47 protein-coding genes and 1 pseudogene are annotated in these 57,671 nt (G+C 68.8%); 23 read left to right on the top strand and 25 right to left on the bottom strand.

Annotated features, from left to right (window positions below; genetic code table 11):
• Positions 1-70: 70 nt before the first annotated feature.
• The 4 genes from BLW47_RS17930 to BLW47_RS17945 form a co-directional block, all read right to left on the bottom strand.
• Positions 71-343, bottom strand: a complete 273-nt coding sequence (locus BLW47_RS17930; protein ID WP_091558858.1) for a hypothetical protein — start codon at positions 341-343, stop codon at positions 71-73.
• Entirely contained in the window at positions 340-633 is a 294-nt protein-coding gene (locus BLW47_RS17935; protein WP_091558864.1) for a hypothetical protein, read from the bottom strand. The genes BLW47_RS17930 and BLW47_RS17935 overlap by 4 nt, the downstream gene beginning before the upstream one ends.
• A gap of 429 nt (positions 634-1,062) precedes the next feature.
• On the bottom strand, positions 1,063-4,644 hold the full coding sequence (gene pglX / locus BLW47_RS17940; RefSeq protein WP_091558872.1) for a BREX-2 system adenine-specific DNA-methyltransferase PglX: 3,582 nt from the start codon (positions 4,642-4,644) through the stop codon (positions 1,063-1,065).
• Between the two features lie 72 nt (positions 4,645-4,716).
• A complete protein-coding gene (locus tag BLW47_RS17945; RefSeq protein WP_091558877.1) occupies positions 4,717-4,956 on the bottom strand; it encodes a winged helix-turn-helix domain-containing protein in 240 nt (79 codons plus the stop codon).
• A 313-nt stretch (positions 4,957-5,269) separates the two neighbouring features.
• Between BLW47_RS17945 and BLW47_RS17950 the strand changes: the two genes are divergently transcribed.
• The gene (locus tag BLW47_RS17950; RefSeq protein WP_245736725.1) at positions 5,270-5,560 is read left to right on the top strand and encodes a DivIVA domain-containing protein; all 291 of its coding nucleotides are present in this window, start codon (positions 5,270-5,272) and stop codon (positions 5,558-5,560) included.
• A 202-nt stretch (positions 5,561-5,762) separates the two neighbouring features.
• On the opposite strand, the pseudogene BLW47_RS26075 reads toward BLW47_RS17950, so the two are convergent.
• Positions 5,763-5,889: pseudogene (locus tag BLW47_RS26075) on the bottom strand (transposase); the annotation flags it as partial.
• Positions 5,890-6,829: 940 nt separating this feature from the next.
• Between BLW47_RS26075 and BLW47_RS17960 the strand changes: the two are divergent.
• The 3 genes from BLW47_RS17960 to BLW47_RS17970 all read left to right on the top strand — a co-directional run bounded on the left by BLW47_RS17960 (position 6,830) and on the right by BLW47_RS17970 (position 10,912).
• Positions 6,830-8,419, top strand: a complete 1,590-nt coding sequence (locus BLW47_RS17960; RefSeq protein ID WP_175543691.1) for an ATP-binding protein — start codon at positions 6,830-6,832, stop codon at positions 8,417-8,419.
• Complete coding sequence (locus BLW47_RS17965; protein WP_175543692.1) at positions 8,416-9,792, top strand: ATP-binding protein; 1,377 nt, start codon at positions 8,416-8,418, stop codon at positions 9,790-9,792. The genes BLW47_RS17960 and BLW47_RS17965 overlap by 4 nt, the downstream gene beginning before the upstream one ends.
• Positions 9,793-10,522: 730 nt before the next feature.
• The gene (locus tag BLW47_RS17970) at positions 10,523-10,912 is read left to right on the top strand and encodes a protein NO VEIN domain-containing protein (RefSeq protein ID WP_139307349.1); all 390 of its coding nucleotides are present in this window, start codon (positions 10,523-10,525) and stop codon (positions 10,910-10,912) included.
• A 61-nt stretch (positions 10,913-10,973) separates the two neighbouring features.
• On the opposite strand, the gene pglW is transcribed toward BLW47_RS17970, so the two are convergent.
• From pglW to BLW47_RS17985, 3 genes are all read right to left on the bottom strand, one after another.
• Positions 10,974-15,398, bottom strand: coding sequence for a BREX system serine/threonine kinase PglW (gene pglW / locus BLW47_RS17975; protein WP_091558900.1), 4,425 nt, complete (start codon positions 15,396-15,398; stop codon positions 10,974-10,976).
• 371 nt (positions 15,399-15,769) lie between these two features.
• The gene (locus BLW47_RS17980) at positions 15,770-16,528 is read right to left on the bottom strand and encodes a class I SAM-dependent methyltransferase (RefSeq protein ID WP_091558904.1); all 759 of its coding nucleotides are present in this window, start codon (positions 16,526-16,528) and stop codon (positions 15,770-15,772) included.
• 105 nt (positions 16,529-16,633) lie between these two features.
• Entirely contained in the window at positions 16,634-17,227 is a 594-nt protein-coding gene (locus BLW47_RS17985; RefSeq protein ID WP_091558907.1) for an NADPH-dependent FMN reductase, read from the bottom strand.
• Here BLW47_RS17985 and BLW47_RS25835 point away from each other — a divergent pair.
• Complete coding sequence (locus BLW47_RS25835) at positions 17,142-17,699, top strand: ATP-binding cassette domain-containing protein (RefSeq protein WP_281247287.1); 558 nt, start codon at positions 17,142-17,144, stop codon at positions 17,697-17,699. The two genes, BLW47_RS17985 and BLW47_RS25835, sit on opposite strands and share 86 nt — an antisense overlap.
• A gap of 98 nt (positions 17,700-17,797) precedes the next feature.
• Here BLW47_RS25835 and BLW47_RS17995 read toward each other — a convergent pair whose 3' ends face one another.
• The 13 genes from BLW47_RS17995 to BLW47_RS18055 form a co-directional block, all read right to left on the bottom strand.
• A complete protein-coding gene (locus tag BLW47_RS17995) occupies positions 17,798-18,634 on the bottom strand; it encodes an alpha/beta hydrolase family protein (RefSeq protein ID WP_091558912.1) in 837 nt (278 codons plus the stop codon).
• A gap of 10 nt (positions 18,635-18,644) precedes the next feature.
• Complete coding sequence (locus tag BLW47_RS18000) at positions 18,645-20,345, bottom strand: acyl-CoA dehydrogenase family protein (RefSeq protein ID WP_091558915.1); 1,701 nt, start codon at positions 20,343-20,345, stop codon at positions 18,645-18,647.
• Positions 20,335-21,099 (bottom strand): SRPBCC domain-containing protein, encoded by a 765-nt coding sequence (locus BLW47_RS18005; protein ID WP_091558918.1) that lies wholly within the window; start codon positions 21,097-21,099, stop codon positions 20,335-20,337. Before BLW47_RS18005 ends, BLW47_RS18000 begins: the two co-directional genes overlap by 11 nt.
• 46 nt (positions 21,100-21,145) lie before the next feature.
• Entirely contained in the window at positions 21,146-22,267 is a 1,122-nt protein-coding gene (locus BLW47_RS18010) for a sulfotransferase family protein (protein ID WP_245736727.1), read from the bottom strand.
• A 31-nt stretch (positions 22,268-22,298) separates the two neighbouring features.
• Positions 22,299-22,631, bottom strand: coding sequence for an acyl carrier protein (locus BLW47_RS18015; protein ID WP_091558922.1), 333 nt, complete (start codon positions 22,629-22,631; stop codon positions 22,299-22,301).
• A 44-nt stretch (positions 22,632-22,675) separates the two neighbouring features.
• On the bottom strand, positions 22,676-24,316 hold the full coding sequence (locus BLW47_RS18020; protein ID WP_245736728.1) for an AMP-binding protein: 1,641 nt from the start codon (positions 24,314-24,316) through the stop codon (positions 22,676-22,678).
• Positions 24,317-24,334: 18 nt separating this feature from the next.
• Positions 24,335-24,952 (bottom strand): GNAT family N-acetyltransferase, encoded by a 618-nt coding sequence (locus tag BLW47_RS18025; protein WP_245736729.1) that lies wholly within the window; start codon positions 24,950-24,952, stop codon positions 24,335-24,337.
• A 1-nt stretch (position 24,953) separates the two neighbouring features.
• Complete coding sequence (locus tag BLW47_RS18030) at positions 24,954-26,489, bottom strand: FAD/NAD(P)-binding protein (protein WP_245736730.1); 1,536 nt, start codon at positions 26,487-26,489, stop codon at positions 24,954-24,956.
• A 645-nt stretch (positions 26,490-27,134) separates the two neighbouring features.
• Positions 27,135-27,584 carry a hypothetical protein gene (locus tag BLW47_RS18035; RefSeq protein WP_091558925.1) on the bottom strand — a complete coding sequence of 150 codons (450 nt, stop codon included), beginning with the start codon at positions 27,582-27,584 and terminating at the stop codon, positions 27,135-27,137.
• The gene (locus tag BLW47_RS18040; protein WP_175543693.1) at positions 27,584-28,303 is read right to left on the bottom strand and encodes a peptidyl-prolyl cis-trans isomerase; all 720 of its coding nucleotides are present in this window, start codon (positions 28,301-28,303) and stop codon (positions 27,584-27,586) included. The genes BLW47_RS18035 and BLW47_RS18040 overlap by 1 nt, the downstream gene beginning before the upstream one ends.
• Positions 28,304-28,462: 159 nt before the next feature.
• Complete coding sequence (locus BLW47_RS18045) at positions 28,463-29,386, bottom strand: hypothetical protein (RefSeq protein ID WP_091558932.1); 924 nt, start codon at positions 29,384-29,386, stop codon at positions 28,463-28,465.
• Between the two features lie 668 nt (positions 29,387-30,054).
• The gene (locus BLW47_RS18050; RefSeq protein ID WP_091558935.1) at positions 30,055-30,471 is read right to left on the bottom strand and encodes a cupin domain-containing protein; all 417 of its coding nucleotides are present in this window, start codon (positions 30,469-30,471) and stop codon (positions 30,055-30,057) included.
• Positions 30,472-30,641: 170 nt separating this feature from the next.
• Complete coding sequence (locus BLW47_RS18055) at positions 30,642-31,364, bottom strand: SDR family NAD(P)-dependent oxidoreductase (RefSeq protein ID WP_245736731.1); 723 nt, start codon at positions 31,362-31,364, stop codon at positions 30,642-30,644.
• A 475-nt stretch (positions 31,365-31,839) separates the two neighbouring features.
• On the opposite strand from BLW47_RS18055, the gene BLW47_RS18060 reads away from it, so the two are divergent.
• The 6 genes from BLW47_RS18060 (at position 31,840) to BLW47_RS18080 (ending at position 37,745) form a co-directional block, all read left to right on the top strand.
• A complete protein-coding gene (locus BLW47_RS18060; RefSeq protein WP_091559346.1) occupies positions 31,840-33,120 on the top strand; it encodes a hypothetical protein in 1,281 nt (426 codons plus the stop codon).
• 44 nt (positions 33,121-33,164) lie between these two features.
• The gene (locus tag BLW47_RS18065; RefSeq protein WP_091558940.1) at positions 33,165-34,388 is read left to right on the top strand and encodes an AAA family ATPase; all 1,224 of its coding nucleotides are present in this window, start codon (positions 33,165-33,167) and stop codon (positions 34,386-34,388) included.
• On the top strand, positions 34,385-35,614 hold the full coding sequence (locus BLW47_RS18070) for a vWA domain-containing protein (protein ID WP_091558943.1): 1,230 nt from the start codon (positions 34,385-34,387) through the stop codon (positions 35,612-35,614). Before BLW47_RS18065 ends, BLW47_RS18070 begins: the two co-directional genes overlap by 4 nt.
• 8 nt (positions 35,615-35,622) lie before the next feature.
• Positions 35,623-35,817: a hypothetical protein gene (locus BLW47_RS24795; RefSeq protein WP_139307350.1), complete on the top strand. Its 195-nt coding sequence runs from the start codon at positions 35,623-35,625 to the stop codon at positions 35,815-35,817.
• Between the two features lie 69 nt (positions 35,818-35,886).
• Positions 35,887-36,894 (top strand): ATP-binding cassette domain-containing protein, encoded by a 1,008-nt coding sequence (locus BLW47_RS18075; protein ID WP_091558945.1) that lies wholly within the window; start codon positions 35,887-35,889, stop codon positions 36,892-36,894.
• A complete protein-coding gene (locus BLW47_RS18080) occupies positions 36,891-37,745 on the top strand; it encodes an ABC transporter permease (RefSeq protein WP_091558948.1) in 855 nt (284 codons plus the stop codon). Before BLW47_RS18075 ends, BLW47_RS18080 begins: the two co-directional genes overlap by 4 nt.
• 118 nt (positions 37,746-37,863) lie before the next feature.
• On the opposite strand, the gene BLW47_RS18085 is transcribed toward BLW47_RS18080, so the two are convergent.
• Positions 37,864-38,529, bottom strand: a complete 666-nt coding sequence (locus BLW47_RS18085) for a TetR/AcrR family transcriptional regulator (protein WP_091558950.1) — start codon at positions 38,527-38,529, stop codon at positions 37,864-37,866.
• Positions 38,530-38,640: 111 nt separating this feature from the next.
• Between BLW47_RS18085 and BLW47_RS18090 the strand changes: the two genes are divergently transcribed.
• The 7 genes from BLW47_RS18090 (at position 38,641) to BLW47_RS18120 (ending at position 46,179) form a co-directional block, all read left to right on the top strand.
• Complete coding sequence (locus BLW47_RS18090; RefSeq protein WP_091558953.1) at positions 38,641-39,111, top strand: 2Fe-2S iron-sulfur cluster-binding protein; 471 nt, start codon at positions 38,641-38,643, stop codon at positions 39,109-39,111.
• Positions 39,108-40,094, top strand: a complete 987-nt coding sequence (locus BLW47_RS18095) for an FAD binding domain-containing protein (protein WP_091558956.1) — start codon at positions 39,108-39,110, stop codon at positions 40,092-40,094. Before BLW47_RS18090 ends, BLW47_RS18095 begins: the two co-directional genes overlap by 4 nt.
• Positions 40,091-42,352 carry a xanthine dehydrogenase family protein molybdopterin-binding subunit gene (locus tag BLW47_RS18100; RefSeq protein ID WP_091558959.1) on the top strand — a complete coding sequence of 754 codons (2,262 nt, stop codon included), beginning with the start codon at positions 40,091-40,093 and terminating at the stop codon, positions 42,350-42,352. The genes BLW47_RS18095 and BLW47_RS18100 overlap by 4 nt, the downstream gene beginning before the upstream one ends.
• On the top strand, positions 42,297-43,511 hold the full coding sequence (locus BLW47_RS18105) for an XdhC family protein (RefSeq protein WP_342709455.1): 1,215 nt from the start codon (positions 42,297-42,299) through the stop codon (positions 43,509-43,511). Before BLW47_RS18100 ends, BLW47_RS18105 begins: the two co-directional genes overlap by 56 nt.
• A 34-nt stretch (positions 43,512-43,545) precedes the next feature.
• Complete coding sequence (locus BLW47_RS18110; protein WP_091559348.1) at positions 43,546-44,091, top strand: nucleotidyltransferase family protein; 546 nt, start codon at positions 43,546-43,548, stop codon at positions 44,089-44,091.
• Between the two features lie 484 nt (positions 44,092-44,575).
• Complete coding sequence (locus BLW47_RS18115) at positions 44,576-45,154, top strand: hypothetical protein (protein WP_091558963.1); 579 nt, start codon at positions 44,576-44,578, stop codon at positions 45,152-45,154.
• A gap of 431 nt (positions 45,155-45,585) precedes the next feature.
• Positions 45,586-46,179, top strand: coding sequence for a lytic polysaccharide monooxygenase auxiliary activity family 9 protein (locus tag BLW47_RS18120; RefSeq protein WP_245736733.1), 594 nt, complete (start codon positions 45,586-45,588; stop codon positions 46,177-46,179).
• 621 nt (positions 46,180-46,800) lie between these two features.
• Here the strand turns inward: BLW47_RS18120 and BLW47_RS18125 are convergent.
• Positions 46,801-47,784, bottom strand: a complete 984-nt coding sequence (locus tag BLW47_RS18125) for a helix-turn-helix domain-containing protein (protein WP_091558964.1) — start codon at positions 47,782-47,784, stop codon at positions 46,801-46,803.
• Between the two features lie 59 nt (positions 47,785-47,843).
• Between BLW47_RS18125 and BLW47_RS18130 the strand changes: the two genes are divergently transcribed.
• Positions 47,844-48,314, top strand: a complete 471-nt coding sequence (locus tag BLW47_RS18130) for a rhodanese-like domain-containing protein (protein WP_425435413.1) — start codon at positions 47,844-47,846, stop codon at positions 48,312-48,314.
• A gap of 213 nt (positions 48,315-48,527) precedes the next feature.
• Here the strand turns inward: BLW47_RS18130 and BLW47_RS18135 are convergent, their stop codons facing one another.
• Entirely contained in the window at positions 48,528-51,815 is a 3,288-nt protein-coding gene (locus BLW47_RS18135; RefSeq protein ID WP_139307351.1) for a hypothetical protein, read from the bottom strand.
• 122 nt (positions 51,816-51,937) lie between these two features.
• On the opposite strand from BLW47_RS18135, the gene BLW47_RS18140 reads away from it, so the two are divergent.
• Positions 51,938-52,447, top strand: coding sequence for a DinB family protein (locus tag BLW47_RS18140; RefSeq protein WP_091558968.1), 510 nt, complete (start codon positions 51,938-51,940; stop codon positions 52,445-52,447).
• Between the two features lie 648 nt (positions 52,448-53,095).
• Here the strand turns inward: BLW47_RS18140 and BLW47_RS18145 are convergent.
• Positions 53,096-53,968: a TetR/AcrR family transcriptional regulator gene (locus tag BLW47_RS18145; RefSeq protein ID WP_245736734.1), complete on the bottom strand. Its 873-nt coding sequence runs from the start codon at positions 53,966-53,968 to the stop codon at positions 53,096-53,098.
• 146 nt (positions 53,969-54,114) lie between these two features.
• Here BLW47_RS18145 and BLW47_RS18150 point away from each other — a divergent pair, with 146 nt between their 5' ends.
• The 3 genes from BLW47_RS18150 (at position 54,115) to BLW47_RS18160 (ending at position 56,654) form a co-directional block, all read left to right on the top strand.
• Positions 54,115-54,342, top strand: coding sequence for a hypothetical protein (locus tag BLW47_RS18150; protein ID WP_217634890.1), 228 nt, complete (start codon positions 54,115-54,117; stop codon positions 54,340-54,342).
• Between the two features lie 58 nt (positions 54,343-54,400).
• Positions 54,401-55,459: a hypothetical protein gene (locus BLW47_RS18155; RefSeq protein WP_091558972.1), complete on the top strand. Its 1,059-nt coding sequence runs from the start codon at positions 54,401-54,403 to the stop codon at positions 55,457-55,459.
• A 244-nt stretch (positions 55,460-55,703) separates the two neighbouring features.
• Positions 55,704-56,654 carry a lysylphosphatidylglycerol synthase transmembrane domain-containing protein gene (locus BLW47_RS18160; protein ID WP_245736735.1) on the top strand — a complete coding sequence of 317 codons (951 nt, stop codon included), beginning with the start codon at positions 55,704-55,706 and terminating at the stop codon, positions 56,652-56,654.
• Positions 56,655-57,671: the final 1,017 nt, after the last annotated feature.

Below are 57,671 nucleotides of genomic sequence, written 5' to 3' on the forward strand. Positions count from 1 at the left end.
CTAGACAGCTCCACTCCACAACCGGAGGCCTTCGTCATCACGTCTATCTACGTCGTGTCGTCACACAACCTCAACCAACCTCCCTGGGCAGTACACCTAGGCCGAGCCGGAGCTGCTCGACCTCGTTGCCGGCAGCCACGCTCTTCACCTCGGCGATGAACTGGTGTCCGTCGACGTCCCGCCACGCCAGGTCGACGTTCACCCCGGCCAGGCCGGATCCCGCTGCCACGCCCGAACCGGCCAGGTGGGCAACCAGCGAGCGGCACAGGCGGTCGTGCTCGTCCACCCCGGCCCAGTAGGCGTCGGCGTCGAACGACCGCTGCGCTGGCAGGTCGCCCCTCATAGCCACACCGGTATACGGCCGGTCGAAGCCAACCCCGCCACCGAGCGGTCTTCAAACCGCCGCACGGCGTCGACACGTTGCCGAGCGAGCGCCCCGGCGTGGGTGGGAACGGCTTTTCCGCTGTGCCTGCCCACGATGGCGTCACCCTCGTCGAGCAGCTCGGCGTAGCGCAACGCCACCGAAAAGATCAGGTCGTCCGCGAGCACCTTGAGCGCCAGGCGTTTCTCAGGGTTCAGCTTCGCCCCGGCAGCACGGTCCCGGAGGATGGCGGCCAGTTGGATGAAGCCCATGCGCGGCTTCCCCGGTGAGCCTTGCGAACCCGCCCGGCTTTGCGGCTTGCCGGGGGGGGGGGCGACGCGGAGACGGTTTCCCCGGCCCGTGGCTTCCGCGACTCCGGCACGGACGGCTTCCACGGCTCAGGGACGATCGGCCGACGGGTTCGGCACCCCTGGTCGTGGACAGGGTGGCGTGGCAGCCGTCGCACATCGGCGCTGACCAGTCCCAGTCGAGAGTAGCGACCGTCTTGGTGGTCGTGTCACGGCCGCAACGGCCACAACGGAAGGTCACCCCTGACTGGAGCCGGTACTGCTGCAGTCGTCCCCGGACGGGAAGCATCTCCCTGATACGCCAGTCGGCCGGGATGTCTCTCGCCATGCCGCTCCCTCCATCGCCGTCGAGTAAAGAGACCGCCGCAGTGTGGGGACAGGTCCACCGTGCTGCTATGCCTTGGGTCGCCGGTCGCGGGTGGCCTTGGGCGGGCGCCAGAAGGTGAGGGCGTCGTCGGTGAGGTGCAGGCGGTTGGTGGTCTCGGCGAGGAAGCCGGCGTAGATGTCCGCCGGCGAGGCGCCCCACTCCGGGTCGAAGTCGCCGTGCCACTGGCGTACCCAGGGCAGGATCTCGCGCAGCCCCGCGACCAGCGGAAGCAGCCGGTCGGCGGCCCAGCCGTCCTCCTGCTCGCGGGCCACGATCAGGGTGGCCAGGGCCTGGGCCTGCTCGCGGTGGTCCCAGCCGGCCCAGCCGACCAGCAGCGACGCGTCACCGTCGCGGCTGGCACCCGGGTACGAGACGAACCGCTCCTTGGGCACGTCGAGCTTGCCCCGGTGCCGCCAGTAGCTGCCCTTGAGGAAGTCCGCCGAGGTGTACTTCGGCGGCACCGGGATCCGCTTGCGGAACTCCCGCTTCGCCGCCTCGTCGGGCAGCGAGTCCTCCTGCCGCTGCAGGTCCCACACCTGCTCCCAGTCGGCCCGCTTGCTCAGCCCGGAGTCCTTGTAGCGCAGCGCGGCCAGGTGCGGCACATGCTCGTCGGCGACCAGGTCGGCGACCACCTTGCCGAGATCCTGACCGGGCGCGTAGATCCCGGCGACGGTGAGCACGTCCTCGTCGCGGCGCAGCTCGTCGGCGAGCTGCGCGGTGGTCAGCGGGCGCGGCTGCTCCAGCCCGTCGACGTGCTGATACCACAGCTCCCGCGCCTCGCACCGGTCCAGCAGCCAGTCGCGCAGCGCCTTCGCCTGCATCGCGTCCCAGCCCTCGCTGGCCCACCGCCGCTTACACTCCGGCCGCTCGATCAACCCGATGTTGCGATTGCCCTCGATGACCGCGATCCGCCGCTCCACCACCGCCCGGTACTCATCCGACCAGTACGCCGGCAACTCCGTGATCGGCGTCGACCCGTGCCGCGCGAACCACTGCGTCTCCGCCTCACCCGCCGCCATCTTGCGAGCGAGCACGATCTCGAACGCCCGCTCCCCCAGCTTCAGCTCGGGCACCGAACCGGCCAGGGCGGTCAACTCCTCGTCCAGCAACCCGTAGAACGAGTAGACCTGCCAGTCCAACTCCTCCTGCAACGCGATCATCCGTGCCCGGACCGAATGCCACTCGTCACGAGCGGCAGTCAGCCGTTCGCGGGTCGGCATCCCAGAAGCCGCGACCGCGGCGGGGCTCACCGTGGCGAGCGACTGCGCCAGGCCGTCGATCTCCCGGCTCAGTTCGAGGGGGTACGCGGACGGCAGTGGGAACTCCTGCAGCTTGGTACCGGTGAACTCGTAGAAGCGTTCCCAGTCATCACTGGTGAAGCCGCCACCTTCACCGCGGATGCCCTTGTCGTGGCTGACCTCCTTAAGCCAGAAGCACGCGGTCGAACTGTTGAGCACGCCGAGCAGCCGCACGTGCTCGTCCTTCGACGCCCCCTCCGGCAGCTTGATCACCGGCGCCGAACGATTGAAGACCTTCCCACCCCGGTCCAACACAACGTGGTTATGCGTAGCCACAAACGCAAACGCGATCGACAACGGCGTCCGGTACCGCTCGGGGACCCAGCGGTACCACGTCCACCACGGCTCGTCCGACTGCGCGCGCGTCTGGCCGCCGAATCCTGTGGTGGATCCGAGGACTCGACGCAGCGACCACAAGTGCCTACCCCAGGCGGTGGTGAGGTCGAATGGCACCGGTTTGAGATCGACCCCGTAGGGCACCAGCGCGTGATCTTCGGGGGCGATGTCCCAATCACGGACGACGTCGCCGGTGACCAGCGGACGACGCAGCGAGTCTGTTCCTGCACGACGGAACCAGGCTGGTGGCGCAAAGAACGCCTCGTCCTGGCCGGGAAAGCTAGCAAACCCGATCGCGCCGCTGATGCTCCGCTGTAGTGGCGTCCGGTCACCTGCTTCCAGCGCCACCATCAGCCCAGCCGCGCCGCCTCCGCTGAGACTCCATGGGAAGGCTGCCAGGTCTGCACGCCGCGTATCGGCAGCGGTGACCCACTCGCTCTCGGAGCCGGGCCGGTGCACCTGACCGATGATCGCCTGCCAGACGAGGCCCTGGCTCGGGTCCCCGGGGGCGCCGGGCTCGCCGCGGATGCCCATGACCGTGCGGATCGTGCCCGCCCGGCCGCGGTTGGTATTGCGGCCGACCAGAATGACCGTCGGCGTGCCGTGGCCAGGAATGTATGCGCCAGAGGTGTCGATGACGTGGGTCAGGTTGACGTCGACCGCGAACAACTTCTCAATCATCTTCTTGCCGAACTCGCGCTTCATGAACGAGTTGGCCGTGATCTGCCCGACGTACCCTGCGCCCTTACCGTCTCCGTCACCTGTCCTCGCGAGCTGGAAGAACCGCTGGGCGAATGGCACCGACAGGGCATACTTACCGGAACAGGCGTCGTACATCTCGCGATACGCCTCGTTGAGGCCCTTATCCTTCACCGTGATGTACGGCGGATTACCCACGACGACGTGATAGCGGCCTGAGCTGAGGATGCCCGAGTGCTCCTGCACGTCCTCGGTCGCGTAAGCGAACTCCGTCATCGGGTCCTCGCCGAACAGCATGGCCTGCCGCCGCTTGATCAGCGAATCGCCGACAGCGAGGTGCATCGGGAAGACGTAGCCGGCCGAGTCGGCGAGGGACTTGACGCCGCTGGCGCGGAGGGCGGCGACCAGGAGGCGGAAGCGGGCGATCGCGACCGCGAACGGGTTGATGTCGACGCCGTGGACGGCGTCGAGGGCGAGGCGTACCCGCTCGTGGGGGCCGCGGTTGGGGGCGTGCTGCTCCCACTCCTTCAGCAGCCGGTGGAAGGCGCCGAGGACGAAGTGGCCCGAGCCGCAGGTGGGGTCGATCATCTTGACCACGTCGTGGCCAAACTCGGCGATCGCCGGGGTGAGGGTCAGGTCGAGGATGAACTCCTCGACGAACTCTGGAGTCTGGAGCAGGGCGTACGTCTTGCGGGCCGCCTCGGACAGGTCCTGATAGAGGTCACCGAGGAAGCGGGTGTCCCACTCCGGGTCGGTGAAGTCGTGCACCAGGCCGCCGGTCTCGCCGCGCCGGCGCCAGAAGGCGATCAGTTCCTTGGCTGCGTCATGTGACAGCGGGATCTGGTAGAGCGGATTGTGCCGCTTGTCGAACAGCGACTTGCCGGCCTGGGTGCTGGCGATGGCGTCGAAGCCCTGCTCAAGCCAGCCGCGCAGGGTTTCCTCGGGCCGGTCGCGGAAGAACTGCGCCTCGGCCTCCTCAGCCAGCACCAGGCGGTCCCCCGGCCCGGCCAGGTAGGGGTCGGGGAGCAGGCCGTTGTCCTCACAGAACCGCACGAACACGGTGCCGAGCACCCACGCGACGGCGACCTGGGTGACCCGCTCGTCCCGCCAGGCCGCCCAGGTGGCGGCGGTACGCCCGACCTTGAAGGCGTGGTCGTACTCACCACCCAGTCGGAGGCGCACCTCCTCGACCGATTCGGCCTGCTCCCGCAGGTCCTTTTCCAGGTTCTTGACCTGCTTCTGCAGGTCGGACAAGAGCAGCTTCCGGTCGATCACGCGACGACTCTAGTCGTCCCACTCGCGTGACGGTGTTACCCGTAAGGCCCGATTCGCCCGTCGGGTCGCTACCTACGGCTCCCGCATCCAGGTCTTTGGGTCGGTGACGAAGACGCCCTTGCCCTGCTGCCGGCGGATCACCCGCAGAGCTTCGAGGCGGACGTAGGCCAACTGCACGGTCCCGTAGCTGACGCCGTAGTCGGCGCGCGTTTCGGTGATCGACGGCAGCCGGTCACCGGGCTTCAGCTTCCCCGACCTCACGTCGGCCATCACGTCATCGGCGATACGCAGATATTCGGCTGATTCGGGCATGTCACTCCTCGCGTGGCAACCCGAATTCGATCACAGCTCGACTCACTAAACAACGTGCTTTGACTTCCCTGTGTTCCCTGGTTATGTTTGCCCGGAGCCGCTCCTCGCGTGGCAACGAGTTCGGCTCGTCCCCCTGGTCGGGGCGGGTGCACGTGCCCGTCCCGACCCACCGGACTGCTCCGCTGTCGTACCGCTGGTCAGAGCTGCGGCGGCGGGGCGGGCGGGCCGCCTGCGGCCGGCGTGCGGACGGCCCGCCCTTCCAGACCCACCGAAAGGGCCTTCCCCGCCCCCGCATGCTCAGGAAAGGACCGACGTGGCCCAGGTGTATCGAGGTGGCCAGCTCTACGGGACCGGTCGCCCGGCTCGGTTGACGCCGCACGAGGTGCGGACCCGCGAGTTCGACCCGCGTCGGCGCGGTGCCGACCCCGATCAGGTACGCGACTTCCAGGCCCAGGTGGCCGACGAGCTGAGCGACCTCCACCGACAGGTACGCATGCTCAGCCAGGAGAACGACCGACTCAAGCGGGCGCTGCGGGACTGGCAGACCATGCACGCCCGGGAGGGCCGACCGCCGCAGGAGTACCACACCAATGACGGCAGCTGATAGGCGTGCACCCCTCCCCCGGCGACCTGCTGTTCATCGACGGCCGGGCCTCGGTGCAGTTCGCCGGTGATCGTGCCCTGATGTTCCATGTCGTTCAGTCTGCGACCGCCTGACGGCTTGGGATCGCGACCCTCAGCGATAGAGACCTGCTCCCGCAGCTCTTCCAGAATCCGGTCGGTGACCCGGCGTTTCTCCCACTGCTGGAACTGCCGGTACACCCTCTGCCAGGGCGGGAAATCGACCGGAAGCTGCCGCCACGAGCAGACACTACGCACCACGTACAAAATCGCATCCACCATCGCCCGACGCGGGTGCTTCGGGATCCGCCCAGGTGACTTGATCAACGGGACATCGGCTCCACCAACTCGCACTACCCATCGGTCAAGTCCGACGGACACCGCCGCTCACGCTCCACCCCGCCAGCTTCACGCGGTTCCCGCCGCCGCCAGGGACACGCCGTGCGACACCACTCTCAAACACTCACCTACTGCAAGGATGGACGTCGCAAATGACGGTATTGACGCCAGAAGTCTGGTGGAGTTGAGTACAAGGGTACGGGCGCTCGGCCTTCCATAGGCGGGGACGCCCAAGTAGTTGGAGCTAGAACTCGCGAGAAAGTGTGTGATCTTGGCGTCGGATGACCATAACCTGCGGGTCGGCACACGTTATAAGTTAGAGCTTGTCGGGACGCGCTCGTCGTACACCTTAATAGCCGAGGTGGTGAACGTTCTCGAGACCGATATTAGGCTAATGACGGACGATGGCCGAATAATCAGGGTACCGATCGGAGCGGTTAGGTCGGCCACGGCGCACCATCCCACCCCCCGGCATAGGTCTCAGCGGCCCACCTCTCGGCAGGGAAAGGCCTCAGAGCCTGCTCCTCAGCAGGAGCTGGGCCGCGTCCGTAGCCAGGGCGACATCGCGCGCGGACTCCGGGAAACGCTTCGTACTGCAGCTTTGCAACATGACTATGTAAAGCGGACAGAACTTATCTCCGCTCGTCTTGCGCAAGACCTCGGTTTCATCACGTCCTCAGTAAACCGCCAACGGGCGGAGGCCGTACTCGAAGTAGCCGGAAAACTACTTCGTTTACTCCAATGCGGAGACGACACTAAGGTGTCGGACTCAGATGCACGAACTAGCTTCTTCAATTCGGAGCGAAATGTAAGGAAAGGTCGAAGCCATCAGGGCCGGGCCGGAACGTTGCCGACAGCTCTGGACGAGATTTTTGAAACGCTGATAGAAATAGAGCGTCTACATTCAAAGGCCTTGGCCGAAAAGGGAAGCTCCGCGCCGCGGATTCTTACGCAAGATACGGTGAATGTAACGCGCGGCAACGACAACGAATTCGAGCTTCCGGTCCGGGTGTCGCTCGATCAACCGTCACTGAGTGTGCGTAACGTTCGCCTGATTCTCGATAAATTTAGGAATCTGAAGGTAATCGGGAGTCTTCCCGTTGTTGAAGAATTGCGGGCCGGCGAATCGCCCATTCTAACTGCAAGAATGAGAGACAATAGAAAGCAGGGATCCCGAACTGAGGTTCGGGTTGACGCGCACCTGTCTTTCATCGGACCTGGTGGCGCAACTCTAGAAACGCCTCGGCAAACTCTTATCGTTAAAATACATGGAAAGGAAGAGCATCAAGAAATTGCCAACCCCTTCCGGGCGTATGCTGGCGGCCTTCCTGTCTCCAAGCGTGAGATGTTCTTTGGCCGCAGAACCTTGATTGATGAGTTTGTAAGGGAGTTAGCCAAGCCCCCTGGAGGTATGTGTTACGCGTTATACGGGCAACAGCGAACCGGGAAGTCGAGTGTCCTAGAGCAGGTTAGGCTTCGGTTGACTGAACGAGGAGCTATCGTTGCGAGTCTGTCGATGGGGACAATCGACAGAAGAAGCATGACGGTCGATTTCGTCGAGGAAATTCTTGATCAATTCCGTGTCCAGTTGGACCGCATATTGCCATCTGAACTGTCGGATCCGCTCCTCGCGCGCTGGCCGGATGCGACAACGATCGAGAGGCGCCCGCTTCGAAGCCTGCAACGAGCACGAGAAGCGGGTCGAACCGTTCTGCGGCGGGCAGGATTCTCGGCGACGCCGTTCGTTGTCGTCGTGGACGAGTTCACATACTTGCACGAAGTTCTTCGACGTCGCGGTATTGAGCCTCGTGAGCACAACGAACTCCGAGATTTCATGCGACAGCTTAAGGGAATCTTGGAGGCCCGGCTCTTCTCGGCTCTGCTAGTGGGACAGGACACTATGCCGAGATTCCTAGAGTCTTATCCCAACGAATTTAGCGTAATGGCTACTCGGAGACTCGACTATCTAAGCCTGGAAGAGACCCAGGCCTTGGCTGACGTTCCCGTGCGGACACCACAGAATGCTAGTCGATACACGGGATATGCACTGAGCACTATCGCAACATATACCGAGGGCCATCCCTTCTTCACCCAAATACTCTGCGACCGAATAATTGAATTCGTAAACTCAAGACGACGATCAAATATAACGCAAAGTGATGTCGAGGAGGCAGTTGAAAGTCTGCTGTCAGGAAATGACTGCATCGAGCCGCATAAGTTCGATTGTCTGGTTAGCGCCGACAACACGCATTCCTTGCTCTCAGCGATAAACCAGGAGCATGAAGAGGATGGTTCACGTCTTGCAATGGAGGTCCTGCGTCGGATTGCACTCCTGTCTGGGAGTCAGAACAACCCAATTTCGATTGAGGCGCTGCAACTAGAAGCAAGGCAGACGAAGGCGCTCGAAGATCTTCGAATGCGTGGAGTTATTCGCGAGACGGACACGGGTGTTGCCATTCGCGTCCTACTGTATGCCGACTACCTGAGGCGGAGAGCATCTTGACTTCCCGGAAAGATCTTCCCGAGCGAGTACGTGCGCTGTTAAGCGCACCAGCGAACGTTGCCGTGCACGGCAGTCCCGGTTCCGGAAAATCTTGGATCTCAGATCGCGTCATCGCAAGTCTCGATGGCGGTGGTGCGCGCCTTGTTAGAGTAGACCTCTCGACAGTTATGTCTGGGCTGGAGCTATTTTCTGAAATAGCTACCTCGACTTCGCAAAGTCTACGGCGCGAAGCCGGAACCTCGCTTCCACCGAACACACACGCAGCTTGGAAGGCCGCGCGGCTGCAAATCGAGCAGGCAGGCTGTCATGTCATACTTGTCCTGGACCAATTTGACCGCGCCCTACATTTTGACGATGGACAAGAATTCTTGCTACTTTTTCGTGAGCTTGTTCACCGCCCGGAGACATTGCCATGCACCGCCCTCATCCTGTCTCGAAGATCGCTACAATCTATTGAGGCAAAGGTTAGCGGAATTTCGACGCTCGCCAGCGTTTGTTACACGGAATTTTTAGGAAGCGTCTCTATCGACGATGTCAGCTCCTTTGTGCCCGGCGTCAATAGCATCAGTGCGACCGATGCGATCGAGTGCCTGAAGTGGTCGGGAGGTCATCCGGCGCTTGTGAAATACTGGCTGACCGTTCGTCCGGACCGCAATCCGGCACGCGCTGCCGACCTGGAACGATCGAAGTTGTTTCTCCGGGTGATCGACTACCTTAATGAAATCGATTTAGTTGACGCTGCGGCGCAATTCGTGCTTGGTCCAATAATTGAAGACATGCTACTTGAGAAGCAGGAGTTGGAGCTTCTAGGGATACTTTCCCTGCGAGGCGACAGCTCTGCGGATGAAGCAGCCTTATCTGACCAGGATATATTTCGTGATGCGTTGAGGAATCGCACCTGGAGTCTGGATCCTTGGGGCATACTTGGTCGCGCCGAAGTGCGATTGCGCGCTGCGGTGGAGGCCCGAATGATGGACGTTTATGGCAGTGATTGGCCGGCATTGGTGGCGAAAAAGAGTCCGGCAATCACGCGAGCGCGGAACGAGGCGCTTCAAAAGATGGAACGCGACCAGAAGATGTTTGCGCGGCAGGCTCCCTGGCTTTCCTATACCTATCCTGGTGACTTGTGGACGATCATTCAAGCTGAATGGCAGCACTTTCAAAAAGTCTTCGAGAAGAATGACAAAGTGTACTGGAGAAGCGTTCTAACGGGGCTAGCTCAATATAGAGCACCTCTCGCTCACGGTCGGCCCGAAGTTCTCGGTGAAGCCCAACGGGCGCAATGTCGAATCTTCGCTAATGAGGTCATAGAATCGATCAACCGGTTCGAGGCGAGCACTCGGACGCTACCTAGAAGAACTGTCGAAACGTGAATGTGCGATCGAACAACTAAACCCTCGACACTGTGAGGCGAGGGACAATCAAATACCTGGTTGAGGTTATTGCATCAGCGACTAGAACCCCGCGACGCAGCAAGTGAAGCGAGGGAAATCGTTGCGGGGTTGGAGGCTGCCGGGTCGCACCACAGGTGCATACTTCATCACCTCGGGTGGCGCTCCTTGAGCGTCACGCCGTCTCGCGTCCGTCCGGTCTCATCGCGATGACAGGGTGCGCGACGGTACGCCTTCGACCACGAGGTCGTAATGGTGGCCGACGTGCGAGAGCTGCCCTGCCGCGAACGCTGCCTCCGGGCGCGATGCCTCACGTCTGCGTCCCAGCACGCTATGCCGACCAACTATCGAGTCGTCGGCAGACGCAGATGCCGGACGCCGCCAGGACATGCTCAGTCATGTACTCACCGAGTTTGTCCATACGGGCGGCGGTGGCGACGGCGTCGCTGGCGAACGTGATGGCGACGGCCGTCCCATGGCCGTGGGTCCCAGAAAGCCGCAACACGCTGCCGTGCCGACGTCGTCATGACGGAATGCTATCGGTGGATCTGGGCAAAGACAGGTGCGCAGCTCCAAGACTTTCAGCGGAGTGACGAGGGGACGGCCCTTAACTCCGACGTCGAATCCTGGTGGTTGTCCCCTCGGTGTCCTTCCACTGGTGGCGACCGCGAAGTACCGTGCCTGCACAACGGTTCCTTGGTGGGAGCAAACAATGGAGATCGTAGGTAACCGAGCAATTGAGACAGCTGCGATCGACTACGTCATCATGAGAGAGCGTGAAGCCGGACGGACGGCATGCGACGTGAGGGGAACCGGATCCGCAGGTGACGTGGCGAGTCCACCCCGCATGATCGAGGTGAAGGCTTACGGGAAGTCAGCCAGGGGCACCGATCTGTGGCTCGAAGTCCGCCAGGTCGAGGAAGCCCTTCAGAACCCCGACTTCTGGATCTACGTGGTCGAGAACGTCCGTCAAGGCGATCCCAGCCAGTTCACGCTCAAGATGCTCGGGGGAGAACGCCTCCAGAAACTGCTAGGACGGGCGAAGGAGCAGCGGTACTACACGCTCCCGTGGCCCGTTGCTGATTACGACACACCCGCGTGAATCCTGGATCCACGCCCTGACGTACTCGCCATCGCACGTCGCCAGCGATTCAGCCTAGGAGTTACGCCGTGACGGCGCTGCGGTGAGCGTTGACGACCCAGGCGTCCGGCAGGGCGATCCACTCGTTGTCACCCACCCGCACCACCGAACCGTCCAGCTTGGGCAGCAGCGCCGGATCCTCCATCGGGCAGAGCAGCCACACGTCCCCCGCCCCACCCCGCGCCGCGTCGGCCAGCTCGTAGAGCCGGTCCATCGCCCGGTAGCGCGCCAGCACCGCCGCGTCGTGCAGCAGCACCGGCCCCGCGTCGGCCGACAGCTCGGCGCGCAGCTCCGGCGCGGCCAACTGCCACGCCCGCTCGACGTACTCCCCCAGCTTGATGGCGCCCCGGGAGCCGGGCGGCGCGATGTCCGCTCCGACCACCGTCTCCCAGGTCGGCTTGGGATGCGCGTCGACCAGGGCGTGCAGGTGGTCGAGGAATCGGGCCGCCACGTTGACCGGTCGGGCGTCGAAGCGCCGGGCCAGCTCTTCGCGCGCCAGCCCGTACCGGGACAGTCGTACCGTCAGGGCCCGGAACCCGCCGGCGGACCGCGCGCCGGTCAGTCGCTCCTCGGCCCGCATCGCCGCCGCCAGCTCCGGCGACTCGGCCGTCCACCGGCTCGGCGCGGCGGTCACCGACGGGCGCCGCTGCATGATCGACATGGAGGACGAGGCGTTGCGGGCCGGCAACGGGACGTACCGGTCGCGGTCCCAGCGCAGCTCGAAGCCGGCCTCGGCGAGCAGCCGGTCCAGCTTCGGATGCGGGGGCAGCGGGTCCAGTTCGGGGAAGCGCGTCCGCACCCGCTGGGTCACCTGCTCCGGCGTCAGCCCGCGACCCCCGTCCGGCGAGGCCGCCGGGGGCACCACGCCGGCCTGGGCCAACCGCAGCGCGCGGACCGGGTCGAGGTCGCGCGGGTAGAGCTCCAGCCGCGCGGTCGCAGCGGCGCGCTCCGAGGCCACCGCGGCGAGCAGCACGCGCCGCCGCTCGTCGATGACGTCGGCCGCGCCGCCGGGCGCGGTGACCGCCGCGAGGGTACGCAGCACCGTCGCCGGGCTGGGCAGCACCTCGCTGGCGGCGAGCTTGTCGGCAGCCCTGCCGAGCGCGTCGGCGTAGTCGAGCAGCGCTGGCGCGGCCGGAGTGTCCGGCGCGTCGTCCTCTCCCGCTTCCAGGGCCACCAGCAGCCGGTCACCGCGCGGGTGTGGCTTGCCGTTGATGTCGGCGCGGGCATGCCGGCGCAGCAGCAGGCGCGGTTCGTCGGCGAGCGCGTCGATCTCCACGGCGGCCCGCACCGCGGCGACCGCCACCGCGAGCCGCAACGCATCCCCGGTACGCACCGAGCCGCGGCTGCTCAGCAGGGCCGCGGCCAGCTCGGCGACGCCCATCACCCGGCCGCCGTCGCGCAGCAGCTCGATGATCTGGGTACGCACGCTGCCGACCACCGGGATGTCGTTCCAGCGCTTGCGCTGCTTGCCGAGGATCTGCGCGATCCGGGCCGGGGTGACATCGAGCCGCTTGGCCACCTGCGGGTGCTGGGGCCACAGCGGCAGGTCCGGCAGTACGCCGGTGGCGTCGGGCAGGTGCAGCGCCAGCCGGGTGGCCTCGACGTCCTTGGGATTGCGGCTGGCCGGGACGAGCAGGGTGGCGATGGCGTCCAGTCCGACGCGTACCAGATCGGGGTCGCCGTCCCCGGCAGCGGCCTCGGAGGCGATCTCCTCCGTCGCGGCCTTGCGCGCGGCGGCCGTGGTGGGAATGGTCTCCCGCTCCCCCAGCCGGCCGCGCCACTCCTTCACCCGGCGCTGCAGCTCCTGGCGGGTCTTGGCACCCAGGCCGGGCAGGTGGGCGAGCTTGTTGGCGACGGCGAGCAGCTCGCCGACGGTGGTGGCGTCGAGGCGGTGGGCGGCGGAGACCGCGCGCGGGGTCAGCCCGGCGGCCTCCAGCGCGGTCGCGCGGGTCGCCTTGGTGGCGGCCTCGTCGCGGGCGGCCTCGGCGGCCTTCTCGTCCGGTTCGTCGGCCTCGATCTCCGGGTGGTCGGTGCCGACCGGGGCGCTCGCGTCTGAGCGGCGAAACACCTGCTGCCAGGCGTCGCGCATGTCCTTGAGCGAGGCGAACCGCTGGCGGTGGTCGCGGTGCAGGGCGCGCTGGAGGAAGTCCACCAGGCCGTCGCGGATCGCCGGGTCGAACGCCTCGACCGCCAGCACCGGCGGGCCCTCGGTCAGCTGCGGCTCGGTGCCGCCGTCACCCCAGACGGGCAGCTCGCCGGAGGCCATCTCGTGCAGGGTGACCCCGAGGGCGTACCACTCGGCGTGCTTGTCGTAACCGGGGCGATTGGCGGTGCCGAGGAACGGGTCGAGGTAGCGGGGGGTGCCGGCGGTGATCTCCTTGACCGAGACGCCGGCCAGGGAGAAGTCGAAGAGCACGAGCTGCTTGGTGCGGTTGGGGCGCACCCGGATGGCGATGTTGTCGGGCTTGATGTCCCGGTGGTAGACGCCCTCCCCCTCCAGGTAGTCGAGGGCGCCGAACAGGTAGTCGCTGTAGGTCTCCAGCTCGTCGACGGTGAGCCGGCCGTCGTCGCGCAGCTTGCGGGCCAGGGTGCGGTCACCGGCGTGCTCCAGCACGATGACCGTGCGGTTGCCGATCTGCAGCGGCTCCGGCCGGGCCAGCCGGATCACCCGCGAGTCGGTGAGCGGGCCGAGCACCCTCGCCTCGTGCGCGAGCCGGGCGCCCTTCTCGTCGGAGAGCCCGACCTTGAGCACCTCCTCCCGGCGGGTGCGCTCGTTGAAGCCGAGGAACGCCCGGCAGGTCGAGCCGGTGCCGAGGCTGCGGACAATCTTCCACTCGCCGACCCGGTCGCCGCCGCGCGCTTCGAGCGGGTCGACCTGCTCGGGCTCCGGCTCCTCCGGGTGCACCGACGCCGGCGGCGGCGCGGTCAGCTCCTCCTCGACCACCTGGAGCATCTCGACGAACTCGGCCACCGTAGTGAGGCGCTGGGTCGGCACCGGCGCGGTGGCCGCCTGGATCAGCTCGTCGGCGAACTCGGTGATCCCGTCGGCGATCGCGGAGGCGCGCAGCCCGTTGTCCCGGGCCAGCCGGGTCAGCAGCTCGGCACGCTTCGCCGCCGGCGGCTGGCCGGTCAGGATCAGGTAGCTCAGCGCGCCCAGGCCGAAGACGTCCATCGCGACCGCGTCCGGCTTCGGCGCGGTCAGCTCCGGCGCGAGGTACGCCTCGGCGGAGCGCTCGATGTGCGAGGCCGCGTGCGTGGAGAGAGTGACCGGGTCGCCGCTGCTGCCCCCGCCGCTCCCGTCGACACCGCGGGTCGCCGCCTGCCAGTCGCTGAGCTGCAGCTGAGGAGTCAGCCACGCCTCGTCCTCGCTGCCACCCCGCCGCTGCCGTCCAGGGCTGACCAGGACGCTGCGCGCCGACAGGGCGCGATGGTGCAACCGCCGGCGGTGCGCGTACGCGACTGTCTCCGCGAGCTGGCGGATCATCGCCAGGCGGCTGAGCGCGTCGAGGCGGTCGCCGTACTGGGCCATGTAGTGGTCGAGGCGGATCGAGCGGGGGTCGTACCGGAAGATCAGCGCCGGTCCCGCCTCGTGCGACTCCATCGAGTCGACCTGAACGATCCCGGGGTGATTGATGCCGTGCAGCACCTGCATCTCGCGCTTGGCGGCGCGTTCGATGCTGGCCCGCTCGGCCTGCACCGCGTTGCGCTCGACGAGGTAGATCCGGACCCTCCGGCGCTCCCGCTCCAGGTCGCGGTGCCGGGCCTCGTGATCCTGCCAGGTCGGGCCGAGGTCGAACGGGCGCGGCTCCAGCTGCCACGACCCGATCTCGTAGTGCTTGCGGCTGCGGGCGATGCCGACCGCCTTGAGGAGGTCCGGCAGCGACGCGGACATCTCCTTCGTGACCCGATGCTGCTCGTCCTGCGGCGGGCGCTGCAACAGGGAGGTGATCGCCGGCAGCGGGCCCGGCTGGTGACCGGCCGCCGGCTCCGGACCGTAGATGCCGTGCAGGTGGTAATCGGAGAGGCCGATGTGCAGGCCGGGCTTGGACAGGAACACCGCCGCCTGCACGAACGGGATTTTGACCGACGCGCCCTTGCGCTGAGTCGCCGCGACCTGGAGCAGGGACTTGAGCTTCTTGGCCTTCATGTCCGCCAGATGCAGCGGGTTTTCGAAAGTGCGCGTGCTGTTGGGCCCGTTCAGGATCCAGTTGGAGCCGCTGGAGACCAGCCGGCCGGTCAGGCTCTTGATCTCGATCAGGTAGAGCCCACCCGGTCCCGCCACCAGCAGGTCGACCTCGTACGGGTGGCCGGTCTGCGCGGTGAAGGTGAAGTTCGACCAGGCCCGGTAGGGCTCAGTGTCCGGCAGCAGCGCCTGGACGTGCGCCAGCGCCTCGCGCTCGTGCGCGAACTGCGACGGCGTGATCGTCGTCCACCGGCCTTCCTGCATGCGGAAGATCCTAAGCCCAGCTGACCAGGACTCACTTGCCTGGCACGCCCGGTCCACGGCGACTACCGGGACGCCGAACGACTCGACCACCGTCCGAGTGCGCTGCACCAACCGAGGACCAGTGGGCGCACCGCTGGTAGCCGGCCGCGTGGTCAGCAGCCAAGCGGAGCAGGCGACTCAGTTCCTCGGCCGGCGCACCACATCCCCCGGGCCCCATCGGCCATGGCCTCGACTACGGCCAGCCTGTGACACCAACGCCATGCTTACCGTCCGACACCGCAGCCGCCACGACATGCGGTCGACGGCTGGATGTATTGCACACCGCGCAGGCGGCAACGCGCGCACGGCGGCTACGAGCGGAAGACACGGAGTCAGCGGGGTGCGCGTCTGGCCTCGATCAGGGTCCTGCTGGAATGGGCCACGAAGGCGCCATGCCTGCGGATGTGGGCATCAAGTCGTTCGAGATGGGCACGGTAGCGCTCGACGCTGAAGTCGGGTACCCACCAGACGCATTTGCGCAGGACGTAGACGACCGCGCCGATGTCGAAGAACTCCATCCGGCAACGGGCGGTGCGCAGGTCCACGATCTGCAGCCCGGCCGCCCGCGCCGCGGCGACTTCCCGGTTGGGATCACGAGCGAGGCGCTGGCCGGGCAGCGGGCCGAGAAAGTACTCGATGAGCTCGAACGCGGAGGCGGGTCCGACGTGCTGGGCAAGGTAGCTGCCGCCATCGACCAACACGCGGGCGATCTGCGACCAGTCGGGGTCGACGGGATGGCGGCTGGTCACCAGCTGGAAGCTGGCGTCGGGGAACGGCAACGGCCGGCCCGGCTCAACCGGGACGACCTCAACTCCCCGGGGGCACAGCAGGGCACGGGCACGCTCCACGTTCGGCCGCCACCCCTCGGTGACCACCATCCGCCGCGGCAGCTGCGGCACCCCGGCGATGACCTCACCGCCGCCGGTGTCGATATCCAACGCCGAGGCAACGTGGGGCATGCGCGACGCGAGCAGGCGCGAGTACCCCCACGGCGGTCGCTGTTCGGTGGCCCGGCCGTCGAGCCAGTCGAAGCTCCACCCGGACACGTCCACCGCGGCGGCCTCATCGACCAGGTCGTTGAACGTACGCACACCCGCATCCTCACCGCGCCGTCAACTGGCTTTCGTCCACGGGCACCACCACGCTTGTGTCGTAGACGCGTCACGGGCGGCGGGGCGGCTTCCCGCTAAGCACCCCTAGGCGCGGTAGGGCCGAGCTGCGCGGGCATCGCGCAACACCCGCGCCCACCAGGCGATCTGGTCCAGCAGCGCTCTCGCCGCCTGGTTCACCGGCCCGCTCTCCAGCGGCTCACCACGTTCGCCGAACTTGCCGTGGCACATCGCAAAGCTGACCGTCTCGCGGACGGTCACGGGGTGCAGCTCGGCGAAGACCACCCGCAGTTGCTCCACCGCCCGTAGGCCGCCGGAGATGCCGCCGTAGGACACGAAGCCGACGGGCTTGGCATGCCACTCCGGATTCACCGCGTCGATGGCAATTTTCAGCGCGCCCGGGTAGCCGTGGTTGTACTCGGGCGTGACGACCACGAATGCGTCTGCCCGGCCGATTCGCTCGGCGAAGGCGCGTACATCCTCGGCCTCGTACTGCCCGGTGACGACCGGAGTGGCCTGGCCGGCCACCGGGAGCGGGGTTTCCGCCAGGTCGATCAGGTCTACGACCACGTCTCCGCGCTGCTCGGCCTGCCGGGTGCACCATTTCGCCACCACCGGACCGAATCGGCCCGAGCGGACGCTGGCGAGGATAACCGCCAGCCGGTACGGCGACTCCGTCACGTCTGCCCCCACTATCTCTCACATCCCGACGCGTACAGCGCGGGGTGCGGGGCCGCCGATCTACGGTGCGGGCTGCCGCGATGAGCACCACCGCGGCCACCCTAGAACGCTGTTCTCCCTCATCCTGCGCTTCCTCGAGCCGACCTCCGGCACGGTGGCCCTCGACGGCCGCCCCTACCCCACCTACTCGCACGCCGAGATCCGCCGCCGGCTGGCGTACGTCGAACAGGAAACCCCGCTGCTGCCCGGCACGATCCGCGACAACCTGCTCTTCACCCACCCCGAGGGCGCCGTGGTCACCATCGCCCACCGGCTCTCGACGGTGCTCGACGCCGACACCATCGTCGTGATCGAGAACGGTCGAGTGCGGGCACGCGGCACACACGCCGACCTGATGGAGCGCGACTCCCTCTACCGGGGTCTGGTCGAGGCGCTCCGCATCGCCGAAAGTTCCGCCGCCGCCCCCGCCTGAGCCTGAATCCGTCGGTGGTTGGTGGAGTGGGTGTGCCGGGCGCGATGGGTCGCGCTGTGATCAGCATGGTCGATCACCGACGAACAGCCGCCGTCTGGTCAGTGGCGGCTGGCGAAGTCGGCCACCCGGCGGGCGAGCGAGCCCTCGGTCCGCGCCCAGGCGAAATGGTTCAGCCGGGCACCGGTCTCACCGGTGTAGTGCACCCGCTCCACCGGTGCCGAGACGAGCTTGCCGCACAGGTGATCGAGGCTGAACGGGGGTACGTAGTCGTCACCGGCAACGCTGACCGCGAGCACCGGCACGCGGAGCGCGGCAAGGGCCGGCTCCGGGTCGGTCCCGGCCACTGGCTGGTAGCGACCGTGCCGCGCGGTGTACGCCCAGTCGCGGATCACGCCGCGGGACTGCCGGCCGCCAAAACCCCACCCTGGCCAGACGCCGAGCAGCGCCGTGGTTGTCGCGACCGTCTGTGTCTGCGCCAGCGTCAGCAGCCCGCGGGCCCCCGGATAGGTCCGCCAGTACGCGAGCCCGGCGGCCACTACGACCATGCCGGAGACGCCGGATCCGCCGTCGAGGGCGAGGTGCAGCAGGCACACGTGGGCACCCAGGGAGTGGCCGAGCAGCACCGTGCGCCGCCCGGCGATGCGGGGAGCGAGCCAGTCGCGGACGGCGCCGACGTCGGCCGCAAGCTCTGGGTACCCGTACCGGGAGGAGCGGTCGGGGCGGGGCGAGCTGGCGCCGGTGCCGCGCAGGTCCACCACGTGTACGGCTGTCCCCGCAGCCACGAGTTGCTCGGCGAACGGCCGGTAGAAACGGGCCGGCACGCCCATCGCGGGCCAGATCATGACGGCGGGTGCGTCGGCGAGGCCCGGCTCCGGGTAGCTCTGCACCCCGATCCGAGCCCCGTCACGGTCGATGTACTCCTGAGTGGGATCCATTGGCGAGAGTTTATCCTTCGGGTAGTTGTCCGGTCGGCAGCGGAATCGGGGTCAGTGAGAACAGCTCGGGCGCCTCGACCTGTGCCGTCAGCATCCCCTCAACCGCGGCGAGCGGGCCCGGCGAAAGCTGCCAGGTCGGATCGAGGTGCTGGGCGAGCCGGTCCAACGCCGCGAGCATCCAGCTCTCGTCCGCGAAGACCCCGCCGGTGTTGTGGACACCGGTCAGGAGCACGCAGGCGGCGGCGTGCAGCACGCAGTGGACCCGAGCGGCCGTGTGCGCCAGCATTGAGCCGTGCGCCCGCCGGTCCACGCCGGACAGCCGCTCGACCAGCTCACGGTGGGCCGCGTCGAGCCGGCGTACTGACTTCCAGGACGAGAAGCGCGATGCAAGCTCCGGCCACGCACCCCCGATCTCGTCCCGACCACCGTTGGTCAGGTGCAGGCGCCGGGCGTCGTGCGTCCACGGCGTCAGCTCGGCCCGCCGATCGAACAAAGCCGGCAGCGGTGCGGGGTCACCGCCCGCACCGGCGGGGGCGAACACCAGGTCCGCCGCTACCGAGCTGAGGTTCACGTGCGTCGTGCCCTCGAAGATGCTGGCGATCGCCTGGTCCCGGTGCAGCTTCTGAAATGTGCGGGCGGGCACGGTGTCGCGCAGGTAGCCCCGCGCGCTGAGCACGGTGTTGAGATCGGCCAGCGCCCGTTCGACGGTGACCGGGACGAAGTACTTCACGATCGCGGACCACAGGCTAAGCCGTTCGGGCGCCTCGGTGATTGCCCGGACCGCCGGGATCGACACGCACTCTCCGATGATCAGGTCGAGGTAAGCCCGTACCAGGATGTCCCGGATCGCCGGCAGGGCGGTGATCGGCGCCCCGTAGAGGCGGCGACCACGGGCGTGCGCGTACGCCACGCGTAGCGCGGTGTCGAGACTGCCCAACGAGAGCGCCGCGATGAGCGTACGGGTGATCTGCAGGGTCTTCAGCGTCTGCGGTATGCCGGCGCCCGGTGGTCCCAGCAGCGCATCGGCGGGCACCGGGCAGTCGGTGAACGCGATGCCACTCAGGTCATGGCCGCGCAGGCCGACGGTCGGGACGCCCGGACTGTTGTGGTGGCGCTCGGCCGGCAGCCGCGCCTTGTCCACCAGCAGCAGCGAGAACTGACGGGGACCGGTGGTGACGTAAAGGGTGCAGAATGCACCCCGGGTGGCGTTGCCCACCGGCCACTTCTCGCCGTTGAGCACGTAGCGGTCGCCGACGCGCCGGGCGGAGACCTGGCACCCGGCGAGGTCACTGCCGTGGTCGCGCTCCGACATCGCGAAGGAGCCGAGGTCGCCGGCGAGCAGCCGGCCGGCGAGCCACCGCCGCTGCCGGTCGTCGCCCCACAGCCAGACCGGGTTCGCGCCGAGCAGGGTGGTGCCGAACGACACCGCGAGCCGCAGATCCCGGCGCGCGATCGTACGGCACATCGCGAACAACTCCTGGAAGGAGTGCAGCCGGCCACCGAACGCCTGCGGTACGAGGAAGCCGGGGAACTGCCAGGAGCGCAGCGCGTCCATCGCGTGCCAGGGCATTTCGTCGCGTTCGTCCTCCTCCACGCTGCGGGAGAAGGCGGATACCGCCTCGGGATGGTTCGGGTCGCCCAGGAACTGCTCAAGCTCTGCGGCCGACCGGTCCGCTGCGCAGGTGCCGCGAAGATCTTCGTCAGTCAGCATCGGAAGTGCCTACTCGCGACGTCGCCGACAGGGGGAAGCGATCGGCGGGGGTGGCCGGCGCCGACACGAGGTGCCGCAGGAACGCGGCCCGGCTGGCCCGCATCCAGTTGCGGGTGGCGAACATCTTGGCCGGCGGGGCGTACAGCGCAGCGGTGTGCTCCACGGCCGTGGTCACCTCCGCCGCGCTCGCACCCGCTGCGGCGAGCGCCGTTCCCCACGCCCGGCTGCTCAACGCGGCCAGCCCGGTGAACTCCGGTGAGTGCTGACCGGCCTCCGGATCCGCGGTAACGATCGCCTCGTTGCGCAGGTGGAGGTGCAGACTGAGCAGCGCCAGGTCCCACCCGACGCCGGTGGCCCCCGGCCCGAACTCCGCCCAGAAGCGCTCGTCGACGACGGCCGTGTGTTCGAGTTCGACGAGGGTCTCCCCGGCACCGTCGGACAACCGCACCGTCACCTCCGCCGCCGGGCTGTCCCCGATCACCCACTCCAGCGTGAACAGCCGCGTCGGCTCGCAGCGCACGACGGTGCCGTGCACGTTGCCTTCGAACGCGAAGGCCGCCCCCGGACGCCCCTCACCCTTGACGGCGAGAAACCAGCGTGAGATCCGTTCGGAATTGGTGAGGGCGTCCCACACCTCCTCCGCGCTCGCCCGGTAACCACGCCGCAGCAGAACGCTGCGCCCGTCGCCCGCCGGAATCCGCCGATGGCCGATCTCCCGGTGAACGGCGGCGAGCTCTTTGGCAATGTCTGTCATGGACGTCGTCCTTTCCCCCGCAGCGGCGCGCCGCCGGTCTCTGCATTCACACGTTGAACTCGGCGCGGTAACCGCCGAACTGTCGATCGATCCGGCTCTGGTCCAGCCCGAAGTCGGCGAGCGAGTAGCCAGGCCCGCCGCTGCGCTCGGGTGCCTGTTCGCTCAGGTGCCGGGCCAGCCGGGCGCCCGCTTCCCGGGAAAGGGCCACCCCAGCGAACTCGCACACCCGCGCGGCGACGCGCAGTGGGTCCGCCCGTAGGTCCCGCTGTCGCACGTCGAGCGTGTGCGCGGCTGGCCCGTACCGGTCGCCCTGACGCAGGCCCGACAATCCCTGTCGGGCGTACGTGAACCACTGGCTGCCGATGGCGTGCCGGTCGGCCCTGGCCCCGTTGGCCCCCCGTACGACCGCAGTGAGGTTGCACGCCGAGGCCAGGTTGGTCGCCGGATCGCGGTGCAGCCGGACGATTCGCGCCTGCGGGTATACCGCGGCCAGCGCCTCCAGGTGCCACAGGTGGGACGGGCACTTGAGGACGACGTGCTGCCCGGGCCGCCGCCACAGCATGCACCGCAGCAGCGTGCGGTGGTACTCGTACGTCTCCCGTAGGTCCTGCTCGTCCAGCCAGGCCAGGTAGCTCGGCACATGGTAACGCTGCGCGAAAATCGAGCTGGAGAAGGTTGTAGCGGTTAATCGGTGACACTCGTCGGGCCGCAGCGCGTCCAAGGGGTGCAGATCCCGGAACGCCGGCGCCACGCTGTAGTACTGCTCGACGTACCTGCTGGCAGTCCGGATCAGCCGTTCCTCCGAGGCCGGATCGGTCGATGCCGCGGGCGCCAGCATCTCCCACAACCGTGGCGCCCGCAGGTCAGGGTGCTCCGCGAGCAGGTTGTGCAGAGCGGTCGTACCCGTGCGCGGCATGCCCGTGATCACGACGACGTTCTCCACCGGAATCCGTTCGATCTCCGGATTGGCCTGCACGAGCCGGCTCGTCTCGATCTGCGTGACGAGTTGGGCGACCACGAAGTCGTGCAGGGCCTGGCGGCCGAAGGGGTTCAGGTCCGCCTCGCTCTCCACCGCGTCGAGCAGGCGCCGGAGGGCGGGCAGGAACCGCAGTGGCCGCCGGTCATCGTCACCCGCCGCTTCCCGCGCACGTGTGACGAGATCATCCAAGGCTAGGCTGACGATGCCCGGACGGGCCGTGTCACTGACGCTCATGGCCGTCACCCGTTGTTGCGGTCGGGGACTTCGTCGCGATGCCGGAGGTATCGCCCGCTGCCAGCGTCTTGTCGGTCAACGCGACCTCCACGAGCTTCGTCAGATCACTCAGGGAACTGGCCCCGTACAGCTCGGACTCGTCCAGGGAGATCGCGAACTTCTTCTCGACGGCGTCGAGTATCTGGAACAGGGTCAGCGAGTCCAAGCCGGACAGGTCGGACAGGCCGGCATCCTGGTCGACTGTCTCGACGGGGTGGTTCAGCAGGTCCGCGATGACGACGCGGACCTGGTGTTCCACCGTGGCGTGCGGATCACGCATGGCGCTTCCTTCCGTGGTCGGATCGTTCGAGAGCCCGGCGGTGCTCAGGGCACCGACGGCACGCTGGCGCGCACCTTGGCCCGTTGCACCTTGCCGCTGCTCGTGCGGGGCAGGCTCTGCGGCGGTATCAGCTGGACGGCGACGTCGAGCAGACCGAGGCCGGCGGAGATCTCGGATCGGATGCGGTTGGTCAGGCTCCGTCGTTCGTCGCTCGACTCGATCCCGGTCTCCACCACCATGACCAGCCGTTCTCCGCGCTCGTCGTCCTGACCGACGGCTGCGCACCGCCGGCGGTAGACGCCCGGCAGGTCTCGGACGATCGCCTCCGCGTCCTCGGCGTAGTAGTTGTGGCCGCGGATCACCACGATGTTCTTGGTCCGGCCGGCGACGTAGAGCTCACCGCCGTGCACGAACCCCTCATCCCCCGTCCGCAGCCAGCCGTCGTACGTGAAGAGGTCCCCAGCCGGTTCCCGAAAGTAGCCGGCGGTGACCGGCGTGCCGGCTATCTCGATCTCACCGAGGCGGTCCTCGGCGCCGTCCGCACCGGCAATGCGGATCCGGACACCCCTGACGGCCTGACCTACTGCGACGAGCGGGCGGGCGCCGGGCGCACCCGGTTCAGCGGGCACAACCAGGCCGCTCTCGTGGGTCCGGGTCCGGTCCAGCCAGAGGACCGACGGGCGGGTGCCGCGCCGCGCGAACGTGACGGCGAGCGTCGCCTCGGCCATCCCGTAGACGGGCACCATGATGTCGGGACGCAGGCCCCGGTCGGCGAAGGCTCCCCGGAACCGGTCGACGGTGGTGGCCTGGACCGGCTCCGCGCCGTTCAGGCCCAGGCGCCACGTGGACAGATCGAGGTCCTTCGGGATGCGGTCGGCGTCGTCCATCAGCTGGTCGTAGAAGAAGTTTGGCGCGGTGGTGACCGTGCAGCCGTGGTCGACGAATTGCTCCAGCCACGCTGCCGGACGCCGGACGAACGTGGACGGGCGCCAGAGGACCACGCGCATGCCCTGGACGAGGGCGGCGAGGGTCGAGAACAGCCCCATGTCGTGGAACAGGGGGATCCAGAGTCCCGCCACGTCCGTCCGGGTCAGCGCGCACCCGTCGACGATCGCGTCGAGTCCTGCTACGACGTTGCGGTGGCTCAGCATTACGCCCCTGGGCCGGAGGGTGCTGCCGGACGTGTACTGGATCACCGCGAGCGAGTCGGTGCTCACCGGCTCGGCCAGCTCCGATCCCGTGGTCGGCAGCGCGTCGCCGTCGATCAGCCGGACGGCTGGTAGCTCGGCCGTGCGGGCGCGAAGCACCCGCAGGCAGGCCGAGCTGACCACGAGGTGTCGCATCGCGGAGTCGGTAAGCACCCGTCGCAGGTGGTCGACGTAGCCGTGCACCCCACCCATCGCCGAGGGAATGGCAAGCGGAACGGCCACCGCGCCGGCGTGCAGGATCCCGAGCAGGGCGCGCAGGAACACCAGGCCGTTCTCCGCGACCAGTCCCACCGGATCGCCCCGACGGACGCCATCAGCGCGCAACTGTGCGGCCGCCGTCCGGCTGATCCGCAGGAGATCCGCGAGCGGAACCCGTTCGCCGGTCTCGGCCACGAGCAGTTCGCCAGTCCCGGTGGCGGCGATCCGCTCCAGCAGCCCGGTCACCGTCTCGTCGCGATGTTCTGTCTCCGGCAGCACGTGAAACCCCCTGTGTCCTCAGCGAATGAGCGAGGCGATCCGTTCGCGGTCGTTCGTCCAGTCGGTGCGGCTGACCGCGACGAGGCAGGCGGTCTTGTGTGGCAGTTCGACCACGGCGATCTGCCGCATCCCCAGCATCTTGTGCAGGTTCACCATCGACCGGTTGCGGATGTCGGGGTCTCCGATGTAGTGCCTGGCCTCCGGCCAGGTTTCGAAGGCCCAGTCCACCGCGTCCACAATGACCTCTAGGACGATGCGCCGGTCCACCCGCGCCGTCGGGTCGACCAGCAGGTGCGACCCGCGGGCCTCGTCCTCGATCAGTGGAACGTCGGCGAGCAGGCTGTCCCGCTTGGCGTAGGTCTCGGCATAGGCGACCGGCCGTCCGTCCAGCTCACCGACGACCGGCTCGACCCCGAGCCGGTCCGCCGGCAGCGCCAGGTAGTCGCGTACCGTCTCCGGGCCGTGCGGCGGCGGTCCGACCTTCGCCACCCGAGGAGCGGTACCCCAGTACGCCAGGCCCGGGGTAGTCCACCATCCCCAGATCGTTTCGGCGTCGCCCGCCTCGGCGGGCCGCCAGACAAACGTGTTTCCGCGCCGCAGGCGCACCACCCGTCGGATCCGCATCCGCTGTGCCACGTCACCTACTCCCCCCGGTCATCTGCGTCATCTCGGCGCCCGCCGCCCGGTTGGCCGGCCGGCCCCGGGCTCGGGCGAGGCTCAGGCGGACCGCACGGGCGACCCGGAAGGCGTTGTCCCGGTTGGTCTCGAACGAGTTCGTGTAGAAATGCGTCCCGAACGTCAGCGGGCCGACAAGGTAGAGATTCGGGCGCGTGCTGCCGTCCGCGCTGAGGACCTGGCAGGTGTCGAACGCCACCCGCACGCCGCCACGCGGGTCGATCGTGAGCAGACCGCGCACGATCGCGCCGCGGAGCAGCGCGTCACGCTGACAGGCGATGGCCAGATGCCCGCCGGTCGCGTCGACGAGAAAATCGTACGCGTGGCCGGGCGGGCCCGAACGGGTGCTGATCCGCCAGCGGCGGGCAGTGCCGGAATCCTCCGGAGTGACGGACGTCAGCCCGGTGCGCACAGTCAGTTGTCCGCTCAGCACGGCAGGCAGCAGCGCCCGTGCGTTGACCAGTGGCATGCTGTGCCGATACTCGTTCCAGCGAGCGCGGCACCTGGTGAGGAATAGCATCTGGTCGCACTCGTCGATGGCGTGCCAGATGGCGGGGGTATGTGGCGACAAGGAGTCCAGCGCGTGGTACCAGGTGGTTGGGGACTCCACCGCCGCGGCGACCGCCGCCGCGAAGACCTGATTCTCGTCCTGTCGTCGGCGGTGCCGCCGACCGGCGCGGGAGAACCACTCCCGGGCATCCGGCATCCCGGGTGTGTAGGGCTCGCGCGCGCGGGCGTCGAGACTCTCCGCCACCGCCCGCGCCACCGTGCTCAGCCGGATCCGCCGGCGTCCCGCCTGGGTCACCCCGTGCAACCAGCCGGGATCGAGCAGCGCCGGCTGCTGCTCGGCGGTCGCGCTCTGGACCTTCGGAAATCCCCGTGTACGCGAGTAGCAGGAGATCCGCCCCTGATGGCCCTGCGCGAGCAGTTGGACGCAGACGTCGACGGCGCTCAGGCTGCTGCCGACAATGCCGACATCTGCAGTGGGCGGAATCTGCCCGAGCTGGTGTGTGTCGGCGAGGGAGGCGACAAAGTTCTGCCGGTCCGCCCAGTGGGCGAGGGCGCCGTTGCGGGACTCCCCAGTCGCCAGGACCACGACGTCGAACATCCGCGTCGCACCGTCCGCACCAGAAATCCGGAACGATTCGCCGCTGCGATCGAGGTCCACCGCCGTAGTCCGCCAGTGCTCGACGGCTACGCCTGCCCGCTCGGCCGACGCGACCGCCCCGGCGAGGACCTGCCTCAGGTAGCGCCCGAAGAGCCGACGCGGCGGATACTCCAGGTCGTCGCGGTCTACGGCACCGCGATGGACGCGCAACCAGTCGCTAAAACCGTTGGGAGACCGGGGGTCGACGTGCAGGCGGCCGGCCCGCATGTTCAGGCGGTGCGCTGCCTGGAAGGCGTAGCCCGATCCCGGCTCCTCCGCAGGGTCGACCGCCGTCAGCCGTACCGGGGCCGCGGACGGATCGGCCTGAAGCTCGTCGATGAGCTTCCACACAAAGCACGTGCCGGTAGGGCCTAGGCCGATCACGGCCACCGATACTTCCCCGCTATTTTTACCCACCCGCATTTCTCCCCGTGTTGATCCTGAAGACGTCTCCGATCGACGGCGCCGCCGGTCCGCATGGTCGTGGACCGCCATCGCACGGTCGCCGACAAATCTTGCGGTGGCGGTGTCTCAGGACGGAGTTGCGGACCGGCCTGCGCTCGCCCTCTTCAGGCCCGGGTCAGATTTCACAATGACGGACGCAGTCATCAACCGAGACACCCCCGTGTCTGTTTGGCTCTGGTGTTTGCCGGTCCCGCGCGGAGGATGATCCCGACGAATCGCCGGAATCAGATCTGGCCCCCGATATTGCAATCACCCACGTCAGAGTCGATCTCACAAGTCGCATCGACTCACGTCACAGTAGGTGCCGTGCGGTGGCGGGTCAACCCCTCGTCCGGACCCGGATCGTCAGCGCGCCATCGCCTGCTTCGCGTCAGGGCCGCCGGCGGTGGCTACCGGGGCCGGGGCCGGGGCCGGCCGAGCACGGCACCTCTTGTAGATCGTGACGCCTGGACAACTCCAGGATCCACAGGTGCCGTGCTCGCCCTGCATCCGGGCACCCAATCGGGTCAGCCCAAAGTGGACCTTTGCGGATTACTCCGGGGCCCTGACGGTCTGCCCCCCGTGATTGCGGGCGGACATCCCACGCCGTGGGGTAATCGATGCGACCGCGGCCACTCCAAGAACCAGGGCCGGAATCACGAAATAGACTCCGTCGCCGAGGCCAAGGATCAGGCCCCATGCCAGCAGCACCAACGCCCCCAGCGCCGTCGTGATTCCGACCGCGCGGCCCGTCAGGTCTGCGACGAGGGGCAACACGGCCACGGCCATCGGCACACCCAGCAGGTAAGCGGCGGAGGCACCGCTGTCCGACGTGGTGGCGGGCACCAGGGCGATGGCAATCCCCAGCGTCGCCCCGAACGCGAGCAGTCGTAATGCTCTGCCAAGGGCTTGCGGCGTAGTGCGCCGGCGCCCCAGGTAAATGAACGCCGCCACGGCGACGAACAGCGCCAGAACTCCGCCGACAATGGTTGCAACGGTCATTACGACTCCCTTTTAACCATGTCGGCGATCCGAGTCTCGTTCACGTCGACCGGCCACTGCTTCCGTAACGAGTCGGTGAGCCGGCGCAGGTGCTCCTCTTGGCGATGGGCGGCCAGCGCCGATTTTACCTGGTAGGTCACCTCGGCGTCCCACGTGACCCGCTCGAACGAGATGCGCTCGACCCGGACCAGCCACCACCGGTTATTCGCCGGATCGGGTGCCAAGCCGACGCCGCCAGCAGTGCCCACGGCGAAGGCCGCGCGCGCAATCATCGGATCGGCGCCTTCAGCTTTGTGATCAATTGTGGCCGTGCCGTTGTGAGCCGCGTCAGCCTCGCGCACCAATCGCAAGAATGTCGTCTGGTCGGTACCCGTAACGCTTTCGAGAAGCTTCCTGGCCTGGGGGCCGTTGGTGAACTCTGCCCAGGCCACATCGGCCTGCTCCACCTTTCCGAACAACGCACGGTTCTGCTCGTACCAGGCGCGCGCCTCCCCGTCGGTGATGTCATCAGCCGTGAGGCCGTGACCGTCGCGTTGCTCTCGCCTGATGAGTTCGGCGATCTGCTGGGCCCTGGTTGGCGCGTCGATTCCTCGGCGAGCGGCCTCGCGGACAAGCAGCTCGTCGCGGATGGCCCGTTCCAGCGCCTCTGTCCACGGGCCGGCGTATCGGCCCGGGATCAAGACCGCCGGCAACGGGCGGTCAACCATCAGCGCGCGCACCTGCTCGATCGTGATTGGTTCCCCGGACACTGTGGCCAGGACGTTCGGCTGTGGCTGTTGGTCCACGGAGCGACCCGTGGACCAACAGCCAGCCGCCATCCACACAACCAGGGCCAGCCATGCGGTGAGGGCAAGTGATTTCTTCATAACGAGAGTGCTCTAACCACACTGGTTGGTGGACCACAGGAAATCGTCGTCGGCTTCCCAATACTCGTCGCCGCACTCGCTGTCCCAGGGGTCCGTCGATCCACCGTGAGCCCGGCCGCAACGGTCGTGATCGGCACAGTCATAGGTGTATCCGGTGATTATGAAACATCCGCCGCCGCACTTACCCATGCAGTCGTATGAAGCCGGGCCGACGTAGATGGTTTCGCCCAGGAAGCAGTGGCTGTCCGCATCGTGAACCACCCAGGCGTTCTCGTTGCATCCGGTGTACAAGATGCCGTCTTCGTTGCTCTCTTGACATGCCGCGAGCGCCGCGCCTCGTTCGGCACTGTCAAGACTGGCGTTGGCGGTGCTTGCTTCGATACAGCTCTCTACCGCCGGTGTACCCTCAGGAAGCTTCCGCTTACCGTAACGTTCCACCGGGCGGGGCACATCCTGGGTGCCGATCTTGACCCCAACGGGCGCCTCGGCGAGCAGCAGGGCGAAGCGGAGGATCGAGTCGCGGTGCAGTGGAATAGCCGCCTTGCTGTTGTCCTCGCTCACCCAGGTGGAACTCAAATCCTCGGCAAAGGCGACAATTGCGTCGTGGTCATCCGGTTGCAGTGCCGCCCCTCCGCCGGACCATTGAGCGACCCCCTTCGAGAGGTCCTTCTTGGCCACGAACTTCTTGCCGCCGACAGTGAGGGTCACGTCCGCGCGCAGCGCGCTCGTGGCCGTTGCCGCAAACTCGATCTCCGTGGCTGAACGGGCGAACGTGCCTGAGTCCTGGTTGGCCCCTGACGCAGTGATTCGGAGTTGGTCGGTGCCCCAGGGCTGCACCTCGGCCGCGACAACGGCATTTGGCACAGCCGCCGTGGACACGAGGAGGGCGGCTCCAATAACTCCGATCTGGGCGATGAATCGAGACCTGCGTTTCACGATGTAACCCCCGATGCTCCATCGATGTGCGCGAAAGCGGCGATGTCGCCACGTGCAGCGACACTATCGTCAGTTGGCCACTCAAAGCAATAGACAAGCGTCGCTGAGTGTCTTCCGCAATCGATCACCGCCGAGGCCCCGCGCGCCATGCCAAAACTCGTTCGACGGGCTTGACCTGCGATTTCCACCATCACCCCCAGGTTGCCCGGCGGCACTTATTGATCAACCCACCAGGTCGTCGTCGGCGCCGTACGATGTTGTTCATCGGGACGACGGCACCAGGCCACCTAATCCCCGATGAGGAGATGGAAATGGGCCGCATGCCCGTTTAGGCCCGCCTCGCGCGGGCCCTCGCCGGTCTATGCTCCGACGCGGCCTTTCGGGCGATTCTCGGGCAGTGATCCACAAGCGCAATCCTGCGGGCGTACACCGACGCCATGCGACACGGATTCCACCCGTAGCGGCGCTACAGCGGTAACCCGAACCCAGCCGTACGCACCGAACGGAGGCGTGCGAACAGATTTCGAAGCCCGAATCAAGTTGACCGCCAGGGGACCTGTCCAAGTAGGTGCCGAGATCAGTGCCGTTAGGCTTCGACGATCATTACGAGGGCCGTACGCCGAAAAGAGGGACGGAGCGCGGATTTCGAACCGACGTTTCCCGGGCGGTCAGGTGAGGAGATGCCCTGTGGTGACGTCGACGTGGTCGGGAATCGGGTCGTGGCGGTCGCCGACGGTCGAGGTGCCGGCCGGTTCGAACATGAGAATCGACGCTCCGGCCGGCGCGAACGGCCGGTGCTCGACGCCGGCGGGGACGACGAACACCGCTCCGGGGGCCAGCACGACCACGCGCTCCCCTCGGCCGTCACCGCCGGGGTCGGCCGCGCGGTCTCGCAAAGCGATGTGCAGTTCGCCGTCGATGACAAGGAAGAACTCGTCGGTGTGGGCGTGGGCGTGCCAGACGTGCTCGCCAGCCACCTTGGCGATGCGCACGTCGTAGTCGTTGACACGGGCGATGATCCGCGGGCTCCACAGAGTGTCGAAGCTGGCCAGCGCGGCCGAGAGATCGATCGGTTCGTGGGTCATTGGATAATCCTGGCCGATGGCGAGCAGCCCGGGAAGTGCTAGGAATCGCACCGGTCGCAAGGATCCTCGCAACGGCCGGCGGGCTGGCGCCACCGGTGCGGACCCGACGCCTGCGCCACCTGACCCGGCACGACTCATCCTCAACTGCCGCGATGGCTGTTCGGTTCCGGTCAGGTGGCTTCGGGGTCGAGCCCGTTGACTGTTCGTCCGCCATCGACGGCGAGGACGACGCCGTTGACGAATCCGGCGGCAGGGGACAGCAAGAAGGCGACAACGTCCGCCACCTCGCTCGGGGCGCCGACTCTGCCCAGCGGATGCAGCGCGGCCATCTGCGCGTCCACTTCGGGGTGCTGGGCACGGTACCGCTCGAACCGGTCGGTGGCGATGGAGCCCAACGCGACGGCGTTGGTGCGGATACCGGCCGGCCCGTGGTCGACGGCCGCGGCGCGCGTCAAACCCTCGACCGCCGCCTTCGCGGTCGCGTAGGGCAGTGCTCCGCGGACGGGACGCTGGGCCTGGTGGGATGAGACATTGACGATCGCGCCGGCGCGCTTGTTGGCCAGAAAGTGGTTGACCGCGGTGTGGCAGCCGGTGATGACCGGGGCCAGGTTCGCGGTGATGAGGTCCAGGATTTGGGCGGCCGAGGTGTCACCGAGACCGGCGTCGCGGAAGATCGCAGCGTTGTTGACCCAGCCGAGCAGCGGGCCCGTGGCCTCGGCGGTCGCGGCCGCTCGCTGGGCCGCCTCAGAATCGCGGGCGTCGCCGGTGACCAGCGTGACACGTTCGTGCCGCCAGCCGAGTTGACCGGTGACGTCCAGCACGACGACCTGACCGTCGCAAGCCAGGCGCTCGGCGACGGCCCGGCCGACGCCTTGAGCGCCCCCGGTGACCACGAACGACCGTCGGGTCGGCATGACGCCGGACCTCCCTTCGCACGCTCGAGCTCCGCCCGATGTCTCCACCTTGACGCGATACCACCCGCCCCGCACCGGTCACAACGCTCCGGGACCGATTTTCGGTCTTCTACACGCCGCAGCGCCGTGGATGCCGAGATCGCGGAGTTCCTCCACACCTTGCGTCACGTCTCCACCGACCAAGGCCACGGGACCGCCGCCGAGCGGGCACGCTAGACGTGGCGCGACCAGCGGTGCCTGACGTTTGCGGTGCTGGACGCGCCTGGCGCTTGCGACGGCAGTGGCACATGATCGAGTAGGCAGAGACCGTAACCGCGAAATCGGGCGGAGGTGGTTGCTGGCGTACCCGGGGGCCGGACTGATGACGCCGGTGGTGCGGGGCGCTATGCTCTCCGGCGATGACGACTCCATCTCGTAGCAGATTGGGGGTCCAGTCCACGAACGGTGAGTGCTGATGCGCTCCCTAGCGATGGACCGGGATTCTCGCCTCTTCCTCTGGCAGCGCGTGCGCGAGTACGCCGTGCCGCCTTCCATGATCGAGTCTGTGACCGCCCGTCGGCGTGTCGGGGACTGGGCGGGTGCGTGTAGCGCCGCACGCGTCGATGTTGATTTCAACCTGAGGTCCGCGGCTCGGCTGTACGGCCGGGAGGTCGCCGCGCGGATCCGGTCCGATCTGCGTCACCTGGCACCGGACCTGCTGCGCTGGCACATGCCGAGGATCGCGCCGGACGGATTGCTGCGCCCGGGGTTGACGGTCTCGCTGGCCCGGTACGACCTGGCTGGGCCGAACGGGCCGATGCATCTCGTGGTCCGCACTCCCCCGGCCTGGGCCGATGCCGGCCAGCGGATGAGCCTCGCACTGTGGACGCGGTCCGGCCAGGGACCGAGCGCCCACCCACATCCCCATCCCGACCGGCGGTTTCGCCTCGACTTCCACCGCCATCTGTGGGACGCGCGAAGGGCGGGCGAGCTACGGGTCCGCGCGGGCCTGTCCCCGCACGAACGGGGCTGGGCCATCGACAGGTGGGCGGACGAGGCCGCGATCCTGCTGGACGCAGAAGGGATGGCCGCTGGCACGGTCGCCGTACGGCTCGGCGGCGGCAAGCGCCTGCTCCTGGGACAAAGCACCGGTACGGGCCGACGGGCGGGTGAGCCCCTCGTGCTACCCGACGCGGCGACCTGGACGCTGCCCGATCAGGAACTGCTCGACGCCGGACTGGTCGAGGCCGACCGGCTGCACCCGCTGGTCGCGGCGGCGCTGGGGCCGGGCCCCCCGCGGGCCGTCGCGCCGCCGCGCCCGGACCCGCATTCGCGTCTGGTGGAGTGCCGGGGCGTCCGGCATCGGATCGGCGTGGTCGGCGGGGTGCTCACACCGCTCGACCACGACGCTGCGGAGATCCGCCGGGAGGAGCTGCTCGCCGCGCTGACCGGCACCCCGCTGCCCTGCCTGCGCGTGATCGACGAGGCGCACCGCCACCCGGAGTGCCTTCCCGACGTCCGCGCCCGCCTCGACCACGGTGACGTCGCCGGCGCGCTGGCCACCGTCGAGGCGCTGCTTGGCCCCGACGCGCTGCTACGCGCCGGGGCGCTCCGAGAAGAGCTCGAGACCGCCGCGCTACGGCGCATCACGTACGGGCTCTTCCGCTGCGGGCTCGCCGGAGTCGTGCCGTTCGGCCCACGGCACCGCCAGTCCGCCGACCGCCGCGTCCACCGACGCCACACGACCTCCCGCTGACCACCCGGGCTCCGGCCCGCCCGCACACCCTCAGGTGATGACACATGCCCGATGCCCTGAAACCACAGCTCGACATCGCCGCGGAACTGCTCGCGCTGCTGACCGACACCACCACCGAACCCCGCCCCGACCCGCAGCTGTCCGCCCTGATGCTCGCCGTCACCGCCGACCTGCCCGTACTACTGTGGGGCGAGCCGGGGATCGGCAAGACGGCCGCGCTGTCCCAGCTCGCCGCCGACCTCGAGCTGCCGCTGACCACGGTGATCGCCAGCGTGCACGAGCCATCCGACTTCTCCGGCCTGCCGATCGTGGGCGACGACCCCGCCGAGCAAGGCGTCCCCATGGCCCCGCCGGACTGGGCGGTACGCCTGGTACGGACCGGCCGGGGGTTGCTGTTCCTGGACGAGCTGTCCACCGCGCCGCCTGCCGTCCAGGCGGCGCTGCTGCGCCTCGTCCTGGAACGACGGGTCGGCACCCTACGGCTACCGCCCGCGGTGCGGATCGTCGCAGCCGCCAACCCGCGCTCCTCGGCCGCCGACGGCTGGGAGCTGAGCCCACCACTGGCCAATCGCTTCGTCCACCTCCAATGGACGTACGAACACGACGTCGTGGTACGAGGGCTCGGCGGAACCTGGCCCCGGACGGCACTGCCGCGGCTGGATCGCACGCGCCTCCCGGACGCGGTCAGCCTCGCCCGCCGCGCGGTGTGCGCGTTCCTGTCGGCTCGCCCCGGACTCGTCCACCGGATGCCCACCGACGAGGCGCGTCGCGGCGGCCCGTGGCCCTCACCGCGCAGCTGGGACATGGCGCTGCGTCTGATCGCCTTTGCCACGGCGGCCGGTACGTCCCGCGACGTACTGTCCATGCTGGTCAGAGGCACGGTCGGCGACGGCCCGGGGCTGGAGTTGCTGGCCAGCCTTGACCGGCTCGACCTGCCAGATCCTGAGGAGCTGCTCGCCGACCCGACCGGGGCCGCGTTGCCCGAGCGGGGCGACCTGCGCCAGGCCGTACTCGATGCCGTGGTCGCGGCCGTGCGCAAGCGGCCGGAGAAGGCCCGCTGGGACGCGGCGTGGGCGCTGCTGGACCGGGCGTCGCAGACCGGCCCTCCGGACCTGGTTGTCGTACCTGCGACCACGCTCGCCACACTGCGCCGTGACGACTGGACCGTACCGGCGGCCATCGACCGGCTCGCCGGGGTGGTGAACCTGTCCCACCGGGCAGACGAGGCGGCCGCCCGGGTCGGGGCCGCCGCGGGTGCCGGCCGATGAGCACGAAGACGCTGGACCTCGACAAGCTCTACACCGCCCGGCTCCTGGCCGTCCGGGCCCGGCCGTACCTGGCCACGGCGCTGTTCGCCCTGCATGTGGTGGAGTCGCGGCGGGTGCCGACGATGGCGGTCGACCCGTACTGGCGGTGCTACGTCTCGCCGGCGTTCGTCGACCACACCCCGGTGGAGCAACTCGCCGGCGTGTGGGTACACGAGGTGTCCCACCTGCTGCGCGACCATCACGGGCGCGGCGACCGGTACGCCGAGCGGCAGGGGCTCACCGGGCCGGGCGAACGACTCCGAATGAACATCGCCGCCGACTGCGAGATCAACGACGACGCGTACGGCGACGGGCTGGTCCGCCCGGACGGGGCGGTCGACCCGGCCGCACTCGGCCTGCCCCCCGGCGAGTTGATGGAGGACTACCTGCGCCAATTCCGGCTCGGGCCACGCACCCAGAGCATGGTCTGGATCGATTGCGGCAGCGGTGCCGACGGCCTGGAACGGGAGTGGGATCTCGGACCGGCCGGCGGCCGCGGCCTCAGCCCACAAGCGCGCGACGCGGTACGGTTCCGCGTGGCCGAGGGAATCAGCGGCCACCCCGGAAACACGCCACACGGCTGGCAGCGGTGGGCCGAGCAGGTGTTCCACCCCCCGCAGCCATGGAAGAAGCTGCTCGGCGCGGCGGTCCGCTCAGCCGCGTCCGGCCCCGGCGTGGGCGACGACTACACCTACAACCGGCCGTCCCGCCGCTGTGCGAGCGTGCCCGGCGCCATCCTGCCCAGCCTGCGCCGCCGGCCACCCCGGGTCTGCGTGGTCATCGACACCTCCGGATCGGTCAGCGACTCCGAGCTCGGCAGCGCCCTCCTCGAAGTCGCCGCGATCGCCCGCGCCCTGTCCGGCCGCCGCGACCTGATCACTGTCCTGCCCTGCGACGCGGACGCACCGCTCGTCCACCAACTCAGCCGTCCCCACCAGATCCCACTGGTCGGCGGGGGTGGCACCGATCTACGCACCGGCTTCGACCGGGCCCTGCGGACCCGGCCGGACGTGATCGTCGTGCTGACCGACGGCCAGACACCCTGGCCAGCGCGGCAGCCGCCGTGCCGCACCGTGATCGGGCTGTTCCCCCGCGGGAAGCCGGACAGTGAAGACAATCCCGGCTACACGTCGCAGCGGCCGCCGGCCTGGGCCCGGGTGGTCGACATCGGCTCGGCGGCGCGATAGGCCCGAAGGTGCCTGGATCGGCTCCGTCCCGCCGCGTTCCGGCGTACGACGAGTGGCGGGCCACGCGCGTCGATGTCGTGTCGTACGGCTGTGTTTCCATCTGTCCGCTCGCGGTCGATCGGCTCCGCACGGCCGTCACCACGCTGCACACTGTGACGGTTCGCGACTCCGTCGGCGTCGAACTGCTCGGCCAGCTCTGTTGATGGGGCCTGGCGCTCGGCCACGGCAGACCAGCGCCCCGGACCCACGAATATGGGAGGAAGGTTGTGATCATGAGCAGACGCACCACGGGCCTGGCTATCGAGGCCGAGGGCCTCCGCCGGTCGTTCGGGAAAACCCGCGCGCTCGACGGTATCGATCTCCGGGTCCCCGCCGGCACCGTCTACGGCCTGCTCGGTCCGAACGGCGCCGGCAAGACCACCGCGGTACGGGTGCTGGCGACGCTGCTGCGTCCCGACGGCGGGCGGGCGAGGGTCTTCGGGCACGACGTCGTCGAGGAGGCCGACGCCGTTCGCTCCCGGGTCAGCCTGACCGGCCAGTACGCCTCGGTCGACGAGGACCTGACCGGGGCGGAGAACCTCGTGCTCCTCGGGCGGCTGCTCGGGCTGCGCAAACCGGCCGCCCGTGAGCGTGCCGAGCGGCTGCTCGCTGCGTTCGGCCTGACGGAGGCGAGCGGCCGCCAGGTGAAGAAGTACTCCGGTGGCATGCGGCGGCGCATCGACATCGCGGCGAGCATTCTGAACACGCCCGACCTCCTGTTCCTGGACGAGCCGACGACGGGACTGGACCCGCGCAGCCGCAATCAGGTGTGGGAGATCGTCCGGGCCGTGGTGTCGCACGGAACGACGGTGTTGCTGACCACGCAGTATCTGGACGAGGCCGACCAGCTCGCCGGACGGATCGCGGTCGTCGACCACGGCAAGGTGATCGCGGAGGGCACGCCGGGCGAGCTGAAGTCGTCGGTCGGCTCCGGCACGGTGCACCTGCGGCTGCGTGATCCGGCGCAGCGACCGGAGGCCGAGAAGCTGCTCGGGGCGGCGCTCGGCGTGGCGGTGCAGCCCGAGGCGGATCCGGTCGCGTTGACGGCACGGGTGGGCGGGGACGGTTCGGACCTCGTCGCGAGCGAGCAGGCCGCCCGCGCGCTCGGGGACCTGGCCCGCGCCGGCATCGTCGTCGACGATTTCTCCCTCGGCCAGCCGAGTCTGGACGAGGTCTTTCTGGCCCTGACCGACCATCCCGCGGCCGACGAGCGGGACGACCAGATGGAGGCAGCCCGATGAGCGACACCGCTACCACTACCGGCCGGCCGTCGTCGGTCTACGTACCGTCCGCCGAGGCGCTGGCAACCGTCCTCGCGCCAGGTGCGCGACCGCCCAGGCCGAGCGCGCTCGGGGCATCGCTGACGTTCGGTTGGCGCGCGATGCTGAAGATCAAGCACGTGCCGGAGCAGCTGTTCGACGTCACCGCGTTCCCGATCATCATGGTGCTGATGTTCACCTATCTGTTCGGCGGGGCTCTCGCCGACAGCCCGCGTGACTACCTGCAGTTCTTCCTGCCCGGCATCATGGTCACGAGCGTCGTGATGATCACCATGTACACCGGCGTCGGCCTCAACACCGACATCGAGAAGGGCGTCTTCGACCGGTTCCGGACGTTGCCCGTCTGGCGACCGGCCGCACTGGTCGGCATGATCTTCGGCGACGTGCTGCGCTACGTCCTCGCCGCCCTGGTCATCCTCGGCGTCGGGCTGGTGCTGGGGTTCCGGCCCGACGGCGGGGTGCTCGGCGTGCTGGCCGGGATCGGCCTGCTGGTGGTCTTCTCGTTCGCCTTCTCCTGGGTCTGGACGTTCTTCGGTCTGATCCTGCGCAGCGAGAAGTCCGTGATGGGCGTCAGCATGATGGTGCTCTTCCCGCTCACGTTCCTCAGCAACGTGTTCGTCGAGCCGGGCACCATGCCCGGCTGGCTCCAGGCATTCGTCAAGGTCAACCCGATCACCCACCTGGTCGCCGCGGTCCGGGCGGCGATGGCGGGATCGTCCGACCCGTCCAACACCATGTGGTTGCTGCTGTGGAGCGCGGGGTTCGTGGCGGTCTTCGGCACCTTGACGATGTACCGCTACAACCGGCGCTGATCGTCGTGGTCGGGGCCTCAAACTGGCCACCGCTGCGCAGGGTGAGCCGCACGCAGCCATCAGGCTCAGGGCAAGCGCTTCGGCCGCTGACAGTCTGTGTGGGCTTTGGTGGTCGCGGCTAACGGTGTGGGTTGTCCCTGAGCGTGGGCAGGCCAGCGGCCAGCGCGGACAGGGCGCGGATCAGCATAGGTAGCAACGCGGGGCGGGAAGCGGCCAGCTGCGGGTCTTCGGCGTAGACCTGGGCTAGTGCGGGTGGCGGGTTGGCGGCGGGGTAGAGCATGCCGGCCATGCCGCTGGCCATGGCGATCAGTTCGCCGGCTTCGCGTTCGGTCAGCTCCGTGGCACGGGCTACGTCGGCGCCCATGGTGTCGAGCAGATCGTGCAGCGCGTGCTTGAAGCTGCGGGCCACGGAGACCGACACGTTGTGTTCCAGGCTGGTCGAGGCGTGGCTGAGTAAGTCGCAGAAGAGCGGCCGCTCAGCGATCGTCTCGGCCAACGCGGCGATCGCCTCGGCTGTGCCGCGGGCGTCGCGGAGCCGGGCGGAGACGGCTTGTGCCCACTGACGCCATTCCTCGGCGAGCAGTTCGAGGTAGATCTCCTCGCGGGTGCCGAAGTATCGGGCGATGTTCGATTTGGCCAGCCCGACGGTGTCGGCGACCGCGCCCAGGCTCACGTTGCGCACGCCGGAAGCGCGGGCGAGCTCGCGGGCGGCGGCGAGGATCGCCTCGCGCCGCTGCTGCTTATGTTCGGGCCGCCTGGCCCGCAGGAATGCCGATCGTGTCATCTCGTGCTCCAGAGTACTGGCGCAACTTAAAAGAACGCTGTTCTCTTGTTAAGGGGACGGCGTCCTGTTAGCGTGCCGGGTTGTGGGAGGAATCGAGTGACCTTGATACGGATGAACGTCAACGGCTCGGCGAAGTCGCTCGAAATCGAGCCCCGGGTCAGCCTGCTCGACGCGCTACGCGAACGGCTCGGGGTCACCGGCCCGAAGAAGGGCTGCGACCAAGGCGCCTGCGGCGCGTGCACGGTACTGGCCGATGGCAGGCGGATCAACGCATGCCTGGCGTTGGCGATCCAGTACGACGGCTGCCAGATCACCACGATCGAGGGTGTGGACCACCCGCTGCAGGAGGCGTTCGTGCGCCACGACGGGTTCCAGTGCGGCTACTGCACCCCGGGGCAGATCTGCTCGGCGATCGGCATGCTTTCCGAGTACGAGGCCGGGATGCCAAGCGCTGTCACCGATTCGGGCGGGCTGGGCGAGGCCGAGATCCGGGAGCGCATGAGCGGAAACGTGTGCCGCTGCGGCGCGTACAACGGGATCGTCGGCGCGATCATGGATGTGGCCGGAAGTGACGCGCGATGAAACCGTTCGCCTACGTCAAACCAGTCGACATCGGGGCCGCTGTGGCGGCGGGCGCGGCGCCGGGCGCGAAGTTCCTCGGCGGTGGCACCAACCTGGTGGATCTGATGCGTGAGGGCATCGAGCAGCCCGACACCGTCGTGGACGTAACCGGCCTGCCACTGTCGGCAGTGGACGATCTGCCCAACGGTGGGCTGCGGATCGGGGCACTGGTACGCAACAGCGATCTCGCCGCCGATCGGCGGGTGCGAGCCCGTTACCCGGTGCTGTCGCAGGCGCTGCTGTCCGGTGCCTCCGGTCAGCTGCGCAACATGGCCACCGTGGGCGGCAACCTGTTGCAGCGCACCCGTTGCCCCTACTTCTACGACGAGGCGTCGGCCTGCAACAAACGAGATCCGGGCAGCGGCTGCGACGCGCTGGACGGGTTCAACCGCAGTTGCGCGATCCTGGGCGTCAGCGACGACTGCATCGCCGCGCATCCTTCCGACATGTGCGTGGCGCTCACCGCCCTGGACGCCGTCGTCGAAGTCACCGGAACCGGCGGTACCCGCCGCATACCCCTCACCGAGCTGCACCGGCTTCCCGGCCAGACACCGCACATCGAGACCGACCTTGCCCCCGGCGACCTCATTACCGCCGTCGAACTGCCGACGGCCACCGGCAACTCGGCCTATCGCAAGGTCCGCGACCGGGCGTCCTACGCGTTCGCTCTCGTCTCGGTCGCCGCAGGCTTGCAGATCGAAAACGGGGCGGTGACGGATATCCGGCTGGCACTCGGCGGAGTCGCCCCGAAGCCGTGGCGAGCCCGGCAGGCCGAACAGCTTCTGGCCGGCGGCCCGGCCGACGAGGCGGCCTTCCGCCGCGCGGCGCAGGCAGAGCTGGCCAGCGCGGCCGTGCGGCCGGGTAATGCGTTCAAGGTTGCGCTTGCCACGAACACGATCGTGGCGACGTTGCGTGAGCTGAGCAACGAAGGGACGCGGCGATGAGTATCCAGACCGAGACCACGACGGACACCGCCCCGTACGTCGGCCGCCCGGTCGAGCGGCTCGACGGGCCAGCCAAGGTCAGCGGCCAGGCCCGGTTCGCGGCGGAGAACCATTACCCGGATATGGCCTACGCCGCGCTCGTGCACGCCACCATCGCCCGTGGCCGTATCGCCGCTATCGATACCGCCGCGGCCTGCGCCGTGCCGGATGTCATCGCTGTACTCACCCACGAGAACGCGCCCGCCATGATCCCCGCACCCAAGCTGAGCCTGCTCGACCTCAGCACGGTCGCCTCAGCCACATCCGTCAACTATCTGGCCACCGACGAAGTGCACTGGAACGGCCAGCCGGTTGCGGTCGTGGTGGCCGAGACGTGGGAGACCGCGCGGCATGCGGCGTCACTGGTAGATCTGTCCTATGAGGAGCTACCGGCCGTGGTGGACTTCGCGGCCGAGGCGCCCAACGCCGTACCCGAAAGAAGCATGCCCCTGATGCCTTCCAAGGCCGACAAGGGAAAAGCGGCACAGGCGCTGGCCGACGCGCCGTTCTCGGTGGATCTGCAGTTCAGCACACCGCCGCACAACCACAACGCGATCGAACCGCATGCCACGACCGCGGTATGGGACGGCGACCAGCTCACCCTGCACGAGCCCGCGCAAAACATCCCTTGGCTACGCAAACATCTGGCGAAGCGGTTCGGCATACCCGAAGAGGCGGTCAGGATTATCTCGCCGTTCGTCGGCGGCGCGTTCGGCGGCAAGTCACGGGCCTGGCCAGGTGTCCTGATCGCCGCAATGGCCGCGCGGGCCACCGGCCGTCCGGTGCGGCTGGCGCTGACCCGCGCCGGCGTCTATCACACCGTCGGCGGGCGCACCCCGAGCACGCAACGCGTGGCGCTCGGCGCTGACGCGCAAGGGAAACTGACCGCACTGATCCACACCAGCGTCTCGCGGACCGGCCGGGTGGGCGGCATGGCAGAGCCAATCACCGCCGCGTCGCGGCATCTCTATGCTGTGCCGAATATTCACCTGAGTCAGCGTTCCGTCGAGCTCGATCTGCTGAGCAATACCTTCATGCGGGCACCCGGCGAGGCCATCGGCACCTTTGCTCTGGAATCCGCGGTCGACGAGCTGGCCTGGCGCATGGGCATGGACCCGATCGCGCTGCGGATGCTCAACGAGCCCGACCGCGACCCCGCCGGCGGGCAACGGTTCACCCACCGGATGCTGCGCGAGGCGTACACCCGAGGGGCTGAGAATTTCGGGTGGCACCAACGCGACCCGAGGGCCGGCGCGAGGCGTGACGGCCCGTGGCTGGTCGGCATGGGGGTGGCCACCGCCTACCATCCGTCGATGCGCATGCCCGCCAGTGTCACCCTGCGGCTGCACGCGGACGGCACGGTCGTGATGCGCTGCGGCATGCACGAGATGGGCATGGGCAGCGCCACCGTCCAGGCACAGATCGTCGCCGACGAAATGGGCGTGCCCCTGGCGTCCGTGCACGTCGAATACGGCGACTCCGACCTGCCGCCCAGCGCCGGCGCGATCGGCTCGGTCCAAACCGCAAGCGTCGCCGCGGGCGTCATCGCTGCCAGTACCATGCTCAAAAGATCGCTGCTCACGCTGGCCCGCCGCGCACCAGGCTCACCCCTGCGCGGCCGTAAACTCGAAGACCTGCAAGCCCGCGACAGCGGCCTGCACCACCCCGACGGCGGCCAGACCTACGCGGAAATCCTGTCCGCGGCCGGCCGCGATCATCTGGAAGCGGCATTCAAACCGAGTATGCTGGGCTTCGTCGCCCGCATGGCCATCGACAGCCGCCGCTGGGTGACCGGCGCATCCGGAGCACAGTTCTGCGAAGTCCGCGTCAACGCCGATACCGGCGAAATACGAGTGTCACGCTGGCTCGGCGTCTTCGACGTCGGCACCGTGATCAACCCCCGCACCGCGGCGAGCCAGCTACGCGGCGGGATCATCATGGGCATCGGCGCGGCGCTGTCGGAGCAGACACTCATCGACGGCCGCACCGGCCGCATCATGAACCCGAGCCTGTCGGAATACCACGTGCCAGTGCACGCCGACATCCCGCACATCGACGTCGATTGGCTCAACGAACCAGACCCCACCACACCACTGGGCATGCACGGCATAGGCGAGGTAGGCATCACCGGCGTAGCCGCGGCCGTGGCCAACGCCATCCGCCATGCCACCGGCAAACGTGTCGTCGACCTGCCGATCACTCTCGACAAGCTCCTGTGAAACCTCGCCGCGCAAGGATTTCGGTGAGGCCACCGCCATGCGTGAGATAGCCGGCGAACTACGTCGTTGGCGCAAGGCCGGTCAGGCCGTGGCAGTGGCGACCGTGGTGGAGACCTGGCACTCAGCGCCCAAGCCGGCCGGGTCGAGCATGCTGGTCGGCCCGGACGGCACCGCCGTCGGCAGCATCTCCGGCGGCTGCGTCGAGGGTGCGGTTTACCAACTGTCGCAAGACGTTCTCGTCAGCGGGGTGCCGGTGCTGCGGCGCTACGGAATCTCCGACACCGACGCGTTCGAGGTCGGGCTGACGTGCGGCGGGACCCTGGATGTCTTCGTCCAGCGCATCGACCACGTCAGCTTCCCCGAGCTGGACGAGGTCCTGGCATCCATCGCCGACGGGGAACCCGTCGCAGTGGTCACCTGCGTACACGCCGAATCCACACCGACCGGCCGGCGCCTGATCGTCTGGCCCGACCGCACCGCGGGTTCGCTCGGCAGCACCAGACTCGACGACACGGCCACCGACGACACCCGCGCGCTGCTCGCCGCCGACCGCAGCGCGATGCTGCGCTACGGGCACGACGGGCAACCTGGCGGGGATGAGCTCAGCTTGTTCGTGGACTGCTACGCGGCCCCGCCACGCCTGATTGTCTTCGGCGCCATCGACTTCGCCGCGGCCCTCGCCCGCGTCGGCTCCTTCCTCGGCTACCGGGTCACCCTCTGCGATGCCCGCCCCGTGTTCGCCACCGAGCGCCGTTTCCCCGACGCCGACGAGGTTGTCGTCGCCTGGCCACACCGCTACCTGGCCACCCAGGCACAGGCGGGCCAGTTGGACGAGCGGACCGTGGTGTGCGTGCTGACCCACGACCCGAAGTTCGACGTGCCCGTGCTTCAGGTGGCCCTGCGGATTCCGCTGGCCTATGTTGGCGCCATGGGATCGCGCCGCACCCACGACCACCGGATGGCCCGGCTGCGCGAGGCCGGGCTCACCGAGGCGGAGCTGGCCCGGCTCGCCTCCCCCATCGGCCTCGACCTCGGCGCTCGTACCTCTGAAGAAACCGCGGTCAGCATCGCCGCGGAGATCATCGCGAACAGGCGGGGTGGCAGCGGCAGCAGACTGTCGCTGCGCAGCGGAAGGATCCACCGCGAAAACCCCGCCTAGACGCACAAGCGCAAGCGGATCCGGAGTCGCCGGGCTGCTGTTGGCCGGCGGCGCAGGACGCCGATACGGGATGCCCAAAGCACTTGTCCTGCTCGACGGGGAACGCCTCGTCGAACGCGGCCTGGCCACCCTGCGCGAGGCAGAATGCGACCCGATCGTCGTCGTGCTCGGCGCGGCGGCAAGCCAGGTACGGGCCAGCACCAACCTCACCGGCGCGACCATCACCGACAACCCCAACTGGGACACCGGCATCGGCTCCTCGTTACGGGCAGGGCTGGCCGCACTGACCGACTCCCCCGTCGACGCAGTCGCCGTCCTACTCGTCGACACACCCGCCATCACCCCCGCCGCGATCCGACGGCTCCGCGTACTCAGCCACCCCGCAGCGCTGGCCGTCGCCACGTACCACGGCCAACCGGGACACCCGGTCCTACTCGGACGCGATCACTGGACGGGCGTAGCCGCCATGGCCACCGCAGACGTCGGCGCCCGCCGCTACCTCAACGCCCACCCCCATCTCGTGAAGCACGTACCCTGCGAAGACATCGCCGACGGCACCGACCTCGACACACCCACCTGACCGGGCTGCCACCGCACAGGGACGCGAAGGATCGGTGCCCGCGGTGGCTTCGAGGCGGACGGTGCGACACCTCGGCCGGATCCGCCGTCCAGCACCTCTCGGCGGCGACGGACGGCCACCCGCCTCCCCCGGCGCCGAGCGGATGGTCGGGCCCGGATTCGCGCTGATGCTCGTCGATGTTGTCAGAGCGGATCGTCGCGTGGTGGAATTGCTGGCATCGCCGCAGCGCGGGGGCAACCGCGCTGGGAACGGTCAGCGCGGGAGCATCGCAGTGCCGGCAGGGCGCCGCTTTGGCGGACGCTCGCATGCCGCAACGCCGGGCCATCTCGATGACGACGGGCTTTCTGCCGGGCCGGCATCCTCGCCCGCCGTACGTATCCCCCGGTACGTGTCCCCGACGGCCGACGCTCGACGTCTGACACGCCGTGGGCGTCCGATTCGGTCTGGCAGTGCACCAGAACCGGCCATGAGGTGAGAAGGGATCATGATTTCCCGAGAGAATTTCGCGGGGTGGTACCGAAACCGCCTGGTGTGGGTGGCGGTGATCCTGCTGGTGTCGGCCGGCGCGGCCGTACTGGTCAACCGGCCCCGGCCGAAGGCGGAGCCGGCGGATCTGCAAGCGCAGATTATGGCCCGGATGCGTACCACGCTCGAACAGGCGGACCCGGGGCAGCACAACCACGCCGGACACGGTGTCCAGCAGGTGGCCACCGCCGGGGAGAAGCCGGCAGTGATCTGCGGGGTCCGCGTCTACGGCTATGAGCCGGCCGACGTTACCGCGCTCGCCGACGTGCGGACGGTCTACGGCTTCCACCTCTGCGGGATCGCCGAGCAGAAGCGCCCCTGGGACGTGGCGGTCAAGCTGGCCGGACCTGTGATCATGGACATGTCCACCGATCCTCCGGGCATCCAGGTCGTCGAGGCGACCGCCGACGTCATGTTCGTTGATCGGCTCCGGGAGATGTTCCCGGACAAGTACGCGGACTTGGCGCTCAAGGAGGCGCTGACCGACTCGGAAATGGCCGACCAGCGCCGCCGGTACGACGTCGCAGCCGGGCTTTGACCATGCCGGGCGGTCGGGCGCTGTGATCCGTCCGCGTACCGCAGCGGATGCCGTGGCGGGCGATCCGTACGGCGATGTCGCGGCTGCCGCCTTCGATGCGCATACCCGTCGGTGATCCGCCGTCGGGTCGGCGACCCGTGCCGCACCGTGCGGTGGGTGGCTGCCCGGCAGTTCCAGTGGTCGGACGTGGTCAGTTCCGGGAGAGGCACTCGAGTGCGATCCCGGTCAGCTCGATCCACACCCCGCATAGATAGATCAATCTTGATATTTAGGTTCATAGATGTAACAGTGGGTTGGGAGCGTTCCCATTGTGGTCTCTCGTACCGAAGAACGGAGGATGAACAGTGCGTTCACACACGTCCGATCAATCCGGCGGACGACCCCGGTCAACCGTCCGTCGGTCCCTCCAAGCGCTCGCCCTGCTGTTCGCCATGCTGGCCAGCACGCTGACCTGGACCGGCGCAGCCCAGGCTCACGGCACCATCATCAACCCGGCGAGTCGCGCCTACCAGTGCTGGAAGACCTGGGGCAGCCAACACACGAACCCAGCCATGCAACAGCAAGACCCCATGTGCTGGCGCGCGTTCCAGGCCAACCCCGACACCATGTGGAACTGGATGAGCGCGCTGCGGGACGGCCTCGCCGGCCAGTACCAAGCCCGCACCCCGGACGGCCAGCTGTGCAGCAACGCCCTCTCCAGGAACGACACACTGAACCAGCCCGGAGCATGGAAGAGCACCACCGTCAGCCGCAACTTCACGGTCCAGCTGTACGACCAGGCCAGCCACGGTGCTGACTACTTCCGGGTCTACGTCACCAAGCAGGGATTCAACCCGACCACGCAGCGGGTCGGGTGGGGCAACCTCGACTTGATCACGACGACCGGGCGCTACGCGCCGGCACAGAACATCTCGTTCAACGTCTCGACCTCTGGACGCACCGGAAACCACGTCCTGTTCGTGATCTGGAAGGCGTCACACATGGACCAGACCTACATGTGGTGCAGCGACATCAACATCGTCTGATCGGCAAGACCGACAGCGGGGCGCTACTTTCGGCCCAGGGCGTTGGCGCCCTGGGCCGGATCGCTCCGGTAGTCGCTACTCAGTCGAATGCTCTAGCCAGTTGAGCTAGCGACCCAATGCCCACGGCCCGCCAGCCTGGAGGACTTCTACAGCTGAGGAGCCGTTCCAAGGCGTCCTCATCTACCGCCGAGCAGGTACACCCGGCCCTGCCGGAGAGCTGTCACTGTCCGTACTGCCGCCCGAGCACCTTTCCATCGATGACGTCCGGACAGCGCGACACAGCTGCCCAGCAACACCAGCTGTGCGATGCCGTACGTGAATAGGCTAAAGACGAGTGCTGCGAACCTTCCGCCGGCATCCAGGTCTGCACTCGGGCCACCGCCACCAGCGATGGCCACGGCAATCGTGACCCCGACAGCAAGGGAGGCCGTGCCCGGCAAGGGCGACGACAGCCCCGGCAATCATGGGTCTGGTCATTGCCATCGGCTGATGGTGACAGACGTCGACTGCCGATGGAAGTACGAGCTCGTGCCGACGTAGTACGGTCCGTCTGCGTTCTGACGCGCCCGATCAATGTGGAGTCGACCGTGTGCGGCGGCACGGCCACACGGTGGTCCTTTGTCAGGCGATGGCGTTGGTGCGAAACGACCGGCGGTATGCCGATGGTGACGTCTGCATCGCACGGTGGAAGTGGTGGCGATATGTCACGGCGGTGTCGAATCCGACGGCCGCTGCGATCTCCTCGATCGGGTCGTCGGTGTCGGCTAGCAGGGCGAGGCTGGCCTGTATCCGCTGGGCGATGAGCCATCGGATGGGGCTGGTGCCCGTGCTGCGCGCGAAATGGCGCAGGTATGTCCGGGGTGAGGTACGTGCCTTGCCCGCCAGCATCTCCACCGTGATCGGTTCGTTGAGGTGCGTCAGCGCCCAGGCCATGCTCTGCGCGACCCGGTTGTCTTCGGGGTCCGCCGTGACCGGCGCTTCGATGAACTGCGCCTGGCCGCCATCGCGGTGCGGTGGGATGACCATCCGGCGGGCGACAGCGTTGGCGATAGCCGGGCCGAAGTCCTTTCGGACGAGGTGGACGCACAGATCGAGGCCGGCCGCACTGCCGGCACTGGTGAGCACGTCATGGTCGTCGATGTAGAGGACGTTCGGGTCGACCTGGATCCGCGGATACCGGCGGCGCAGTAGGTCGGCGTAGCGCCAATGGGTGGTGGCGCGGCGGCCGTCGAGTAGGCCGGCCGCCGCGAGCGCGAACGCACCGGAGCAGATGGACACGATCCGCGCGCCGAGGTCGTCTGCCCGGCGCAGCGCCGCGATCACCTCCGGGTCGGGAGCGGCGGACACGTCGGGAACGCCGGGGACGATGACGGTCTCCGCTTCGGCGAAGGTGTCGAGCCCGTGTGGCGTGTGCAGGGCGGCGCCACCGATGACCCGGACCGGCCCCGGCCGAGGTGCGCAGATCGTCAACTCGTACCAGGGCACGTCGAACTCCGGCCGCGGCAGCCCGAACACCTCGGTCACAATGCCGGTCTCGAAGACCGACATGCCCTCATAGGCCAGCACGGAGACGGTCGGCACCCGGCGCGGCACACGCGTACCCATGGCGGAATCTTAGCGAACAGTGTCGTTCACGCCACTATCCGGCCGTTGCGTTCCTCGCGATGATCGTTGTCATGTCCGCTGTACTGTCCGTGCCGCCGGCCGATCCGGCCCGCGCCGCCACCCATTTCGCCACCCGCCTGTCCTTCGAAGCCGATGTCTCCGATGTCCACACCGATCTGGAAGCCGACGTCGCCGGTCTGGTCGTCGTCGACTCCCGCAGCCACGAGGCATGGCGACAGGGCCATCTGCCCGGCGCGGTTCATCTGCCCACCACCGAGATCGCCGCCCGGGCCTCGGCGCTTCTGCCGGCCGACGCTGTCGTTGTCACGTACTGCTGGGGACCCGGGTGCAACGGCGCGACCCGGGCGGCGCTCGAGTTTGCCCGGCTCGGTTTCCAGGTCAAGGAGATGATCGGAGGGTACGAGTACTGGGTTCGTGAAGGTCTCCCCGTGCGGACCGCCGACGGCCTGATCGTGCGCCCGGTCGACGACCTCACCGCACCGGCCGCCGGGACGGCATGCGCCTGCTGACATGGGCGCTGACCTGGCCAGTCCGCAGGCATCGATACAGCCGGTCGTCGGCCTGAACGCATCAAGCCTGCGCGCACGGCTGTCCAGTGACACACCTGGACGCGAGCCCGGAGTATGCCGACGGTCTACGCACGCCGGTCAAAAAGCACTCACATGCCGCTGATCGCGCGAGGTTCCGCCGCTGGTTTCCGCACTAAGGTTCGTGCGTCTCGGTCACGTGGTCACCATCCGCAGGGCGTTGGCGGCGTCGCGGACGTCGGCTGCCGGGTGGCGGCGTAGGGCCGTGACGAGGTCCCGCCAGGGCGCTGTCCATGCGTGTTCCGCGCCGGCTTTTACCATCGCCGTCGCGAGCAGGCCGGCGGCGGCGTCGGCGCGGTGGACCAACGTGGCGGCGCGGGTGAGGACGACGCCGGGGTGAGGGCTGCGGATCCGGTCACCGAGAGAGGCGGCCAGCACGGGGCGGTCGGCGAGCAGGTCGGCGAGTTCCCCCAGATGGTCGGTTTCCGGCACGTCGGGGCGCAGCAGCACCGCCAGCAGTTTGGCCGCCTGCGCGACGTAGTCGGGACGTGTGGCGAGGCGGTGGGCGGCGGCCCGTGTTCCGGTGCGGTCGATGTCGGGAGTGGCGCGGGCCGCCCACTCGGTCGCGGCGGTGACGACTGTGTCGAGGCGACGGCGTGCCGGGCGGTCGTGGGGCGGCCCGTGGGGCGTGGTGTCGGCGTCGTCGGCGGCGACCAGAGCGGTGAGGACGGCGTCGAGGGTGGCCGCGCCGGCCGGGTGGTCCAGGACGGCGGTGACCACGGGCGGCACGGCTGGCCATACCTGGTGGTCAGTGAGGTCGGTAAGGGCGCTCGTGAGTAGGTCGGTCACGTCGGGGGTCCATCGCAGCCAAGCGGGCAGGTGCCGGTATCCGGCGCGGGCGGCGATCGGGTCTGCGGCATGGCAGGCTGCGACGACGAGGCCGGCGTAGCGGGCGCGGTCCGGCTCAGCGAGGGTGTACGGCGCGGCGCGCAGCACGGCGAGCATGTCCTCGCGGCCGCCGCGTACCGCCTCGTCGAGGATCGTCCACGCCCCGCCGCGGTGCAAAAACCGCCGGGCGCCGGAGATCACCGCGGTGCGTACGTCGCGGTGCTGGTCGGGTTGGCGCCAGGCGGCCAGCAGCAGCTCGTCGACATCGGCGGGGCCGAAGGCGGCGAGCAGGCGCAATGCCTCCTTGCGGCTGGTCACCTTGCCGCGGCCCAGGGCGACGGGGCCGAGCAGGGCAGGCAGCCGGGACGGGGCGGCGAAGCGGGCCGCCCGGCCGGCGGCGTACAGCGCGACCCGGGCCCGGTCGGTGTCGGCGTGCCTGAGCAGCAGCGGCAATGTCTCGTCCGGGTCACGCGTCCACGGCAGCGCGCCCAGCGCCGCCTCGGCGAGGGGGACGTTCGGCGAGTCGATGTACCGCAGCACGATCTCGCGACCATGGTCGGGCACCCGGGCGGCCGCGGCGATTGCGGCCGCCCGCTGCCATGTCGGCGTACCCGCGTCGGCGGCGACCGCACCCAGCAGGCGGGCGTAGGCCCGGTGGTGCCGGGGCAACCACCTGTCGACGTGCGCCGGGTACCCCGGAACCCAGCGAACCCCGTCGGCGAGAAACTTTCCCGTCGGGGCCCGACCGATCAATACCCGGTCGAGCAGGTCGGTGCGCCGCGCGCAGATTGTGTGCCAGACCTGCGGCAGCGTGATGGTGGAGCTGTCCACGCTGAGCACGTGACCCGCCCGCTCGTCGCGGCCGCGCGGGTCATCGAGCCACAGCTCGACGCACTGCCGCACGACCGAAGACACCTGCCCGTGGTCGATGCCACGGCGCAGCAGCTCCTGCAATTGCGGCAGGTTCCAGGCGCGGCGACCGAGGGCCCGGGTAACCGCGAACAGGGCGGCGAAGTCGCCGCGGGCCATGCCGGCTTCGAGCCAGCTGTGGAGCCGGGCGAACAGCTGCGCCTCCTGCCCGCGGCGCAGCGTGCGGTCGAAGGGTTCGAGCGCAGGTAGCCGGTGACCGCCGAAGAGCCTGTCGATTGTCTCCAGCGCCCAGCGGATCAACTCCGGCTGGTCGACGTGGTGACGCAGCGCTGCCGCAGCGAGGCGCCCCAGCGAGCCCAGCGCCACCGACGAGGTGTCACGCGCCTGCACGGCGTCGACAGCGAGCAGCGTCAGATCCGGCACGGAGTCGACGGTCATCAATGGCGCCAGGTCGGCGAGACCCTCCAGGGCCGCGGCGCGCACCGGGTCCTGCTCGTTGCGCAGCCGCCGCAACCGATCAAGCAATTGCCGCACCGCGGCGGGATCGCCGCTGCGCCGCGCTGCCGCGGTCAGCAGCCGGTACGCCGTCGCCCGGTCGATGGCGTCGGCCGCCCGGGTCGCCTCCACCAGCGGTGGCAGCGCCTCCGCCCACGGCAAGTACGCCGTCCACCGGCGCACGGCGGCCTCGTCACCGCGCACGTGGTCCAGGCGCAGCATCCGCCGCGCCTCGCGCTCCTGCCAACGACGGGGCAACACGTCCATCAGTGCGGCATCGGGCTCGGCGACATCGACGTAGGCATCGAAGACGACCGCGTCGTACAAGGCGCCCCGCCGGGCGGGCGGCACAGCCCGCAGCAGCGCGGCAAGCCGACCGCTGCCCAACGCGCGGGCCAGCTCGGTGAGGTCGGCCTCGCGCAGACGACGCAACAAGCCTGCGGGCAGGCAGGTACGACGCAGCCAGGACCGGCGGCCAGGCGCGACGAGCAGACGCAACAGGCGATCCTGATCGGCTGCGGCGAGTGCACCGTACCGGTACGGGAAGCCCGGCAGCGCAGTGGCAGAGGCATACCGCTCCAGCAGGTCAAAGACGGCGACAGGATGCGCCGGCGCGGCACGGAGCACCGTACTGGCGTGCCGCGCCCACCACTCGGCGCGCTCAGTCGCGTCCCCGCCGGCCAGCGCCGCGCCCGCCCACCCCAGGACGACATCGCCGTGCCGGTCGGCGAGCACGGACCAGCCACGCACGGCATGGGCCAGGCCGGGCAGCCACCGCCGGACGGTCTCCGAGTCCGCCGATGGCAGCAGCACGGCGGCCTCGGCGTCGCCGAAGCGCTCCCGAACTGGCGCGAGCAGCTGCCCGACCTGCTCCTCAACCGCCGGTCCGCGGCCGCGCAGCACCCGATAGACCAGCCGCCGCCCGGCGGCCGGCGCGTCTTCGAGAAGGCCCCACAGCGGCACCGGCGGTGCACCGTGGCGCAGCAACGACCGCAGAGCGGCCGACCGTACCGGCACGTCGGACGAGCCCAGCAGCGCCGTCAAGACCCCGGTGTCGCCAACTACCGCCGCCGCGGTGACCGCAAGGCGACGCTCGTACGCCGAACCCTCCGCCAGCTCCGCCAGCACACCCGGTGCGAGATCCGGCGCGGACGCGGCCAGGCGCCGCATTCGCTGCGGATGCGGAAGCGCTTCGAGGGAGGCGAGCAGCTCGCCGGCGGTGATCAGCACGGGCGTCATTGTGCCCGTCAAAGACCTCGCCAGGCCTCCCCCTTTTCCGCAGTCCGCCAACAGCCCTATTTCGAGCAGTGGGCGTCGTCCGAAGTGGCCCGGCGTGACCCGACAATGGTGAGATGACGATGCCGTTCCCCTCGCCGACTGTCCCGGCAGCAGGGCGCGCCGAGGTGTTCCTGCGGTACCTCGACTACTTCCGCGAGACCGTGCTGTCGAAGGTGTCCGCGTTACCCGACCATGAGCTACGCCGCAGCAGGCTACCGTCAGGGTGGACCCCGCTCGAACTGCTCAAACACCTGCGTTACGTCGAGCTGCGCTGGATCGAATGGGGATTTCAGGGGCACGAGGTGGACGAGCCGTGGGGGGACCGATGCGGGGACCGCTGGTACGTTGCGCCCGAAGAGACCCGCGACGATCTGGTGGCGGCGCTGCGTGCACAGGGTGCGCAGACCGGGGCCGTCATCGCAGGTAACGAACTCACGACGGTAGGGGTTCCTGGTCCACGGTGGGACGGTGCGCAACCGCCGCCGCTGGAACGGGTGCTGTTTCACCTCGTGCAGGAATATGCCCGCCATCTTGGGCACCTCGACATTGTCGTCGAGCTCGCCGGCGGCCCGGTTGGCGAGTAGAACTGACGCCGCCGCGGAGGCAAGGCTTGTCCAACGGCACCATCCGGTCGTGCCGATGAGCAGACGTCGGGTCTTAGGGTCTTCTGTTGATCTAAACCGGGATTGAGGTGATTCACTGCCGGCCGTGACTCTTGAGGTCCTGCGCGTCGCTTTCCGTGCGAGCTCGCCGTGCCGGCCTCGGTGCGCGCATTCTCCGGCTCCGTGGCTGGCCGGACGCCACAACCGCATCGCCCCGGCGCGACCAAACGCCGCCGCCCGTCGGTGACGCACACCTGACGCGACCACCACCCACCACAGCCACAGCCGCGACGCCAACTGGCGTCGCGGCTGTGGCTGTCCCCGGCCCTTGCGTCGACCGGGGAAAGCCGGCGTGCCGGCGGGTTCGGAACCTGCACGGCGCGCAGCGGCTCACCCGTCGTGTGGCGACGAACTGGTGGCCCTATGTTCCGGCAGAGGGCAGCGGCCGGATCCCCGTCGCCCGCGAACGGCACCCGGCGACAGTCGCCGACCCCGACCGCTGCACAGGGCCGACGGCGCCCGGTCCTCGCCGAGTGATCGACGAATCATCGCAAGAAGTGCAGTCGAACCAGCCTCACGGCCCCCACATGCACCGCCCAGGCTGATTTCCCGCAACCTCCCGATCAATCCCTATTCCGAAGGTGCCCCGCCGTGGCCTCGAGCATGCGGTGGCTGGGGTAGAGCGACGGCGTGCAGGAACGCTTCGGCGAATGCCTCGCAGGTCTCCTCCACGCCCGGCAGCTCCACCCCGGGCACGCTGTGCAGGGCGGGGCGGGTCAGGAAATGCATCAGCAGCGGGCCGACCATCTGATGCATCAGCAGCGGGATCGGCATGGCGCGGATCCGCCCGGCGGCCACCTCATCGGCCAGCCACTGGCCCACCCCGGCGAGCAGGCGTGGGACGACGTGCCGGGCCAGGTTTTGCAGGGCCGACTCGGCCGGGCGGGCCAGTACTTCGGCAAGCATCGCCGGCATCACCCGCGGCTGGCGGCTGAGCGCCTCGGCCAGCAACCGGTACAGGGTACGCACGGTGTCGGCCAGGTCGGCATGCGGACCGGAGAGCACTTTTTCGGCATCCAGGATCGGGCTGTAGCGCTCAAAGATCGCGAACAGCAACTCGTCGCGGCCGCCGAATGCGGAATACAGGCTGTGCACCGAGCAGTGCGCGGCGGCGGCGACCGATTCCAGGGTGAGCGATGCCAGGCCGTGCTCGCCGATCAGGTGCGCACCGGCATCGATCGCGCGCTCGCGCACCGGTCGCTGCCCGCCGGGGTCCACGCCGGCGGCGCGCACCGCCTCATCCAAGGCCTGACGCGAACCGCCCAGACGACGTAGCAGGGTACTGCGGGAGATTCCGGCTTCCTGGGCGATCGCCAGGACGGGCACGTCGGCAACGTCCTTGCCCAGGCGCTCGGCGGCGTGTAGCGCCGCGTCCACCAGGTCGGAGGGGACCGACGGGCGAGACGCATTCAGCAGACTGGGCAATTCGCCGGCATTTGACACACGAGTAAATATACCATGTACTAATGGTCCAGGATGCCGATCGGATGCTTGTGCACGTTGGTTAGCCGGCGTGACCGGTCCCACCCCGGCTCGAGAGCCTGGCCGCGGCCGCTTTCCGCTGCCTGTCCCACCGAGGAAGGACGATCATGAGTTCTGCTGCCGTAGTCGGCGGCGACCGCGATGTGGTCATCGAGGTGGAGGGCCTGGTCAAGTGGCTCGGCGTGGTCGCCGCCTTCGCCCTGACCATCCTGGGACCGCTGTTCCGGCTGTGGGACTGGGCGCTGGGCATCAGCCCGCTGCGGCACGTCCCCAACCTCACCACCACCCCCGGATGGTCCGGCCTCGCCCTCGTGGCCTCGTCGCCTTCGCCCTGACCGCCGTCGCCGTCACCGGCTTCCGCCGCCGCGACGTCCTCTCATCAAAGGAACCGACATGGACACCGACACGTCCTCCCCCACCCACGACTCGGCACCCACGTCCACCCCATGGCCGCAGGTCGTCGCGACGGTCGCGCTGCTGACGGTCATCATCAGCGTGCTGCTCACCGCGTTCGCCTGGCCGGCCGTGCGGTCCTCGGCGCACGACGTACCGATCGTGCTGGCCGGCCCGCCGACCGCGACCGACCGGATCGCCGCCGCGCTACAACAACGCCAGCCGGGCGCGTTCGACATCACCCGCGCGGCGGACACCGCCGCGGCCGAGACCGCCGTGCGCAACCGGGAGGCCTACGGAGCCATCGACGTGAGCACCGGCACCCCGCAGGTCATCATCGCCTCCGCCGGCAGCCCGGTCATCGCGCAAACCCTGCAGAGCATCGCGGCCGGGCTGGCGCAGGCCCCCGGCGGCGCGCCGGCCACCCCCGCCGTGGCGGTACGCGACGTCGCCGCCCTGCCCGCCGACGACCCCCGCGGCGCCGGACTGGCGGCCGGCTCCCTGCCCCTGGTCATGGGCGGAATTCTCGCCGCCGTCCTGCTCACCGGCCGCGTGCGCGGCACCACCCGCCGGCTGACCGGTGCGCTCGCCTTCGCCGTCTCCGGCGGTCTGGCCCTGGCCGCGATCCTGCAGTTCTGGTTCGGCTCGATCACCGGGAACTACGGGGCCAACGCCGGCGTGATCGCACTGTCGATCGCCGCCACCGCCCTGACCCTGCTCGGCCTGCAAACGCTGCTCGGCACCGCCGGGCTGGGCCTCGGCGCCGTCGTCGTCATGCTGATCGGCAACCCACTGTCCGGTACGGGCACCGCCCCCGAGATGCTGCCCGGCTGGTCCGGTCAACTCGGCCAGCTCCTGCCACCGGGCGCGGCCGGCACCCTGCTGCGCTCCACCGCCTTCTTCGACGGCCGCGGCGCCACCCAGCCACTCATCGTGCTGCTGTCCTGGCTGGTGCTGGGCGCCGTGCTGTGCGTCATCGGCGGCGTGCGCGCCGCCCGGACCGGTGGCACCGGGCCATCCGGTACGACCGCCGGCCCCGAGCCCGCGACGGCCGCCTGACCGCGACGCGTCACAGGTCACGCCACGACCCGTGACGGGGTGCCGGCCGAACCGCACGGGTGGCCGGCACCCCACTACACCGCACCGCGACCAACCGAACAACACGTTCGCACCCCACGAAACCGAGGCTGCCTTGCCTGTGCGCAGCAGCGACACCCCCGCCGTCGGCCCTGCCGCCGACCACCGCGCCGGCGCACCCCGGCGCCACAAGCGCCGCTGGCTGCGCCCCATCGCCGTCGCCGCAGTGCTCACCCTGTTCACCGTCGAACTGATCCTGGGTTGGCCATCACTGACCACGGCACTGGCAGAGCTGCGCGCACCCCAGCCAGGCTGGCTCACCGCCGCCGTCGCCGCCGAGCTGGCCGCAATGGGCGCCTACGCACGGATGCAGCGCCGCCTGCTGCGCTCCGCCGGCCTACGCGTGCCGCTCTACCGCCAACTCGCTCTCACCTACGCGGCCCACTCGCTCAGCGTCACCCTGCCCGGCGGTCCGGCGTTCTCCACCCAATTCAACTACCAGCAGATGCGCCGCTTCGGCGCCACGCCGGCCGTCGCCTCCTGGTGCATCGCCCTGTCCGGCATCCTGTCCGCTGCCGCCCTCGCCGTCGTCACCGCCGCCGGTGCCGTCGCCGCTCACGGCACCCCGCAATGGCACACCCTCGCCGGCCTCACCGTCGCCGCCGTCCTCATCGCCCTCAGCGTGCGGCAGGTCACCCGCCGCCCCGAGGCGCTGGAACCGGCCACCCGCGCTGCCCTCGCCCGTGTCAACAAGCTGCGCCACCGGCCCGCCACCTACGGCCTCGACCGCATCCGTGACTTCATCGACCAGCTCCGCGCTGCTCGCCTCACGCCCCGCCACGCCGCCGCGTCCGCCGTGTTCGCGGTGCTCAACTGGTTACTCGACGCCGTCTGCCTCTGGATGTGCTTCCACGCCGTCAGCAACGACCCCATCGATACCACCCAGGTGCTGCTGGCTTTCAGCGCCGGCATGGCCGCTGGCACCATCACCGTCATCCCCGGCGGACTCGGCATCATCGACAGCGCCCTCATCCTCGGTCTCGTCACCGGCGGCGTCGACACCCCCACCGCCATCGCCACCGTCGTGCTCTACCGCATCATCAGCTTCGGCTTCATCATCGGCGCGGGCTGGATCACCTGGCTCATCATCCGACGCCGACACCTGAAGACACCCTGAACCTCTCGGCGCACCGCGCATTCGCGCACCACGCGGCCCGACAGTTTCGCGCCGCCGACCGGAGGTCACCATCGACCCGGTACCCCGGTCGGTTCGGTGGACGGGGACTGTGGATCTAACGGAGACCTCTCTGCTGCCAATGCCTTGACACAGAGAGGTGCCGTTAGCGAGATAGTTCCCCGACCGGAGCCTGGCCGGGCCGCGGTCGCGACTGGTGCAGGCTTTGCCAGGGGTTTCGTATCCCCGCGACCCGAGTGGGGTGCATACCCGCTGTCGGGCCTCCTCACGGTCGCGGTGTGCTCGGCCCGCGCCACGGCCCACGTATGGGGGTACTCCCGCGGCGACGATCTGCTGGTGCCCGGCTCTGTCGTGGGCGGCTTTGGGGTGGGCGCGGTTGGTGACCCAGTCGGTTCGCGCGGCGTGCATGAGTGGCCACATCGCTGCCAGGTAATGCCAGTTGTAGCCGGCCGAGGTCGTGACGTTCCGCTGTTGCAGGCACACCTTGATCGACGGCCCACGCGGCTGCCGTAAGCCGCCGCCCGCGTACTTGGGAAAGTCTCGTACCGGAAGGTTCTCCTCGGCCTCGACCAGGATCCGGTAGTCCTCTTCCGCGGCCTCGGTGTACAGCCGGGCGACCCAGCTGACGCCGGCGGCGGAGGAGACAAGGTCACGCCGCGCGTCCTGCTCGTGGGCGGTCGCCGTGGCGGCCTCGGTCTCCGCGGCACCCACCGCCACAACACCTGAACGGAGTTCCACATTTACGGCGCCATCACCGAGACTGGCGTACCGCGGAGGTGAGGTACAGCCGGCCCGCGTCGTCGGTCTCGAGGCCGTCGGAGCCACCGCTCTTGTCGCCCTCCTCGCGTACCGTCTCGGCCACCAGATGAACAGGACGGCATGGTCCGGGCACTGGGCAGCACGACCAACGCCCACCGCGGCTGCGGGCAGGCCCAGAAGTTTCCGAAGCCCCGCGGCGTCTGTCCGCAGGACCAAAGGAACCTGCCCGGCAACCAGACG

Source organism: Micromonospora pattaloongensis, assembly GCF_900107255.1.
Taxonomy (GTDB): Bacteria; Actinomycetota; Actinomycetes; order Mycobacteriales; family Micromonosporaceae; genus Micromonospora_I; species Micromonospora_I pattaloongensis.

Coding starts and splice junctions, on each gene's coding strand:
- BLW47_RS17930 (WP_091558858.1), bottom strand. CDS start 343: ATGAGGGGCGACCTGCCAGCGCAGCGGTCGTTCGACGCCGACGCCTAC.
- BLW47_RS17935 (WP_091558864.1), bottom strand. CDS start 633: ATGGGCTTCATCCAACTGGCCGCCATCCTCCGGGACCGTGCTGCCGGG.
- BLW47_RS17945 (WP_091558877.1), bottom strand. CDS start 4,956: ATGCCCGAATCAGCCGAATATCTGCGTATCGCCGATGACGTGATGGCC.
- BLW47_RS17970 (WP_139307349.1), top strand. CDS start 10,523: ATGGAGATCGTAGGTAACCGAGCAATTGAGACAGCTGCGATCGACTAC.
- pglW (WP_091558900.1), bottom strand. CDS start 15,398: ATGCAGGAAGGCCGGTGGACGACGATCACGCCGTCGCAGTTCGCGCAC.
- BLW47_RS17995 (WP_091558912.1), bottom strand. CDS start 18,634: ATGGATCCCACTCAGGAGTACATCGACCGTGACGGGGCTCGGATCGGG.
- BLW47_RS18000 (WP_091558915.1), bottom strand. CDS start 20,345: ATGCTGACTGACGAAGATCTTCGCGGCACCTGCGCAGCGGACCGGTCG.
- BLW47_RS18005 (WP_091558918.1), bottom strand. CDS start 21,099: ATGACAGACATTGCCAAAGAGCTCGCCGCCGTTCACCGGGAGATCGGC.
- BLW47_RS18015 (WP_091558922.1), bottom strand. CDS start 22,631: ATGCGTGATCCGCACGCCACGGTGGAACACCAGGTCCGCGTCGTCATC.
- BLW47_RS18035 (WP_091558925.1), bottom strand. CDS start 27,584: ATGACCGTTGCAACCATTGTCGGCGGAGTTCTGGCGCTGTTCGTCGCC.
- BLW47_RS18050 (WP_091558935.1), bottom strand. CDS start 30,471: ATGACCCACGAACCGATCGATCTCTCGGCCGCGCTGGCCAGCTTCGAC.
- BLW47_RS18060 (WP_091559346.1), top strand. CDS start 31,840: ATGCGCTCCCTAGCGATGGACCGGGATTCTCGCCTCTTCCTCTGGCAG.
- BLW47_RS18065 (WP_091558940.1), top strand. CDS start 33,165: ATGCCCGATGCCCTGAAACCACAGCTCGACATCGCCGCGGAACTGCTC.
- BLW47_RS18070 (WP_091558943.1), top strand. CDS start 34,385: ATGAGCACGAAGACGCTGGACCTCGACAAGCTCTACACCGCCCGGCTC.
- BLW47_RS18075 (WP_091558945.1), top strand. CDS start 35,887: ATGAGCAGACGCACCACGGGCCTGGCTATCGAGGCCGAGGGCCTCCGC.
- BLW47_RS18080 (WP_091558948.1), top strand. CDS start 36,891: ATGAGCGACACCGCTACCACTACCGGCCGGCCGTCGTCGGTCTACGTA.
- BLW47_RS18085 (WP_091558950.1), bottom strand. CDS start 38,529: ATGACACGATCGGCATTCCTGCGGGCCAGGCGGCCCGAACATAAGCAG.
- BLW47_RS18090 (WP_091558953.1), top strand. CDS start 38,641: ATGAACGTCAACGGCTCGGCGAAGTCGCTCGAAATCGAGCCCCGGGTC.
- BLW47_RS18095 (WP_091558956.1), top strand. CDS start 39,108: ATGAAACCGTTCGCCTACGTCAAACCAGTCGACATCGGGGCCGCTGTG.
- BLW47_RS18100 (WP_091558959.1), top strand. CDS start 40,091: ATGAGTATCCAGACCGAGACCACGACGGACACCGCCCCGTACGTCGGC.
- BLW47_RS18105 (WP_342709455.1), top strand. CDS start 42,297: ATGCCACCGGCAAACGTGTCGTCGACCTGCCGATCACTCTCGACAAGC.
- BLW47_RS18115 (WP_091558963.1), top strand. CDS start 44,576: ATGATTTCCCGAGAGAATTTCGCGGGGTGGTACCGAAACCGCCTGGTG.
- BLW47_RS18120 (WP_245736733.1), top strand. CDS start 45,586: ATGCTGGCCAGCACGCTGACCTGGACCGGCGCAGCCCAGGCTCACGGC.
- BLW47_RS18125 (WP_091558964.1), bottom strand. CDS start 47,784: ATGGGTACGCGTGTGCCGCGCCGGGTGCCGACCGTCTCCGTGCTGGCC.
- BLW47_RS18130 (WP_425435413.1), top strand. CDS start 47,844: ATGATCGTTGTCATGTCCGCTGTACTGTCCGTGCCGCCGGCCGATCCG.
- BLW47_RS18140 (WP_091558968.1), top strand. CDS start 51,938: ATGACGATGCCGTTCCCCTCGCCGACTGTCCCGGCAGCAGGGCGCGCC.
- BLW47_RS18150 (WP_217634890.1), top strand. CDS start 54,115: ATGAGTTCTGCTGCCGTAGTCGGCGGCGACCGCGATGTGGTCATCGAG.
- BLW47_RS18155 (WP_091558972.1), top strand. CDS start 54,401: ATGGACACCGACACGTCCTCCCCCACCCACGACTCGGCACCCACGTCC.